50 protein-coding genes (2 of these 50 cut by a window edge) are annotated in these 57,671 nt (G+C 37.8%); 9 read left to right on the forward strand and 41 right to left on the reverse strand.

Annotated features, from left to right (window positions below; all coding sequences use genetic code 11):
* From ffh to ACP3VS_RS01590, 23 genes are all read right to left on the reverse strand, one after another.
* Positions 1-395 carry the 5' end (the start) of a signal recognition particle protein gene (gene ffh, locus ACP3VS_RS01480; protein ID WP_031418979.1) on the reverse strand. 964 nt of this gene lie to the left of the window's left edge, so 395 of the gene's 1,359 nt are visible here — the first part of the coding sequence; its start codon is at positions 393-395; its stop codon lies beyond the left edge, outside the window.
* Positions 396-407: 12 nt separating this feature from the next.
* A complete protein-coding gene (locus ACP3VS_RS01485; RefSeq protein ID WP_012293242.1) occupies positions 408-743 on the reverse strand; it encodes a putative DNA-binding protein in 336 nt (111 codons plus the stop codon).
* A 326-nt stretch (positions 744-1,069) separates the two neighbouring features.
* Positions 1,070-2,380: a signal recognition particle-docking protein FtsY gene (ftsY, locus tag ACP3VS_RS01490; protein WP_426388314.1), complete on the reverse strand. Its 1,311-nt coding sequence runs from the start codon at positions 2,378-2,380 to the stop codon at positions 1,070-1,072.
* A 2-nt stretch (positions 2,381-2,382) separates the two neighbouring features.
* The gene (gene smc / locus ACP3VS_RS01495) at positions 2,383-5,958 is read right to left on the reverse strand and encodes a chromosome segregation protein SMC (RefSeq protein WP_426388316.1); all 3,576 of its coding nucleotides are present in this window, start codon (positions 5,956-5,958) and stop codon (positions 2,383-2,385) included.
* A 3-nt stretch (positions 5,959-5,961) separates the two neighbouring features.
* Complete coding sequence (gene rnc, locus ACP3VS_RS01500; RefSeq protein WP_012293239.1) at positions 5,962-6,726, reverse strand: ribonuclease III; 765 nt, start codon at positions 6,724-6,726, stop codon at positions 5,962-5,964.
* 396 nt (positions 6,727-7,122) lie between these two features.
* Complete coding sequence (gene acpP / locus ACP3VS_RS01505; protein ID WP_008181678.1) at positions 7,123-7,359, reverse strand: acyl carrier protein; 237 nt, start codon at positions 7,357-7,359, stop codon at positions 7,123-7,125.
* 58 nt (positions 7,360-7,417) lie between these two features.
* A complete protein-coding gene (gene fabG, locus ACP3VS_RS01510) occupies positions 7,418-8,164 on the reverse strand; it encodes a 3-oxoacyl-[acyl-carrier-protein] reductase (protein ID WP_012293236.1) in 747 nt (248 codons plus the stop codon).
* Positions 8,157-9,110 (reverse strand): ACP S-malonyltransferase, encoded by a 954-nt coding sequence (gene fabD, locus ACP3VS_RS01515; protein ID WP_426388317.1) that lies wholly within the window; start codon positions 9,108-9,110, stop codon positions 8,157-8,159. The genes fabG and fabD overlap by 8 nt, the downstream gene beginning before the upstream one ends.
* Before the next feature lie 17 nt (positions 9,111-9,127).
* Positions 9,128-10,120, reverse strand: coding sequence for a phosphate acyltransferase PlsX (gene plsX / locus ACP3VS_RS01520; RefSeq protein WP_031418975.1), 993 nt, complete (start codon positions 10,118-10,120; stop codon positions 9,128-9,130).
* A 2-nt stretch (positions 10,121-10,122) separates the two neighbouring features.
* Entirely contained in the window at positions 10,123-10,695 is a 573-nt protein-coding gene (gene fapR / locus ACP3VS_RS01525) for a transcription factor FapR (protein ID WP_031418974.1), read from the reverse strand.
* Between the two features lie 129 nt (positions 10,696-10,824).
* On the reverse strand, positions 10,825-12,870 hold the full coding sequence (gene recG, locus ACP3VS_RS01530; protein WP_426388318.1) for an ATP-dependent DNA helicase RecG: 2,046 nt from the start codon (positions 12,868-12,870) through the stop codon (positions 10,825-10,827).
* A gap of 132 nt (positions 12,871-13,002) precedes the next feature.
* Positions 13,003-14,106 carry a mandelate racemase/muconate lactonizing enzyme family protein gene (locus tag ACP3VS_RS01535; RefSeq protein ID WP_080718239.1) on the reverse strand — a complete coding sequence of 368 codons (1,104 nt, stop codon included), beginning with the start codon at positions 14,104-14,106 and terminating at the stop codon, positions 13,003-13,005.
* 33 nt (positions 14,107-14,139) lie between these two features.
* Positions 14,140-15,291, reverse strand: coding sequence for a M20 metallopeptidase family protein (locus ACP3VS_RS01540; protein WP_031418971.1), 1,152 nt, complete (start codon positions 15,289-15,291; stop codon positions 14,140-14,142).
* 12 nt (positions 15,292-15,303) lie between these two features.
* Entirely contained in the window at positions 15,304-16,707 is a 1,404-nt protein-coding gene (locus ACP3VS_RS01545) for a YfcC family protein (RefSeq protein WP_426388320.1), read from the reverse strand.
* A gap of 285 nt (positions 16,708-16,992) precedes the next feature.
* A complete protein-coding gene (locus ACP3VS_RS01550) occupies positions 16,993-17,853 on the reverse strand; it encodes a LysR family transcriptional regulator (protein ID WP_012293226.1) in 861 nt (286 codons plus the stop codon).
* 162 nt (positions 17,854-18,015) lie between these two features.
* The gene (gene sdaAA, locus ACP3VS_RS01555) at positions 18,016-18,924 is read right to left on the reverse strand and encodes an L-serine ammonia-lyase, iron-sulfur-dependent, subunit alpha (protein WP_012293225.1); all 909 of its coding nucleotides are present in this window, start codon (positions 18,922-18,924) and stop codon (positions 18,016-18,018) included.
* A gap of 14 nt (positions 18,925-18,938) precedes the next feature.
* Entirely contained in the window at positions 18,939-19,601 is a 663-nt protein-coding gene (gene sdaAB / locus ACP3VS_RS01560; RefSeq protein ID WP_031418969.1) for an L-serine ammonia-lyase, iron-sulfur-dependent subunit beta, read from the reverse strand.
* Between the two features lie 352 nt (positions 19,602-19,953).
* On the reverse strand, positions 19,954-21,603 hold the full coding sequence (locus ACP3VS_RS01565; RefSeq protein ID WP_012293222.1) for a DAK2 domain-containing protein: 1,650 nt from the start codon (positions 21,601-21,603) through the stop codon (positions 19,954-19,956).
* Positions 21,604-21,621: 18 nt separating this feature from the next.
* Entirely contained in the window at positions 21,622-21,981 is a 360-nt protein-coding gene (locus tag ACP3VS_RS01570; protein ID WP_012293221.1) for an Asp23/Gls24 family envelope stress response protein, read from the reverse strand.
* A 383-nt stretch (positions 21,982-22,364) separates the two neighbouring features.
* Entirely contained in the window at positions 22,365-23,969 is a 1,605-nt protein-coding gene (locus ACP3VS_RS01575; RefSeq protein ID WP_012293220.1) for a M20/M25/M40 family metallo-hydrolase, read from the reverse strand.
* A gap of 37 nt (positions 23,970-24,006) precedes the next feature.
* Complete coding sequence (locus tag ACP3VS_RS01580) at positions 24,007-25,434, reverse strand: amino acid permease (protein ID WP_012293219.1); 1,428 nt, start codon at positions 25,432-25,434, stop codon at positions 24,007-24,009.
* A gap of 110 nt (positions 25,435-25,544) precedes the next feature.
* On the reverse strand, positions 25,545-26,306 hold the full coding sequence (locus ACP3VS_RS01585) for a dimethylarginine dimethylaminohydrolase family protein (RefSeq protein ID WP_031418968.1): 762 nt from the start codon (positions 26,304-26,306) through the stop codon (positions 25,545-25,547).
* Positions 26,307-26,322: 16 nt separating this feature from the next.
* The gene (locus ACP3VS_RS01590; RefSeq protein ID WP_031418967.1) at positions 26,323-27,195 is read right to left on the reverse strand and encodes a dimethylarginine dimethylaminohydrolase family protein; all 873 of its coding nucleotides are present in this window, start codon (positions 27,193-27,195) and stop codon (positions 26,323-26,325) included.
* A gap of 305 nt (positions 27,196-27,500) precedes the next feature.
* On the opposite strand from ACP3VS_RS01590, the gene ACP3VS_RS01595 reads away from it, so the two are divergent.
* Both ACP3VS_RS01595 and rpmB read left to right on the forward strand, forming a co-directional pair.
* Entirely contained in the window at positions 27,501-28,244 is a 744-nt protein-coding gene (locus tag ACP3VS_RS01595) for an IclR family transcriptional regulator (RefSeq protein WP_031418966.1), read from the forward strand.
* Between the two features lie 187 nt (positions 28,245-28,431).
* Positions 28,432-28,620, forward strand: coding sequence for a 50S ribosomal protein L28 (gene rpmB, locus ACP3VS_RS01600; RefSeq protein WP_004227417.1), 189 nt, complete (start codon positions 28,432-28,434; stop codon positions 28,618-28,620).
* A 119-nt stretch (positions 28,621-28,739) separates the two neighbouring features.
* On the opposite strand, the gene spoVM is transcribed toward rpmB, so the two are convergent.
* From spoVM to ACP3VS_RS01675, 15 genes are all read right to left on the reverse strand, one after another.
* Complete coding sequence (gene spoVM / locus ACP3VS_RS01605; protein WP_099805045.1) at positions 28,740-28,841, reverse strand: stage V sporulation protein SpoVM; 102 nt, start codon at positions 28,839-28,841, stop codon at positions 28,740-28,742.
* Positions 28,842-28,859: 18 nt separating this feature from the next.
* Complete coding sequence (locus tag ACP3VS_RS01610) at positions 28,860-29,513, reverse strand: thiamine diphosphokinase (protein ID WP_036214930.1); 654 nt, start codon at positions 29,511-29,513, stop codon at positions 28,860-28,862.
* Positions 29,510-30,178 (reverse strand): ribulose-phosphate 3-epimerase, encoded by a 669-nt coding sequence (rpe, locus tag ACP3VS_RS01615; protein WP_012293214.1) that lies wholly within the window; start codon positions 30,176-30,178, stop codon positions 29,510-29,512. Before rpe ends, ACP3VS_RS01610 begins: the two co-directional genes overlap by 4 nt.
* Positions 30,179-30,180: 2 nt before the next feature.
* Positions 30,181-31,065: a ribosome small subunit-dependent GTPase A gene (rsgA, locus tag ACP3VS_RS01620; protein WP_012293213.1), complete on the reverse strand. Its 885-nt coding sequence runs from the start codon at positions 31,063-31,065 to the stop codon at positions 30,181-30,183.
* Between the two features lie 11 nt (positions 31,066-31,076).
* A complete protein-coding gene (gene pknB, locus ACP3VS_RS01625) occupies positions 31,077-33,065 on the reverse strand; it encodes a Stk1 family PASTA domain-containing Ser/Thr kinase (protein ID WP_031418964.1) in 1,989 nt (662 codons plus the stop codon).
* 2 nt (positions 33,066-33,067) lie between these two features.
* Positions 33,068-33,817, reverse strand: a complete 750-nt coding sequence (locus tag ACP3VS_RS01630) for a Stp1/IreP family PP2C-type Ser/Thr phosphatase (RefSeq protein ID WP_031418963.1) — start codon at positions 33,815-33,817, stop codon at positions 33,068-33,070.
* A gap of 6 nt (positions 33,818-33,823) precedes the next feature.
* Positions 33,824-34,966 (reverse strand): 23S rRNA (adenine(2503)-C(2))-methyltransferase RlmN, encoded by a 1,143-nt coding sequence (rlmN, locus tag ACP3VS_RS01635; protein ID WP_012293210.1) that lies wholly within the window; start codon positions 34,964-34,966, stop codon positions 33,824-33,826.
* Positions 34,966-36,327 (reverse strand): 16S rRNA (cytosine(967)-C(5))-methyltransferase RsmB, encoded by a 1,362-nt coding sequence (rsmB, locus tag ACP3VS_RS01640; RefSeq protein ID WP_198694724.1) that lies wholly within the window; start codon positions 36,325-36,327, stop codon positions 34,966-34,968. The genes rlmN and rsmB overlap by 1 nt, the downstream gene beginning before the upstream one ends.
* Positions 36,324-37,265, reverse strand: a complete 942-nt coding sequence (gene fmt / locus ACP3VS_RS01645) for a methionyl-tRNA formyltransferase (RefSeq protein ID WP_012293208.1) — start codon at positions 37,263-37,265, stop codon at positions 36,324-36,326. The genes rsmB and fmt overlap by 4 nt, the downstream gene beginning before the upstream one ends.
* Position 37,266: 1 nt before the next feature.
* Positions 37,267-37,761, reverse strand: coding sequence for a peptide deformylase (gene def, locus ACP3VS_RS01650; RefSeq protein WP_031418961.1), 495 nt, complete (start codon positions 37,759-37,761; stop codon positions 37,267-37,269).
* 89 nt (positions 37,762-37,850) lie between these two features.
* Complete coding sequence (priA, locus tag ACP3VS_RS01655; RefSeq protein WP_416277488.1) at positions 37,851-40,262, reverse strand: primosomal protein N'; 2,412 nt, start codon at positions 40,260-40,262, stop codon at positions 37,851-37,853.
* Positions 40,259-41,269, reverse strand: a complete 1,011-nt coding sequence (gene coaBC / locus ACP3VS_RS01660; protein ID WP_198694736.1) for a bifunctional phosphopantothenoylcysteine decarboxylase/phosphopantothenate--cysteine ligase CoaBC — start codon at positions 41,267-41,269, stop codon at positions 40,259-40,261. Before coaBC ends, priA begins: the two co-directional genes overlap by 4 nt.
* A gap of 100 nt (positions 41,270-41,369) precedes the next feature.
* Positions 41,370-41,597 carry a DNA-directed RNA polymerase subunit omega gene (gene rpoZ, locus ACP3VS_RS01665; protein WP_008173785.1) on the reverse strand — a complete coding sequence of 76 codons (228 nt, stop codon included), beginning with the start codon at positions 41,595-41,597 and terminating at the stop codon, positions 41,370-41,372.
* A 3-nt stretch (positions 41,598-41,600) separates the two neighbouring features.
* Positions 41,601-42,218, reverse strand: coding sequence for a guanylate kinase (gene gmk, locus ACP3VS_RS01670; RefSeq protein ID WP_008173787.1), 618 nt, complete (start codon positions 42,216-42,218; stop codon positions 41,601-41,603).
* Between the two features lie 43 nt (positions 42,219-42,261).
* Positions 42,262-43,137 carry a YicC/YloC family endoribonuclease gene (locus tag ACP3VS_RS01675; RefSeq protein WP_031418953.1) on the reverse strand — a complete coding sequence of 292 codons (876 nt, stop codon included), beginning with the start codon at positions 43,135-43,137 and terminating at the stop codon, positions 42,262-42,264.
* Positions 43,138-43,395: 258 nt separating this feature from the next.
* Here ACP3VS_RS01675 and ACP3VS_RS01680 point away from each other — a divergent pair, with 258 nt between their 5' ends.
* The 7 genes from ACP3VS_RS01680 (at position 43,396) to ACP3VS_RS01710 (ending at position 53,566) form a co-directional block, all read left to right on the forward strand.
* Positions 43,396-45,090 carry an Rqc2 family fibronectin-binding protein gene (locus tag ACP3VS_RS01680; RefSeq protein ID WP_099805127.1) on the forward strand — a complete coding sequence of 565 codons (1,695 nt, stop codon included), beginning with the start codon at positions 43,396-43,398 and terminating at the stop codon, positions 45,088-45,090.
* A 252-nt stretch (positions 45,091-45,342) separates the two neighbouring features.
* The gene (locus ACP3VS_RS01685) at positions 45,343-47,028 is read left to right on the forward strand and encodes a methyl-accepting chemotaxis protein (protein ID WP_207889696.1); all 1,686 of its coding nucleotides are present in this window, start codon (positions 45,343-45,345) and stop codon (positions 47,026-47,028) included.
* A 909-nt stretch (positions 47,029-47,937) separates the two neighbouring features.
* On the forward strand, positions 47,938-49,596 hold the full coding sequence (locus ACP3VS_RS01690; RefSeq protein WP_012293201.1) for a peptide ABC transporter substrate-binding protein: 1,659 nt from the start codon (positions 47,938-47,940) through the stop codon (positions 49,594-49,596).
* Positions 49,597-49,728: 132 nt separating this feature from the next.
* Positions 49,729-50,658, forward strand: a complete 930-nt coding sequence (locus ACP3VS_RS01695; RefSeq protein WP_031418948.1) for an ABC transporter permease — start codon at positions 49,729-49,731, stop codon at positions 50,656-50,658.
* Positions 50,658-51,578, forward strand: coding sequence for an ABC transporter permease (locus ACP3VS_RS01700; RefSeq protein ID WP_012293199.1), 921 nt, complete (start codon positions 50,658-50,660; stop codon positions 51,576-51,578). The genes ACP3VS_RS01695 and ACP3VS_RS01700 overlap by 1 nt, the downstream gene beginning before the upstream one ends.
* Before the next feature lie 13 nt (positions 51,579-51,591).
* Positions 51,592-52,647, forward strand: coding sequence for an ABC transporter ATP-binding protein (locus ACP3VS_RS01705; protein WP_025113882.1), 1,056 nt, complete (start codon positions 51,592-51,594; stop codon positions 52,645-52,647).
* The gene (locus ACP3VS_RS01710; protein WP_012293197.1) at positions 52,640-53,566 is read left to right on the forward strand and encodes an ABC transporter ATP-binding protein; all 927 of its coding nucleotides are present in this window, start codon (positions 52,640-52,642) and stop codon (positions 53,564-53,566) included. The genes ACP3VS_RS01705 and ACP3VS_RS01710 overlap by 8 nt, the downstream gene beginning before the upstream one ends.
* A 439-nt stretch (positions 53,567-54,005) precedes the next feature.
* Here the strand turns inward: ACP3VS_RS01710 and ACP3VS_RS01715 are convergent, their stop codons facing one another.
* The 3 genes in view from ACP3VS_RS01715 to opp4B are tightly spaced (at most 35 nt apart) and all read right to left on the reverse strand, a layout consistent with a single transcriptional unit that may run on beyond the window.
* On the reverse strand, positions 54,006-55,835 hold the full coding sequence (locus ACP3VS_RS01715; RefSeq protein WP_031418944.1) for an oligopeptide ABC transporter substrate-binding protein: 1,830 nt from the start codon (positions 55,833-55,835) through the stop codon (positions 54,006-54,008).
* 16 nt (positions 55,836-55,851) lie between these two features.
* A complete protein-coding gene (locus ACP3VS_RS01720; RefSeq protein ID WP_036167386.1) occupies positions 55,852-56,751 on the reverse strand; it encodes an ABC transporter permease in 900 nt (299 codons plus the stop codon).
* Between the two features lie 35 nt (positions 56,752-56,786).
* Positions 56,787-57,671: the 3' portion of an oligopeptide ABC transporter permease gene (gene opp4B / locus ACP3VS_RS01725; protein ID WP_031418940.1), read on the reverse strand. Its footprint extends 78 nt past the window's final position; the window shows 885 of its 963 coding nt (coding positions 79-963); its start codon lies beyond the right edge, outside the window — the gene reads right to left on this strand; its stop codon occupies positions 56,787-56,789.

The following is a 57,671-nucleotide window of genomic DNA, read 5'->3' on the forward strand; positions in this document are numbered from 1 at the left end:
TTACGATTATATTTTTTTCGTAGAACATTAGCCAATTTACCTGTAGTTGTCGTTTTCCCTGCTCCTTGGAGACCGACCATCATAATAACAGTTGGAGGCTTCGTATTAAATTTAATTGGGCTTTGCTCGCCACCCATTAATTCGGTTAATTCATCTTGTACAATTTTAATGACTTGTTGACCTGGTGTTAAGCTTTGCATAACATCTACACCAACAGCACGTTCACTAACCTTTTTTACAAATTCCTTGACTACTTTTAAGTTAACATCCGCCTCAATTAAAGCAAATCGGACTTCACGCATCATTTCTTTGACGTCTTGCTCTGATACTTTCCCTTTGCCCTTAATTTTTTGGATCGTTCCTTGGAGTCGTTCCGCTAATCCTTCAAAAGCCATCGCTTTCGCCTCCTAATCCCATTCTTTCAGCTGTTCAATAAGCGCTAACTGCTCTTCAGCTGTCATACTTTGTTCTGTTATCCCCATTGTTAGCTGTGAAAGCATTTGGGTACGTTGTTGAAATTTTTCAAGTAAACATAATTTTTCTTCATATTCCTCAAGCATTGCTTCTGTTCGACGAATATTATCGTAGACAGCTTGGCGTGAAACCCCATACGATTCAGCGATTTCACCTAGTGAGTGATCATCCAAATAGTATAGTTCCATATAACTTCTTTGCTTATCTGTTAATAATGCTTGATAAAAGTCGAAGAGAAAGTTCATGCGTGTTGTTTTTTCAAGTAGCATCGAATATTTCTCCTCCTGCTATTTAGTCATTTGTATCATATCGAAAAGCGCCCGTCTGTGTCAAGGTAATCTCCTTGTCTAAAAGCCTCATTTACTTACTTTTGGGCATTTCTTGCCTTGAGCTAGTATTACTTTCCAACATGTCAATTCAATTTTTCATAGGCGAGCGTTTCTACACGATTACACCCCAGTGAATGAATGTCACATTTCTTATGGAGAGGTTAAACTAACATTAATGACCTATAAAAAAACAAACATTCATCCCCTCCGATACATGAAGGAGATGAATGCTAAATCAAGATAAAATGGCAAAGCCAATTTATCTGTTATTCTTCATTGTTTTGTAATTCTTTATCTAAACCATCAGCAAATAACCCATAGACATATCGTTCTGCATCAAATGGCTGTAAATCGTCCATTTTCTCTCCAAGACCTACAAATTTCACAGGAATGTGTAATTTATTACGGATTGCAAGCACAATACCACCCTTAGCTGTACCGTCCAGCTTTGTTAAAACGATACCTGTCACATTCGTTGCTTCTTTAAATGTTTGTGCTTGAACAAGGGCATTTTGACCAGTTGTTGCATCTAACGCTAATAATACTTCATGCGGAGCACTTGGGATTTCACGGGAAATGACACGATGTACTTTTTCAAGCTCGTTCATTAAATTCACTTTGTTTTGTAAGCGTCCAGCAGTATCACAAATTAACACATCTGCTTTTCTGTTTTTAGCAGCATGAATTGCATCATACATAACTGCTGCTGGATCAGAGCCCTCAGATTGTTTAATCACCTCACAGCCTACACGATCTCCCCACACTTGTAATTGATCAATAGCACCTGCACGGAATGTATCACCTGCAGCTAAAACGACTGTTTTGCCTTGGGACTTTAGACGATGAGCAAGTTTACCAATTGTCGTTGTTTTCCCTACACCATTCACCCCAACAAATAGAATGACTGTCAGTTCACCATCAGGCTGCATATTTAATTCAATTAAATCTTCTTCACCTTGCTCATATATTTCTACAAGCTTTTCAGAAATTAAAGTTTGTATACCATTTGTATCTTTTATATTTTTACGTTGCACTTCGAAACGTAATTTATCCATAAGTTCCATGACCGTTTCAAAACCAACATCGGCCTGTAGTAAAAGGTCTTCTAATTCCTCAAAGAAATCCTCATCTACTTTACGATAACGCGCAACAAGGTCGTTGACTTTCGATGTAAAGGAATTACGTGTTTTTTCAAGGCCGGCTTTAAATTTTTGCGTAATAGACCAAGCAGAAGGTTTTTTCTCCTCAGCTGGTTGTTCCTCAATAACTTGTAGTTCTAGCTGCTCTTCTTCCTCGCTTGGAGAAGGCTCTAAATCTTTTGTACCTTCGATGTCTGAAGATTGTTCGGTTTCTTTTGTCTCTTCAATTTGTGAGGGTTGCTCGGATTCTTTTGTCTCTTCAATTTGTGAGGGTTGCTCGAATTGCTCAGAAGGTTCTTCAATCACAGTCATTGGTGACTCACTGTCTCCTTCTGATTCCTGTTGATGAGAATCCACATCATGTTCAAGAGCCTCTAGTTTTTCTTCCTCCGCTGGATTCCCCATCAATTTATCTTTTAAACGCTTAAAAAAGCTCATCCTTATTTGCTCCTTTGCTCCGCAAGTACGGGTTCGTCTTCTAATTTTACTGATACGAGTTTCGATACACCTGACTCCTGCATAGTTATACCATACAGGACATCCGCTCCCTCCATCGTTCCTTTACGATGGGTAATGACAATGAATTGTGTTTCACCACTAAACTTTTTCAAATATTGGCTGTATCTCACAACATTTGCTTCATCTAAAGCAGCCTCGACTTCATCGAGAATACAAAATGGGACTGGTCTTATGTTTAAGATGGAGAATAATAAAGCGATCGCCGTTAGCGCACGTTCACCACCAGAAAGTAAACTTAAATTTTGTAATTTTTTCCCTGGAGGTTGAGCAACGATTTCAATGCCTGTTTCTAGTAAATTTTGCGGGTCAATAAGCACTAAATCGGCTTGCCCCCCACCAAACAATTCACGGAACACAAGTCTAAATTGTTCTCGAATTGCAAAGAACGTTTCGCTAAAGCGCATTGTCATTTCTTCATCCATTTCTTTAATGGCTTCATGCAATGTTTCTTGCGCCGCAAGCAAATCCTCTCGCTGTTCAGTTAAAAACGTATGTCGTTCGAGTACTCTTTCATATTCTTCAATCGCACCTAAATTAACAGGTCCAAGCTCTTCAATTGATTTTTTAAGCAATTTAACACGTCGGCGTATAAATTCCTCATCTTCTATAGCCCGTGCTTCTTCTTGTGCTTCTTCGAAGGTTAGCTGATAGTTTTCCTCAAGCTGTTCTGTGAAATTGTCCATCTCAAATTCAACACGGTTTCGTTTCAACTCATTTCCACGTATCGCTTCAAGATATCCTTTATGGATTCGTTGTAATTCCTTCAGCTGCGCCTCTAGCGTTGAAAGTTCATTCTGTTGCCCTACTTTTTCTTCTTTTTTCTGAGAAATTGCCTGTTGTAGCTCATCTCTTCTAGCCTTCCAAGTCATCACCTGTTCATCGACCTCTTCATCACTTAAATAATTTGTCGATTCATCAGATTGAAGCCATAATATTTCCTGAGAAATATTTTCAACTTTTTGTTGAGCTTTGTTTAATTGTAGGGCTAAATCAGCTGTAGCTATTTGAACTTGTGACATTTGTTCCTGTATTACAGCTAATTGTGAGCGTTTTTCTGCCAATTGCTCTCGTAATACATCTTTTTCTGTCTCACTTTGTAGTTTAACCTTACTTAATTGCTCAACCGTTTCGTTGATTTCGATTAATTCTACTGCAAGCGCGCTTAAACGTTCCTCTGCTTCTTGCTTTTGAGCCAATAATGCCTCTTCTCGTGTTTTTACATCTTGTGTTTCAGTCGAGGCAAAAGTTACTCTAGCCGACAAGCTTTTCTCCACAGCTTCTAACTCACGTAAACGACCCGCCTGCTGCATCTCATCTTTTCGTAATTGCTCCCCTTCAAGCTTCAGCAGCTCTACTTGATCACGAATTGTTGCTAGCTTTTCCTTTTCCGCTGCAACAGCCTGTTCGGCACCATAAATGGAAGCTTGTAGAGACTCTAGCTTTAGAACTAAACCATCTAATTCCGCTTTTCTTGTAAAGAGTGAAGATTGCTGTTTCAAAGCACCACCCGTTAACGAGCCCCCTGCATTAACAATATCTCCATCAAGCGTAACAACTCGATAACGGAACCCACATAATCTAGCAATTTGACTTGCCCCTTCAAGATTTGCTGCAACGATGACATTCCCTAGAAGGTTTTCAACAATTGTTCGATTATCTTCATTGAAAGTCACTAACGCATCCGCCATTCGAACAAATGCTGGGTGCTCAGTGGCCAATTGGATAGTCGCTAGATTAATTTTGCGTGATTTCATTAATGTTTTCGGTAAGAAGGTCGCACGTCCAGCTCGCTTTTGTTTTAGCCAATGAATAGCCTGTTGGGCATGGCGTTCATTAGTTGTGACAATGTGCTGAGAGGCAGCTCCTAAAGCGGTTTCTATTGCTTGTGAATATTTCCCCTCAACTTGAATTAACTCAGCTACGGCACCCTCAATACCTTGTAATTCCCCTTTATCTCGTGCCAGTAGTACTTCTTTAACACCTTGGAAAAACCCTGAAAAGTCAGCTTCAAGCTCCGCTAACGTGTCTTTTCTAGCTTTAAGTTGCTGCTGATGCTGATAAGCTTTATACAGCATATCTTGCTTCTCAGTAAAGGTTGAATTAACATTTTTCAACTGTATTTGCAAAGCATCATATTGGTCTAGCTTTTCTTGCAAATCATTTGTTGTTGTAGTATGTACTGCTACTAGCTGTTCTTTTTCAGCAATAATTTGCATAAGCTCTTGCCCAATTTCATCAGTTTGGTCGGACATTCGTGTTGCCATAGCTTTTTGTTGAGCCAACTGCTGATCGATATTTTTTAACTCATTTTTGATGGTCGCTTCTTCATTCAACGAATCGATATATCGATTTTTTTGCTCCTCAATTTCTTGTTCAATTTCTGTTACCGAGCGATTTAATGATTGCTCTAACTGTTTAATGCTCTGTTTTAGCACCGACACGGCTTGTTGTTTTTCTGAGAATACAGCTTTTTTCTCTTGCTCCTGAATAAGCAATGCCTCTACTTCTGCTTTTGCTTCTTGTAATGACGTATTCAGTTGCTGTAATTGATTGGACGCATTTTGACGCTTTTCAGCCATTAGCGCCTTTCGTCCATCCCATCGTTCTACCTCCATTGTGGCATTAACTAGGTCAGCTTGTGAAACATCCAAATATTCATCAAGTTCTTTTAATAGCTTACGAATATGAATTGTCTGTTTATCGAAAGCTGCAATATCTTGAGCTTGCTTTTGCTCTATCTCAGATAGGTTTGTGTATTCTTCTTTTAGCGCACGCAAAGACTGTGCACAATTTTTAAAATCATGCACAAGAATGGCAATATCAAAATCTTTTAGCTCAGTAGACATTTGTACATAGTCTCTTGCACTAGATGCTTGCATTTCGAGAGGTCCTAGACGACTGTCTAATTCATGAAGAATATCTAATACACGATACAAATTTTCATCTGTCTCAACAAGTTTATGCTCTGCTTTTTTCTTTCTTATTTTATACTTTAGTACGCCAGCTGCCTCTTCAAAAATCGAACGACGGTCATCAGGTCGGCTATTTAAAATTTCATCGACACGCCCCTGTGAAATTATAGAAAAAGCCTCTTTTCCAAGGCCTGAATCCATAAACAAGTCCGTAATATCCTTCAGGCGACACTGCTGGTTATTTAATAAATATTCACTATCACCTGAACGGTATACGCGTCTTGTTACGCTGACTTCTGTATAGGAAAAAGCAAGTTGCTCGTCGGTATTATCTAATATTAGTGTTACCTCTGCAAAGTTGAGCGGCTTCCGAGAGTCACTCCCTGCAAAAATTACATCTTCCATCTTTGATCCACGTAACGACTTTGCCGATTGCTCTCCAAGTACCCAACGTATTGCATCTGTGACATTACTTTTTCCACTGCCATTTGGTCCGACAACCGCTGTAACACCGGGTACAAAGTCAATACCAATGCGCTCCGCAAATGATTTAAAGCCAATCACTTCTAGTCGTTTTAGGAACATCTTTTAAGCCTCCTCTTTTGCAGCTTCTTCTCGCATCATACGCATAGCACATTGTGCAGCTTGCTGCTCGGCTTCTTTTTTCGATTTTCCTCGACCAATACCAAGCTCTTGTCCGTTCAGTAAGACGCTTGATACAAAGGTACGATTATGTGCAGGACCTTTTTCATCAATGATTTCATAATGAAGAAGTCCATTATTTGTTTGCTGTACCATTTCTTGCAATTGGCTTTTAAAATCCATCACATGCGAAAAAGCACCGACTTCTACTTTTGGGAACACGATACGTTCTAAAAATGACACGACCGTTTGTAAATCTTGATCTAAATATAAGGCACCTACAAATGACTCAAACACATCTGCAAGTAGTGCTGGGCGTTCCCGTCCACCTGTTAATTCTTCACCTTTTCCAAGTAAAACAAAGCGACCAAAGCCTAGTTCATTTGCAAAAATAACTAGAGATGGTTCACAAACAATGGATGCTCGTAACTTTGTTAACTCACCCTCGCTCATATTGGGGTATTTCTCAAAAAGATATTTAGAAACAGACAGTTCAAGTACTGCGTCCCCTAAAAATTCAAGACGCTCATTATCCGTAAATAGCTTACGGCGATGCTCATTCACATAAGATGAATGCGTGAATGCTTGATACAATAAATTTTTATTAATAAATGTGATATTTAATTCATGCTGTAGCAGCTCGAATTGATTGCGTACTTTTTCAGGAAGTACGCCAGATTTCTGCATAGTTCCTTTTCTTTTCATAGCCATTGAACAAATCTGCCTTCCTAATAGTTTCTACCGTTTTAGTGTACCTTTTTCAAAGCGTTTATGCAAAAGTATTTCGGCATAAACACAATATTTTGGAAAATTTTTAGCAAATTTATTTCCAAAATCAATTAAGCCTTGGCACATTTGTGTCCCAATCGATCTTCGGGATGTAAATCCACTATATAATTGAAACAAAAAGAGGACGTCTATAGATCGAAAACCGATCTATTTCGTCCCCTTTGAATACATCTTGTCTATTAGATCTGCTTCCCTGTAAAGAAAAGCAGGAAACTATTTCTCCTTTATTCAACCAATCATAAATACCATTTGTATAATTACGATAACCATTACACCAATAAGGGTGATAAATTTCTGCTAAATAAAGTACAAACGAAATTAGTTTATTTTACTTTCGATGTATGAAATTGCAGAACCTACTGTTGAGATTTTTTCAGCATCTTCATCAGAAATTTCCATATCGAATTCGTCTTCAAGCTCCATTACAAGCTCAACTACGTCTAATGAGTCAGCACCTAAATCATCACGGAAAGAAGCTTCAAGTGTTACTTCGCTTTCTTCAACACCTAAACGGTCCACGATTACTTTTGTTACGCGTTCTAATACTGTAGACAAATGATTCACCTCCCCTCAAATGATTATACAAAAAATTAGCGCTCATGCCTAATTGAAATTACATGACCATACCACCGTCTATATGAAGCGTTTGTCCAGTCATATAGTTTGCGTCATCGGATGCAAGGAAAACAACTGCCTTTGCAATATCCTCTGGTTGCCCTAGTTTTGCAAGCGGAATTTGAGTTAGCATCCCTTGTTTAATATCTTCTGGTAACTGATCTGTCATTTCAGTTTCGATAAAACCAGGTGCAATAGCATTAACTAAAATATTGCGAGACGCTAATTCCTTCGCAGTTGTTTTTGTTAACCCAATAACACCCGCTTTAGCAGCTACATAGTTTGCTTGGCCCGCATTTCCAGCTACGCCAACAATCGATGAAATATTAATAATTCGACCAGCACGTTGCTTCATCATTTGACGTGTTACCGCTTTGGTACATAGGAAAACACCCTTAAGATTCGTATCTAAGACATCATCCCATTCATTTTCCTTCATGCGCATAAGTAAATTATCTCTTGTAATACCAGCATTATTCACTAAAATATCAAGGGAGCCAAATGTTTTCACAGCTGTATCCATTAATGCTGTCACTTCTTCTGTTTGAGAGACGCTAGCTTGTACAGCAATTGCCTCACCACCACCTTCTTGAATTATAGCAACCACTTCTTCAGCTTTTGCTTGCGAGCCACTATAATTCACGACAACTTTCGCACCTTCGTCAGCAAGCTTTAATGCAATAGCACGACCTATTCCTCGTGAAGCTCCTGTTACAACAACTACTTTTCCCTCAAGTTTACGCATTGATTGACCACTCCTTTGACGCTTCTAGAACCGCTTCTAATGATGCCTCATCATAGACACAATAGGCAGCAACAGAGCGATCGATTTTTTTCAATAGACCACTTAATACTTTACCCGGGCCACATTCAATAAAGACATCCACACCTTGTGCAATCATTTCGCGCATAGATGCCTCCCATTGAACAGCACTATAAACCTGTTCAACAAGCTCTTGTTGAATAGCCGGAACATCCGTTAACTCCTTAGCCATCACGTTCCCTACAACAGGAATTTGCGGAGCCGCTAAAGTAACATCAACCAACGCAGCTTTCAGCATCTCTGACGATGGTCGCATCAGTTCAGAATGGAATGGACCACTTACAACTAATGGTATTGCACGCTTAGCCCCTGCATCTTTTGCAGCGCTTGATGCCTTCTCAACACCCTCTTTTGTTCCTGAAATAACAATTTGCCCCGGGCAATTAACATTGGCGACCTGCACAGTATGACCTGTTGCAGACACTTGCTCAGTTACTTCATTTAATGCTTCTAATTCCATGCCTAAAATCGCTGCCATAGCACCTTGTCCAGCAGGTACAGCTTCGTTCATATAGAGACCACGTTTATGCACAATCTTCACGGCATCTTCAAAGGACATGACGCCCGCAATAACCAATGCACCATATTCTCCAAGGGAGTGACCTGCTGCATAATGAGGGTGAATTCCGGCTGCACGTAGCTTCTCTGCTACCATTACACCTGTAGTTAATAGCGCTGGCTGAGCATGATATGTTAAAGTTAATTCCTCCGCTGGACCTTCTAACATTAGCTTAGATAGCTCCAAATCGAGAGCTTGGTCTGCACGATCATAGAAGGCTTTACTTTCCGCTGCATTTTCAACAAACTCTTGCCCCATTCCCACTACTTGCGAACCTTGTCCCGGAAAAATAAATGCTATTTTCGTCATTTGAAAAATCCCCTTTGTTAATCAATTTCTATGTGGCGTACTGTTTCTGTAATTGTCGAAATAACAGTATGTTCAACCATTGTGTTTGCTTGGCGGATAGCACTAAAGATCGCTTTCGCATTAGATGATCCATGAGCCTTTATTACAGGTGCCTGTAAGCCAAACAATCCAGCACCACCGTATTCTGTATAGTCCATTTTATGTTTTAAGTCACGTAAATTATTTTTCATAAGGACCGCCGAAATCTTCGTTTTTGTTGAGGACATAAACGCCTCTTTTAACATTGAAAATAAAGCGCCCGCCGTACCTTCAATTGACTTCAACACCATATTCCCCGTAAAGCCATCCGTAACAACAACATCAGCTACTCCTTCAAGTAAATCACGTGCCTCTACATTACCAATAAAATTCAAATTCGCTTCTTTTAATAAATCAAAGGTTGCTTTCGTTAATTCATTTCCTTTTTTATCTTCAGTACCGATATTTAATAAGCCGATTCGAGGTTTTTGTAACCCGCCAACTTTCTTCGCATAAATATCGCCCATAATCGCATATTGTACTAGATGTTCTGGACGGGCATCTGCGTTAGCACCTAAATCAAGCATTAAAAAGCCCTTACCATCAAGTGTTGGTAATGTCGTCGCTAAAGCTGGTCGGGCAATTCCTTCAATACGACCTACTTTAAATAAACCACCTGCCATTAAAGCACCTGTATTTCCTGCTGAGAGACAAGCATCTGCTCTACCCTCATCCACTGCATCCATCATGCGCGCCATGGAAGAATCTTTTTTTCTACGAACAGCACGTGCTGGATCGTCGGTTCCTTCAACTACTTCCTCACAATGTACGATCGTTAATCGATCATGCTGCTTTAAAAATGGCTCAAGCTTCTCTTGCTGTCCATATAATTGAATTTCTAAATTTGGAATTTGCTCTAATGCCAAGAGTGCACCTTCAATTACTGATTTTGGTGCATTGTCTCCACCCATTCCATCTAGCGCTAATTTCATTATTACTCACCTTTACCTTTCGTACGGTACATATCAAATTCACCAACAAAAACGGTTTCGCCATTAACAGTAGATGTTACCTCAACTTTTGTCCGATGATTTTTATCATCTCGTCCGATAACAATCGCTTTTGTAATAACACGATTTCCAGCACGAACAGGTTTCACAAACGTAATAGTAGAATGTACTGTCAATGCTAGTTCATCGTTAATAACGGCAACCGCTAAAGAGTTTGCTTGTGCGAACAAATGATGTCCACGTGCGATGCCGTTGCGCTGGAAAACATGCTCTTCTTTCACATCAAAAATCGAAAGTGCTCGATTATCTAATTCAATATCAACAATTTCTCCGATGACCTCATCAATCGGTAGAGATTTCACTTCATTTTCATAGTTTTTTGAAGCGACATCTTTAATACGCTCTCGTAATTCTGGTATGGATAATTCCATACGGTCTAAGCGAATTGTTTGAACACTTACCTGAAACTGTGTTGCTAGCTGTTCATCTGTGACGAATGGATTTTCAGCTATCGTTTCAGTTAGTAGTCGCTGTCGTTCTTTTTTTGTTCGTCTCAACATCATTCGCCACCTTTTGAGTTGTTATTAGCACTTGGTACTAATATCAGTATATAGAGGTTAAAAAAAGAATGCAAGACTTGTTTTAAAATCAAGTGCCTGCATTCTAGCGTGAATCATATTACTATATTAATCGAAGCGCTCCCCTTGCATAACGCCAGAATCTTCTAACATTTTGCGTAAGTACTGATAGTCGTCATCATGCCAAAAGGCATCGGTTTCCAGCATCATAGTTGCATCTTTGCGAGCGGTTTCAAGAATCCGATAATCATGGACTAAATCAGCTACTTTGAAATCTGGTAAACCACTTTGCTTGCGTCCAAAAAAATCCCCTGGCCCTCGCAACTCTAAATCTTTTTCAGCTAAGCGGAAACCATCATTTGTTTCTGTCATAGACTGCATTCGCTCTTTTCCTTCGTCAGATTTAGGATCAGCAAGTAAAATACAATAGGATTGATGCTCACCTCGTCCAACACGTCCACGTAACTGATGCAATTGCGCTAAACCAAATCGTTCAGCGTCATAGACAATCATAAATGTCGCATTCGGTACATTCACCCCTACCTCAACGACTGTCGTTGAAACTAAAACCTGTATGGAACCATCACTAAAAGCACGCATGACAGCATCCTTTTCATCTGCTGATAAACGTCCATGCATTAATCCCACTTGATAGCGGCCATTAAAATAAGTCGCTAGCTGTTCATAAATTTCAACTGCATTTTGAACATCAAGCTTATCGGATTCCTCAATGAGAGGACAAATGGCATAGGCCTGTCTTCCAGCGGCTAGCTCTCCTTCTAGTTTTGACATGACCGATCCGAATTGCTCTTTTTTCATCCAATGTGTTTCAATTTGTTTACGCCCTGCCGGCATTTCATCAATCATCGACACATCCATTTCTCCAAATGCTGTAATGGCAAGTGTTCTTGGAATAGGAGTCGCTGTCATAAAGAGCACATCTGGGTTTTCCCCTTTATCTCTCAGTATACGTCGTTGTTCAACACCAAAGCGATGTTGTTCATCGGTAATAACAAAACCAAGCTTTTTAAAAATAACATCTGGCTGGATTAAGGCATGTGTACCAATCACAATATCAAGCTCTCCATTCGCCAAATCTGCTAGTATTACACGTCGCTCCTTCATTTTGGTTGACCCAGATAACAAAGCTACACGTACGCCAAATGGTTGGAACCATTCTTGCAAGTTCTCCAAGTGTTGCTCTGCTAAAATTTCCGTTGGTGCCATTAATGCCCCTTGATAACCCGCTGATACTGCAGCATATAGACCGATAGCTGCTACCACCGTTTTCCCTGAACCTACATCACCTTGTAATAAACGATTCATTCGATGTGGTTCCTTCAAATCTTTACAAATTTCATTGACAACGCGTTTTTGAGCATTGGTCAATTCATACGGTAACGCAGCGATAAATTCACGGAGCAAATGCACATTATATTGAATCACAGTTCCTTGTTCATTTTCCTTACGTACCTTACGTAATGCTTGCATACGTAGCTGGAAATTTAATAGCTCTTCATAGGCAAAACGTCTTCTTGCTTGTTTGGCATGTTGCGCATCTTGCGGAAAATGAATCCCCTCCAAGCCTTCTTGTATAGGCAAAAGCTTATAGGAATCCTGAAAATGTTGTGGAATAGCATCAGGCAAATTAGCGCCATATTCGTCCAATACTTGTCTCATATATTTTCGAAATCTTTTTTGTTGAATTAATCCTTTCAGACTGTATACAGGTTCAAAGTCTACTTGATCCGTTTTAGGTCCAAATGAGACCGATGTGCCATTGATGACCTGTCTACCACGATCCCATTTCCCAGTCACTGTAATAATGGAACCAGGTACAAGCTTTTGCTTTAAATAGCCCTGATTGAAAAATACGACTTTCACTAAATGTCTTCCAGCTAAAACGGTTACTTGGAGTCTTGATTTATTGCGGCCTAAAAATAAAATGGTAGGTTCCCGCTCCACCTTACACTCAACTGTAACCCGTTCGTTATGTGGTGTTTGCGCTAAATCCTTTAAACGAAAATCTTCATGTCGATGTGGGAACGTCCATAATAAATCAGCTATTGTATTGATTCCTAGTGATTCAAGATGTGCTGCTGTTTCTTTCCCGACGCCTTTTAATTCATTGACGGGTCCATATAATTCAGTCATCTTATCCCACACTCCCTTCATTGCTTGTTTATGTAGTGTTATAGCCTCTCTATCTTAATGTACCATAAATTATTTCCCTAACCCTACATATAAGCAAAAACCCTACCATTGATTGATAGGGTTAGATTTTGATTATTTAATTTCACAGGAGAAACATGTAATTTCTTTCACATATTGCTCATCAACTTCTATTCCCAATCCAGCTTTATGGCTTAACTGCAGGATGTCTTTATCGTATGTAACATTTGCCACGTCTTTTACAAACATTAAAGGCCCAACCATCTCGTTGGTATGGATAATCGACTTACTGATCGCTAGGTGTGCCCCAGCCATTGTTGCGATTGCTGATTCTACCATAGAGCCTACTTGACAAGGCATCTCTGCAGCCTCTGCCAGACTTGCAAGAGCTAGAGCTGGATAGATTCCACCTGATTTCATCAATTTTATATTTAGCATATCCGCAGCGCGCATTTCTATGACATCGACTAAATCATAAATATTATGAACACCTTCATCCACCATAATACTACAAGGTGAAAGGGCTCTAATTTCTTTTAATGCTCTTAAATCATGTGCTTTTACAGGTTGCTCGTACCAGTCTACATGACAAGCTGTTGTTTCCCTTATTACTTTTAGTGTCTCCATCCTATTCCAACCTTGATTGGCATCTACCCGGAGTTGCACCTCATCACCTATTGCTTCTCTTACCGCACGAATACGAGCAATATCTAATTCAGCATTTGTACCAACCTTAATTTTAATATTACGGAAACCCGATGCTACAAATTCACTTGCATCTTTAGCCATTTCCTCAGGACTCTTAATACTAATCACTCTTGGCACCTGTAATTCCTTATGTGCTTTTCCACCAATTAATTGATAAACTGGTTGTCCAGTTATTTTCCCCATCAAATCATAGAGCGCAATGTCCAATGCTGCTTTTGCTGAAGGAACTCCATCGATTTTTTCATTAAACTTTTTATGAATACGCTCTACTGCAAATGGGTCTTCATTAATCAATAGTGGTGCTAATTCATGTTTAATAACGTGATACGTACTCTCCCAAGTTTCACCAGTCACATTTTGATCAGGCACAGCTTCGCCCCAGCCAACTACCCCCTTATCCGTCTCGATTCTGGTAAGAATAGTAGGCATATCATCTAAATGAACATACGAAATAACGAATGGTTCCTTTAATTGTAAACGTGCTGCAAACACTTCAACCTTTTTTATCACGATGTAAAACTCCTTTTCGTATAAATAGTTTGATTATTTATGTTGCAAGATAATATTTATAAATAATTGAATCGCATTAGGAAAAACATCTTCATCTAAATCAAATCGTGGATGATGATGTGGATATTGGCTTTTTTCCCCCCCCATACCTACAAAAACAAATGCTCCAGGCTTATGTTGTAAATAATAAGAAAAGTCTTCTCCACCCATGACTGGTTCGACTACCTTAAATGCGGTATCTCCAAATTGTTCACGTACAATCGATTCAATAAATCGCGATTGTGTCGAATCATTGACGAGCGGAGGTGTTCCTAAAATAAAATCGATTTTGCCCTCTGCTCCAAATGCTCGACAAATTCCTTCTGTTAAACTTACCATTTTCGTTTTTATAATTTTTACAGTGTTCGGTGTCAAAGCTCTGATTGTTCCGGTTAATTTTGCCGTATCAGGAATAATATTATAAGTGGTTCCAGCTTGAATATTACCTACTGTAATGACACCCGCATCAATAGGATTAACATTTCTACTTATGATACTTTGAAAAGCCTGCATTAAATGGCTCGCTATATAAATAGGATCAATTGTTTCATGTGGCATTGATCCATGACCACCATATCCTTGAATTATAATTTCAAAATCATCAATAGAAGCCATCATTGGTCCATGTGTTAGTCCCATCTTCCCTTTCTCTAAACCTTGCCATAAGTGAATGCCAAAAATAGCCTCTACATCTTCCAACACACCTTTTTGAATTAATAAATCAGCACCACTTGGGGTGATTTCCTCTGCTGATTGAAATATAAGCTTAATATTCGGCTCGATTTTTTCTCTATTCAAGCTTATCCATGCAGCAACTGCTAATAAAATTGCAGTATGACCGTCATGGCCACACATATGAGCAACACCCTGCTTGTTGGAGATATATGGTTTATCCCCCTCTTCTACTATAGGTAATGCATCTATATCAGCACGTAATGCAATAGTTTTTGATCCATTTGTCCCTTTTATAAATGCCACTACACCTGGAGGTTCGTAATCTAGAATTTCTATATCTAATTCCTCTAGTCTTTGGCGAATAAACTCACTTGTTTCGTATTCCTGACCCGAAAGCTCTGGGTATTGGTGCAGATGACGGCGATCCTCTATTGCTTTTTCTGCTAATTTTTTTATATTCATTATTTCCATTGTTAAACTCCTTTAGAAAGGTCCGTATTGTATGACTTGTGCTATAATAAGCGATATAACAGCTACTGTTATTTGAATAAGCATAAACGGAAAAATCCATTTTATCCATTTCCCCCAAGGAATACCCGCTATTGATAATCCCGCCATTAAAAAACCTACAGTTGGGAATATAATATTCGACATACCATCTCCAAATTGATAGGCAAGTACTGCTGTTTGTCTTGTAACGCCAATCATATCTGATAAAGGCGCCATAATCGGCATTGTTAAGGCAGCCTGTCCACTACCGGATGGTACTAAAAAATTTAAAAGTAACTGGAAGATAAACATCCCTACTGCATTTAGTGCAGGTGGAACTGAATCAAGCAATGCAGACGTGTAAAATAGGATTGTATCAATTAACCCTGAGTTATTGAAAATCACTAAAATAGACTGAGCTAACCCAATGATAAGAGCGCCACCCACTAAGTCTCCTGCACCCTTCATAAATGAATTAGCAATATGTGAAGGTGATAGTTTGCCAATAAGCCCCATTAAAATACCAAACAATAAAAATAAACCGGCTATTTCAGTAATGTACCACCCTAGTTTTACAACCCCATACATCAATACGATAAAATTCAAAAGAAATGTAGCCATAACAAGCTTATGTCTTATTTCCATTTTTGAATTCCCCTGTACAAAACCACTCTCATCATTTCTGGAATTTCCATAAAATCCAATTTCAGGATTATTTTTCACTTTCTTTGCATATCGATAAACATATATTGTTGCTACTGTATATAAGACAATAAATATGACAATTCGAAAAGCAATCCCTGAAAATAAAGGCAAGCCCGCAATTTCTTGTGCTATTCCTACTGTAAACGGATTCATAACAGCTGCCGAAAATCCGACAGATGCACCTAAAATAACAATAGCAAAACCCGTAATTGCATCAAAACCTAAGGCAACAGCCAGCGGTGCAAGAATTCCTACGTACACAATCGTTTCATCAGACATCCCCATTAATGACCCAGCACAGGCGAAAAACAACATCAATACTGGTATTATTAACATTTCACGTTTAGCCATTTTTACAGATAGCATGGCGATAAAGGATTCCAATGCGCCTGTGGCTGAAAGTATTCCAAAGGTACCTCCTACAATCAATACGAAGAAAATAATACTTGCTCCTTGCATCATGCCAGAATGTACGCTACTAAAAATATCTAAAAATCCAATGGGGTTCATCTCTGTAAAACTAAATGTTCCCGGTTGAATCACTTGACGTCCATTAACTTCTTCCCGTTGAAATGAACCAGCTGGGATAAAATACGTTAAAATAGATGCTACAACAATAAGGCAAAAGATTAACACATAAACATTAATTCCTTTTTGTTGCTCAATTTCTTTATTAGCTATAAATTTACTCATCCACCATCCTCCTTCGTTGAATCATTGATTAAAAACAAATTTTTATTACCACTATCAATGCATATCGTATCTCTCCAACATAAAAAGCCATCCCCTTTTTTTGAAATTTCCGTCTTATTCATTGTAATAGATAAAAAAATAAATAAAAAATTACTATTTCGAATAGTTACTATTGATAAATTTACATATAAATTCATCGGGATACATCAAAAAAATTACAAATAAAAAAATGTTACATTCCTGCGATTTCACCAGGTTGCAACATTCTTTTCATATACAAATCATTTAAATTGTTTTCCATGTATCTTTAACTAAATCAATAAAAGTACTTACATTACTAAATGTTTTAGCATTTTGAGGATAGATTAAATAAGTAGGTAACTTTTTAGGGAATCGGTAAAGAACTTGAAGACTCCCTTTACTTACCTCTTTTTGTATAATGAGATCACTCAGCAAGGCTAGACCCACTTGTTCCATTACTGCTCTCTTTATCGCTTCCTCGCTTCCAAATTCCACTATCGTTTGGGGCTTACACTGAATTTCTTGAAGGCAACTGACAATACAGTCATCCATACCATAGGTTATAAAGGGATAATCATCGAATATTTCCTGAACAGTATGATCCTTTATAATAAAAGGATTTCCAACTAATACCAAATCCTCTTCCTCCAATAAAATCCCCTCTACGCCAGCGTAACTCGGGTATCCAGCTACAAAACCTATATCTGCTTGATTTGAACTCACAAGTTTCGCAGTTTCTTTACTATTGGCACAAAGAAGTTTTAGGTTTACCTGGGGATATTGTTTTAAATACGAGCCGATAATATGGGATAAATAATAGCCACAATAAAATTCTGGCGCAGCAATTGTCAAATGGCCAAATGGCTTTTCGAAATTCTTTAAATCCTGTTCCATTTCCTCTATAATCCCAAATAATTGATTTGTATGTTCCTTTACTATTTTTCCTACTTGAGAAAGAAACATTTTCTTGCCTATTCGATTAATTAAGATATGTCCTAATTCTTCCTCTAACGCTTTAATTTGTTGGCTAATTGTAGGCTGGCTATAATTTAAAATTTGAGCCGCTTTTGTAAAGTTGAGGTAAGTTGAAACAACATGAAACGTTTTCAAATTACGTAAATCCATCTCTATTCACGTCCCTGCTATAAATTAAGATACATACATTTCCCTTATTAAAATTTAATTATACTTAAATCGACTATGTACGTAAGAGGGTTTTTCTTTCCATTACGTTATCAACCAACATAAAAACATGCTACCTGTTGGGATAGCATGTTTTTCATGTTTTTATTGGATAGCTTTAATACTTTGTAATCCACCATTTTCGAGAATGGCTTTACTAATAGCCTTACCTGTTGGAGTTGCCGCTAAACCACCGCGTGCTGTCTCTTTCAGGTTTGGACTCATAGATTGTCCAATGCGATACATCGCTCCAATTACTTCATCACATGGAATTCGGCTTGTGACACCTGCTAGCGCCATATCTGCGGCTACAAGAGAATTGGCAGCGCCCATTGCATTACGTTTAACACAAGGTACTTCCACTAAACCTGCTACAGGATCACAAACAAGGCCCAGCATATTTTTTAACGTAATCGCAAATGCTTCTGAACATTGTTGTGGTGTTCCTCCAGCCATCTCAACAATAGCTGCCGCTGCCATACCTGCCGCTGAACCAACCTCTGCCTGGCAGCCACCTTCAGCACCTGAGATGGAAGCATTATTAGCCACAACAAAGCCAAATGCACCAGATGTAAATAAATAACGAATCATTTGCTCACGAGTTGGATTCAGTTTATTTTTCACCGCAAAAAGAGTACCTGGTACAACCCCTGCGGAACCTGCTGTCGGCGTTGCACAAATTGTTCCCATTGCTGCATTGACTTCATTGGTTGCAACTGCTTTACTTACTGCATCTAATAATAAATCCCCCGAAAGTGATTTTCCTTGTGCAATGTAATTTTGAAGTAACACGGCGTCCCCACCAGTTAAACCTGTAACGGATTGTACACCCTTTAATCCACGTTCAACCGCTTCTTCCATCACGGTTAGGTTTCGATCCATTTGTTGAATAATTTCTTCTCTTGTTCTGCCAGTTATCAATATTTCCTGCTCAATCATAATTTCTGATATTAATTTATCTTCCTGTTCTGCTCGTTCCACAAGCTCCCGAACATTATGAAATAAAACGTCCATTCTGGGACACCCCCTTAATTATTAATTTTAGATACTTTTGTAATATATGGAATTAACGAAATCTGCTGTAGCACTTTTTCCTCAATATTTTGATCGACTTCAATAACCATTAAAGCTGTTAAACCACGTTCTATACGTGATACTTCCATATGTCCAATATTAACCTCGTGCATCGCTAAGCAATTGGCTACGTTTGCTATGCAGCCAGCACGATCGTCATGTACAACAAGAATCGCCGGCATGCCACCTGTTAAACGTAATTTAAAGCCATTTACTTCACTTACTTCTATTTTACCGCCGCCAATAGAAATCCCGACAACAGACATTTCACCTTCATCGTCTCCAATAACTAGACGTGCCGTATTTGGATGCTCAGTATTAGCTGTTTCTGGAATAAATTCATATTCCAATCCTGCTTTTTCTGCATCTTCAAATGCCGTTTTAATACGATCATCAAATGTGTCGTAGTTCAATAAGCCCCCAACGATGGCAACATCTGTCCCATGCCCTCTATACGTTTCTGCGAACGAACCATATAAATGAATTTTCGCCCATTTAGGTTGTCTACCAAATAAATCCCTTGCAACTCGTCCGATACGAGCCGCACCTGCCGTATGAGAGGAGGAAGGCCCAATCATCACTGGTCCAATAATATCAAAAACCGAAGTAAATTTCATACAAACACCCCTCTATTCTATTCCTATAATAATATTTATATTTACTTATATCATGCTTGATAGTTACTACAAAAGTAAAGTATTTAATTTGTCAGCTTTCAGAAAATTACCACTACTATAATTTGTGGCCAAACTAGATATGTTATACATTGTCCATACCCTGTGCACATACAACAAAAACCGTTGATATTCCAATATTTCCAATTTTTATATCTTCTAGATACGTACATTCAACTATGAATAGTACGTATGTTTCCGACTAAACAGAGACATCACTTTCTTTGTAGCATAAACAAAAGCAGTACACATTTTGTGCACTGCTTTCTTTACGGGATAGCAAAGTAGCATGTAATTATTCTACTGAAATAATATATGGATATAACCCTTGTTTTCCATCAAATAATTCAACTTCTACGTCTGGATAGTTCTTCTCAATGAATGCTACTAGCTCTGTAGCATCTTGTTCAGTTGTATCCTCTCCATAAATAACTGTGACAATTTCTGCATCCTCATCAACTAAATCGATGATTACTTTTTCAGCTGCATCTTTTAAAGCTGGTGTAGAAAGGACAATTTTCCCTTCTGCTAACGCCATAAAATCATCTTTATGGATTTCAACACCATCAATAGATGTATCACGCACAGCATAAGTTACTTGACCAGTCTTTACATTTGCAAATGCTTCAGTCATCGACTTCTTGTTTAGGTCAACGGCTGCTTCTGGATTAAATGCTAAAATCGCAGCCATACCTTGAGGAATTGTCTTCGTTGGGACAACTGCTGCTTCAATTTCTAACAGCTCTACAGCTTGCTCTGCAGCCATCACAATATTTTTATTATTTGGGAGGATTAAAACTTTTTCTGCACCAATTTCTTGTACCGCTTTCACGATATCTTCTGTTGAGGGGTTCATCGTTTGCCCGCCTTCAATGACATAAGACGCACCAATAGAACGCAATAATCCTGCAACACCCTCGCCCATCGCAATTGTTACAATAGCATATGGATGTTTCTCTATTTTTTTCGTTGTCATAGGTGCCTTATGCTCTTCACCAACGATAGCTGAGTGTTGCTCACGCATATTATCGACTTTTATTTTCATCAGACTACCATATTTTTGTCCAATTGATAAAACAGAACCTGGCTGCTCAGAATGGATATGAACCTTGGCAATTTCTTCATCAGAAATAACAAGTAACGAATCTCCTAAAGGACTTAATTCTTGACGGAATTGCTCCTCATTAAATGGCTCTTTCCCATCTTCTAAGCGCACCATTATTTCTGTACAATAGCCAAATTCAATATCTTCAGTGTTCATAAAGTCTTGAGCTCTATGATGCTCGGCATTGATTAGGTCATCTAATGTCGCATTATTTTTCTCTGGGAGAGGCTCGCCTTTTAAAGAAGCTAAAAATCCTTCATAGACAAACAATAAGCCTTGGCCACCACTATCGACAACCCCTACCTCTTTTAAAACAGGTAATAAATCAGGTGTACGATCTAATGATGCCTTTGCCTCTGCAGTAAAAGCTTCCATAACTGCAATGATATCGGTTTCAGTTTCTGCCACTTCCACACCTTTTTTTGCCGCTTCTCGAGCAACTGTCAGTATTGTTCCTTCGACAGGTTTCATAACGGCTTTATATGCTGTATCTACACCAGCTTGGAAGGCACTAGCAAAACCTTTCGCATCAATTGTCGCTTCTTTTTCAATGAATTTTCCAAATCCACGGAATAATTGTGATAGGATTACACCAGAATTTCCACGGGCTCCCATTAATAAACCTTTTGATAAGGCCTGTGCCGTTTTACCGATATGCTCTGAAGCAGAAAGCTCCGTTTCCTTTGCTCCAGATGTCATCGATAAGTTCATATTTGTCCCTGTGTCACCATCTGGTACTGGGAAAACATTTAATGAATCTACATAATTTGCATTTTGGTATAGGTGATGCGCACCCATTTGTACCATTTCTGCAAACTTTATACCGTCTAAAGACTGCATTCGATTTAGTTCCTCCTCTTAATTCGCTACACGAACGCCCTGTACAAAGATATTGACAGATTTTACGCTCATACCCAATGTTTTATCTACTGTATATTTCACTTTCGACTGTACTTGGTAAGCAACTTCCGAAATTTTTGTCCCGTAACTAACAATAATGTACATATCAATATGTAAATCGTCGTCTTGTTGTCGAATCACAACACCTTTTGTGAAGTTTTCTTTACGTAAAATATCAGTTAGACCATCACGAATTTGATGTTTAGATGCCATGCCAACAATCCCGTAGCATTCTACAGCAGCACCACCAGCAATTTGTGCAAGTACATCTGTTGAAATATCAATTTGGCCGAATTCATTGTTTAACTCAATTGACATAGAAATGCCCCCTTGGCTCTTTTTGACTAAAGTATATTGTAACACTTTCGTTGTAATTTAAGCAACCTAAGGGGGTAAAGAAAGGCTATGTAGCAACGTTTTGTGACTTTAAATCGACGTATTTGTGGATTCATCGAAAATGGTCTTCTTCCAATTAAATTTATTTTCACCAATTTGTTTTATGAAATATAACGCTCGATCAGCAAGTTCACAGCCTATTTATTTACCCTCATATCTCAAAATCTTACCATGACACATGCCTATGTGAGCATCTCCTTATATTTACTTCCAATATAGATTTTTTTCAGCATGAACATGACAAGTCAATACTAGAAATAAAAAAAGCTGATACTATAAAAGCATCAACTTTTTATTGTATTTAATTAAAATAAGCTTTTTATAAGAGTATCTATCATAATAGGCATTTCTTTAAAGGCACTATCTACATGTAATCTTTCTGTTTTTTGGTGTGCATCCTTTCCAAATGGTCCTACATTTAAAACCGGTCCTTGTAATGCGGTCATTTCTTTAAATGGAATATTATACGTATTCCCCCATACAGGTGTATTACGCTCGAAGGCTAACCATTCATCTGATTCATCTGTATAGTTCACATAGCTTAAATCACAAATCCCGTTAAAATAATGTATTTGCTGCACTTCAATGTCGAATGTTTGCGCTGTTTTCTTCATTAATTCAATCGATTTTACAACAAGTGGATGATTGGATGAATTAATAGCCGGGTAATAAGGTGGTGCATATAACAGAACAGTGGCTGGTGCTAATTCCTGACAACGTATCATGAGCTGATCAACGATACGAATTGACTTTTCACGGTCATCCCATGTACTTTGCTTAAGAACTTGAGATTTGATAGAATCGACTTCTTCAGCCCCCAGTTTCCGGACGGCATGTTCTAAGAGAGCTTCATATCGTAATACGTTGACTGTCCCCACACCTTGTACTTTTTCTCGTTTACAGATTTGCAAATACTGTTCGTTACAAGCCGACATTGCTTGGAATGCGACCTTTTCAAATATATCCATTACTTCTGCTGCTGTACGTTTTAATAAAAATACATTATAAAGAGCAGCAGCACGATATGGTGTTTGTGTAGAGTATTCCATTTTCAAGTCTTTTAGCTGTAAAGATACCGGAAGTGGTGTGCTCTCTCCTAAATCTGTTTCGCGGAAAAGAGGATTCCACTCCATATGCTGTGTCATATAAGAAGCAATAAAATTAGCTGTCATTCCCTTTAAAGGCTCACCGACATGTGTTTCTTTGCCATAAAATAGAGCAGCAGGCATAATCTTACCAATAGTGCCTGAATAAATATATTCATTTGTATCAGCGGGTCCTTGTGAAAAGGACGGTTCACTATTTAAAAATAATTGGTACGTTAAATCATACTGTTCACGTATTCTTACAAGCTCTACAACCGCGGCTCTCATTCCCGCTGAATTCACTTCTTCATCTGGGACCGCAGTTAAAATTAAATTAATGGGCCATTGCTCGAAGCTTGCCTTTTCAATTAGCTGCATGTGTAATGCCAGTCCCATTTTCATATCCATTGTGCCACGACCAAACAAATAATTACCTGATTCCAAATCAATTTTAGCGGCTTCTGGTAAATCCTTTTTGTATTTATGCTCCATTAGCTTTTTAGTCAATTCCTCAGGGAAAAAAGCTAGAGGCTCTAACTCACCATATTCCTCAGTATGCACTGTATCGAAATGACTTATTAGCACTACTGTATCGATTGCTGTAGGATGTTTATATAAAGCAGTTACAGCGTTTCTTCCAAGACCTGCCTCATGCAATTCGATAAACTCAGGGTGCTGAGTAAAATATGGAAGCGCTAACAGTTTATTTTTCAATTTATAGGCAAATTCATTTTCCCCCTCAGTCAATGTTCTACTATCCCAGCTAACAATTTCACATAGTAGTGCTCGCAGTTTTTCTGGGGTATTCCACATGTAATTTTCCATAAAAATTCTCCTTTAAATCGAACTCGTTAGAGGGTTTTTAACGAATATCTGATGACTCTTCATTTTTGGTGTCTGTAGTAGCATTAGATGCTTTTTTTAATTTCAATCGATAAAAAATCATACAGGCAATAAAAAAGCCAATGCCATACAATAGGCCAATTCTTTGGGTTGGATCAAATGCTAAAAAAATCAGAATTACTAAGCAAAAGAAAATACAAAATATAGGTATTAACGGAAATAATGGTGTTTTAAATTTTAAATCTGCCAAATTTCCACCAGACTTTATATAACGATAGCGGAACATTAATTGAGAAGCACAAATGCCCATCCATGAAATCGTGACAGATATTCCTGCAACCGACATTAATAAAACAAATACCGCATCTGCTTCCATCACACTTGTTAATAATGATAATAGTGAGAAAGCCATCGTAAAGATTAGTGCATTTAGAGGTACTTTATTTTTAGTAAGACGCCCAAATAATTTTGGTGCCATTCCCTCATGTGACATAGAGAACAGTAAACGAGTTGACGCATACAAACATGAATTACCGACAGATAGGATTGCGGTTAAAATAACAAAATTCATAATACCTGCTGCATAGGGAACACCAGCTATATGCATCAACGTCACAAATGGACTCTCCATTAGACCAAGCTCTGAGGATGGGAAGATGGCTGATAATACGATAATAGAAGCAATATAAAAAACTATAATTCTAAAAAGAATTGTCCGAATAGCTCTTGGTATATTTTTTTCAGGATTTTCGGTTTCACCAGCTGCAATTCCCACAAGCTCTGACCCTTGATAAGAAAAAATAACATTCATCATCGTGACAAAAATAATGGAAATACCCGCTGGGAATAAGCCAGACGGTGCTAAATTTGTCAAATGAGGTGTTGGACGATCTGCTAAAGGTATCAAGCCAAAAATAGCAGCCCCACCTATGATGATAAAGGCAATAACTGCGATTACTTTAATACTCGCAAACCAAAATTCTGCTTCAGCAAACCCCTTTGTAGTTAAAGCATTTAAGACAAATAAAAGAACCATAAATACAGCACACCATATCCAAATAGGTATATCTGGAAACCAATGCTGCATTAAAATTCCAGCAGCTGTAAACTCAACACCCGCTGTCGCCGCTGACCCGACAAAGTACATCCAGCCCAATGAAAATCCAGCTGAGGGGCTAATAAAACGTGTAGCATATGTTTGAAAGGAACCGGTAACAGGCATGTAAACAGCTAATTCCCCTAGACAATTCATGACCATAAATAAAATTAACCCACCGAATAAATAGCCAATTAGTGCTCCACCTGGGCCCGCTTGATTAATGGTATAGCCAACATTTAAAAATAACCCTGTTCCGATAACTCCCCCTAGAGAAAGCATTAATAAGTGACGACTTTTCATCGAACGGTTTAGTTGTTGATTGTGAAATTGATCCCCATTATCCAACATCCATTTAACCCTCCCATATATTGTGAATTTATAGAATATTCTGATATATAAACAACCAAAGTACCCAATCAATTTATCTCTTTTAAATTGATTGGGTTAAGCAGTCCTACTTAAAAACGTAATGATAGGCAGCTTAAGCCACCATCATGTTTTCTAAATTCGGACATCTCTAGTTCAATCGTTTGATAACCTAGGTCAAGTAATTTGCGATTTGTTTCTGGGTATCCAGCTGGAATAATAATATAATCATTGACTTGGATACAGTTAGCAGAGTATTCATCTTCCTTTGGAATGATAATTTTTTCATAGGATTCAAATGCCGGATGATCCACGAACTCACCAGCTAGCACCATACGATTGTCTCCTACATAAGCAATACCAGTTTTTAAATGGAAGAATTCTTTTAATGGGATAATCGTCGCCTCATAGCCCTCTTGTTCAACGATTTCCTTAAATTGTTGAGCCCCTTCTTCATTTGTACGATCTGAAATTCCTACATAAAATTTCTTTTCAGCCTGTAATACATCTCCTCCATCAAGCGTTCCAGATCCTTTTATATAATAAATTTTATCGTAGAATTGCTTTACAGCAGGTTCGATATCTTCAATTTCACGGTTACGAGCAGCAGCCCCTGGATTTGAAATGATAGCAAATTCTGGTGTTAAAACAGCCGTATCCTCTACAAATGTTGAGTCAGGAAATGCCTCATTTACTGGTAATTGTGTTACCTCTACCCCACATTTTTTTAAAGCCTCTACATACTTTTCATGCTGTTCATATAATTTTTCTAAAATTGGTTTTCCTAAATCACTAGTTGTTAAACCGTTTACAAAACTATTTCCTGGATTTTTAACAATAACATTTTTAAACATATTCTTTTCTCTCCTTTTATGCTCTTATTACTGGACAAGTCAGACATGTAGGGCCGCCTGTTCCTAACACAGAAATTTGATGACCTTTATATTCAAAAACTGTTGCACCAGCTTGAATCAGTTGCTGTTTTGTGACCGTGTTTCCTTCAGGAATAACACAAACTCGTGGTGCAAGCGCTAACACATTACAGCCAAGTGTATCGTATTCATCCTTTGGAACTTCCACTAACTGAATACCTCTTTCCACTAGCAATTGGCGGAAAAATACAGGCATTAAACGGGAATGTACAACAGCTAAATCTTTATCAACCATACTAATGAAAGACATTAGATGTAAGCATTCAGCTTCACCTAAATCATGTGGTAGCTGGACAACAATAAATTCATCTACCATTTCAGCTGTCATTTCTTTTAGCTGACGAATGGCTTCATCATTTGTTCGATATCCCCTACCGACAGCAAGTGTTCGATCATCTAACCAAACAATGTCTCCACCATCTGCTACTGCATCGCCAGTGAGTTCTCCAATTATTGAAATACCCTTGTCCTGTAAAAATGCTTTGTAGATGGAAGCCTCTGGCTGTCTTAATTTTTTTCCAGACTTTAATAAAATGGCACCCTTTGGCGTGAATTTTACTGGATCATGGGCATAAAGCGAATCTAGCCCCACCTCGTCTGACAATGGTAGATAATCAATTGTGTCAACATACTTTTTAAGAATCTCAACAAACTCTGCATATTCCTTTAATGCTTCTTCAAAGTTGGGCTCAGATAAGTAGTTAAAAGTTTTCCATTCATCACTAAGATGTTTCTGGCTTCGGAAAGCATCTTTTGGATGTTTTACTATGACGTGTTTTAAAGGTGTATACATTGATGAGCAATAATGCATTCCCTTCACTCCTTTTCCGTGTAGTGGAAAACGTTTCCGTTAAGAGGAAAGTTTATATGAAAAATATATGCGTTTTATGTTATACTGTCAATATATTTAGAAAACTTTTTATTTTTCACTTTCTTCTCAAACTACTAAGAAGGCTCTGCTGTATTTGGTCGGAATTTTCAATTCCCATTCTTTTTGTCTTAAAATTATTTATTGAATGAAGTTTGACTTTTCATAGTACCTCAGGGGCCCAGTAAGATTGGAACTAGACGTAGATGGAGAATAAAAATAAAATAGGAGAAAAGGAGGTAGGACAAATGCAATTATTAGAGCGAGCTATGACTATTGCGAAGGTTTTAGCTTCTGAAGCAAATGACAGTAGCTTGTCCATTTCAGAGCTTTCAACAAAATGTGATTTACCTCTAAGTACTTTACATAGAATTTTAAAAGCGATGATTAACCAAGGAATGATTGAGCAAGATGAACAAACCAAACATTATCGACTCGGTACCATTTGGATGGAACTCGGTTTGCAAGTCTACGATACGATGGATTATATTAGCAAAATCCGACCAGAGTTAGAGCGATTAGCAAGAGATGTTGAGGAAAGTGTATATTTAAGTAAGCCAGCAGGTTTAGATACGATTATTATTGAAAGAATAGATAGTGCTGCTAATCCGATTCGTATTTATGACCAATTGGGTATTCGTATACCACTACATATCGGAGCAGCTAATAAAGCTATTCTTGCCTCTATGTCTCCCTCACACTCGAAAGAAATATTAGATCAGCTAGTAACACAAGATGAAATACCTGAGTTGGAGGAACAGCTTCGTCAAATTCGACAACAAGGTTATGCGATTAGTCACGGAGAACGAACAGCTGGTACTTCTTCCATTGCCGTTTCCGTTTTAGATGGTTTTGGTGAAGTCGTAGGAGCAGTTAGCATCGGTTTCGTTAGCTTCAATGTTTCGCAAGAGCACGTTCAAACACTCATTGAACGTTTAGTTAATACTGGAAAACGCGTCTCACTGAAACTTGGTTATCGAGGAAAAGATTAGAAGAACTGATTCTTTCAAAGAAAATCTATTTTTGTTCACCAATTTTGCCTGTAAAGGTTTTTTTCTTGAAAGGTTATGTGAAAACTGTTGCACTGAGCGCCATCGTATGTTAAATTATTATGGTATGTGAAATACCGAACTGAAATATAATAATCTTTCAGCATCAACAGTAAGGAGGGAATACAACATGCCAAAACAATGTGTAATCACAGGACGTAAAGCTCGTACTGGTAACAACCGTTCCCACGCTATGAACGCTAACAAACGTACTTGGGGTGCTAACCTTCAAAAAGTTCGTATCTTAGTTGACGGTAAACCAAAACGTGTATGGGTTTCTGCTCGTGCATTAAAATCAGGTAAAATCGAGCGCGTTTAATCGACGCTTCTAAAAAATCGATTTCGCTTTGAGCGTAAATCGATTTTTTTCTTTTGTTATAGAATGATTAACTGCATAAAAATCTACATATAGCAAAGAATGAAAAAATCCGACTACTTTTAGTCGGATTTTTTTACTTTCTTATCTTTTTTAAATAGGTTAATACATGTGCGCGTGATACTACTAACAAATTTCGGCAATTGGAACGTATATACTTTCAGGACTCTCTCCCCCTTACGCTAATCTATGCTTCTTATCATTAAACATATGCCTCTTGAGAAAGATATAGACCCTGAAGTTCCTATTATTTCATTACTTGTAAATCGCGATGTACCTAAAGTGATTTCTTCTTTCGTTGTTTCATATTTTACTTGCCTTAATGTCACATCTTTAATAGGCTCTTCATGTGCAAAGAAGGATAAGTAACGGTATCGGCTATCTGCATAAATAGCATGTGTACCCGGCAATAAAAATTGCAACATATTTGTATGATTAATAATCTTGAATACAATGTGTGGATGCTCTTTTTGTAAACGATAAATAGAGCGAACAGCTGCCTCGTAATGATCTAAACGCCCTCCAGTAACACCTGTCAAAATAATTTCTTGAGGTGCAAACGTAAATGCTTTAAGCAAGGCTAAATCTGTATCTGTTTCATTTTTCTCTTCCTTAAAACGTTGCTGATCATTTGTCTGTGCCAACACCAACTGATATTCTTCATCTGATAATGAATCAAAATCACCAACAATTGCATGTGGCGTAATACCCTGCTCTATTAAATACAAAGCCCCTCGATCTGCACCAATAAACACTACATCCCGTTGTGATTGAAGCGATGTGAGCGAGCATAGTTCTTGTTTTGGACCACCTGCACAAACAACGACTGTCGTCATCCTTTAATCGCTGCCTCACCAGCCGCTAAAATTTCCTGAAGTGCAGCTGTTCGATCCTCTTTACTATAGATGGCTGACCCTGCCACAAAAATCGTCGCCCCTGCCTGTGCACATGGAACAATCGTTTCTGCTGTAATTCCACCGTCAATTTCAATAGCGATGTCCAACCCACGCTCTTTAATCAGTGTTGATAAAGCCTCAATTTTAGGCACAACCGAATGAATGAATTTTTGTCCGCCAAACCCTGGATTGACAGTCATTAATAATACCATATCGATATCTTCTAGGACATGCTGAATAGATTCGATTGGTGTATGTGGATTTAATACAACCCCCGCCTTTATACCATACGAACGGATTAATTGGATTGTTCGATGTAAATGACGACATGCTTCAGCATGCACCGTAATATAGTCTGCTCCAGCTTGAGCAAACTGTTCAATATACTGATCTGGGTTTTCAATCATTAAATGTACATCTAATGGTAAATCTGTTAATGGACGGATAGCATCTAATACGATTGAGCCAAATGAAATATTCGGCACAAAATGGCCATCCATCACATCTATATGAATTAGCTTTGCACCCGCTTGCTCTACTTCCTTTACTTCTTCTCCTAATTTCGCAAAATTAGCTGCTAAAATTGATGGTGCTATTTGTATCATCCTTAATACCTCGGCTTTCGATCCATAATTTCTTGCATAAATTGTTCGTAATGTTTATAGCGGTAGTCACGAATTTCTCCTGCTTCTACTGACGCTTTAACTGCACATTTAGGCTCTTTCATGTGTAAACAGCCTCTGAATTTACAATGATCCGCCATTCTAGCTATTTCAGGAAAACATGCGCCTAATTCTTCTTTCTCAATTTCATCAAAATCAAACGAACTGAATCCAGGAGTATCGGCCAATAAACCATCACAGACCTCAATCAATTCGACGTGACGTGTTGTATGTTTTCCTCGCCCTAGGCTCTGTGAGATAATACCTGTTTTTAAATTTAATTCGGGGATTAATGTATTCAGCAATGTTGATTTTCCAACACCAGATTGGCCTGCTAGGACAGTTGTTTTTCCCTTTAAAATAGGCTGCAATCTTTCCACCAATTCTTCTTCATCTTTGTAAGTTTGAAGAACTGTATAGCCCATATTTTCATAATCAGTTATATAACTCTGTAATTCCGTACGTTCGTCATTTTCTAGCAAATCCATTTTTGTTAGACAAATAATAGGGTGCACATGGAACGATTCTAAAACAACTAAAAAGCGATCGAGTAATATGGTATTGAAATTAGGCTCTTTTACAGAAAACACTAAAATACCTTGATCAATATTGGCAATTGGTGGCCGAACCAATTCATTTTGACGTTCTAAAATCTTTTGAATGGTCCCATCCGATCCTTCTGTTTCCAAAGAATATTCTACAATATCACCGACAAGCGGGGATTCTCCGCGATTGCGAAAGACCCCACGTCCTCGACATTGAATAAGCTGATGACCGTCATAAACATAATAATAACCACTTAATGCTTTTCTTATTTGGCCTTGAGCCATCCAATTCCTCCTTAATTGACATCATTATAGTTAACTTTTTCTTCTAAGATGATTTCTGAGTCACGGATAATTCTATAACTCGCATCTTTGCCTTCTTCAATAACAAGCTGTATATTGTAAGGCGTATCATTTAAAATTTCCAACTCTGTAACTGGTTCAGAAAATGTATGATTTTTATCTTGAATTTCAATGCGAACTTTTTGAGGTACACCCTCTTCTTTAGGTTTATACTCAATGACTACGGGCTTAAGCAAAAGTTTTTCAGGCTTTTTAGCTGGTCCTTTACTGATAACAACCGATATAACAGAGCCTTCCTCCACCATAGTACCAGCTTTTGTCAATTGTGAAATTACACTGCCAGCAGGAATCGTCTCATGATAATCTTCACGAGATACACGCCAATTGAGGCCCACTCTATTGACATAGTTATCCATATCCGCTTTCGTATAATTCACAACACTTTCCACCCTTACCATTCGAACTCCTTGACTTACTTTAAAGGTCATTGTTTCCTCTTTCGCTATCACTTCTGTATCAGCTGGAATACTTTGCTCGATAATTCTACCTTCAGGTTCACGAGAAGGAACTTCCTCTTTTCTAACTTCTTTATACTTTCCTTTTATTAAAGCCTCTACTTGACTATAATTTTGTCCCACATAATTATCAACGGTCGTTGTCTCCACGCCTAGACTAACAATTAGGTCGATCTCTGAGCCTTTTGCTCGCATCGAATTTTTTTCTGGGTCTGTTTCAATGACATGACCCTTTTCAATGTCTTCATGATTTCGCTCCTGGTGCTCCTCAGCAACCACAAATCCCTCTGCCACTAATTTTTTTGTAGCATCCTCTACAGTCAAATTTGTCACATCCGGGACAGCTATTTTTTTCGGGCTAAATAAATCTGCTGCGAATATGAAGAATAAGAAGATGATAATTACTGCTATCAATAATCCTGCCACAAACTTAGGCCACTTTTTCTTCTTTGCTTTAGCAGGAATAGGTTTTTCTACAGGTTTTTTAGGTTGCGCCTGAGCTGGAGATGTATAGTCCACAATAGGTTCAATGACCCTTGTTTTAGTTAAATCTTCATCTTTCTTTAAAACTTCCTCTTTAATAATTGGAATAGCTTTTGTCGCATCATTATCCACTGGTATGACAAACTTTGGTTCATTTATTCGGGAAGATGATAATACGGTTTCCAAATCTTCATACATTTCTTCCACTGTATTATAGCGATGGGAAGCTGCTTTGGCTGTTGCCTTAAGTACTACATTTTCTAAGCTTTGTGGAATGGTTCCATCAAAAGCACGAACAGAAGGTGTTTCTGCTTGTAAATGCTTAAGTGCAATAGAAACAGCTGACTCCCCAGAAAAAGGTAATTCACCTGTTAATAATTCATACAATACTATACCCAGTGCATATATGTCAGATTGATTTGTAGCTGTACCGCCCCTAGCTTGCTCTGGTGATAAGTAATGCACTGTCCCTAATACAGAATTCGTTTGTGTAAAGGATGTAGCACTTAACGTCATGGCAATTCCAAAATCAGTTATTTTTACATTACCCTCTGCATCCATCAAAATATTTTGTGGTTTAATATCACGATGAATAATATGATTTTCATGGGCATTAGCAATAGCAGACGTTAATTGCTTCATAATATGCACACTTCTAGCTGGTGAAATTGGTGCAAATTCTTGTATGTACTGCTTTAAAGTTTTTCCTTGAACATATTCCATCACAATATAGTGTAGATCACCATCGTCACCTACATCATAAACACTAACAATATTAGGATGTGTAAGACTTGTAGCAGACAGTGCCTCACGTTGAAAACGTCGATGTAATTCATCCTCATTGGAAAAATCATAGCGTAATATTTTTATGGCCACATCCCGATTTAATATCATATCATGAGCTAAATAGACATTGGACATACCCCCGCCACCAATGAGTTCTAAAATCTTATAACGGTCACTAATTCTTTTACCTACAAGCATTCTTACACCTCCTCATCCTTTTTAGTTAGCAGCACGAGGGAGATATTATCTTCTCCCCCGCTAGCATTTGCTAATTCTACAAGTTTACGTCCTTTTTCCATTATAGGTTCGGGATACGTAATGATTGAAGCCATTTCATAGACAGTTAGTTTATTACTTAATCCATCTGAACAAATGAGTAAATACGAATTTGATGCCAACTCTACTTCATAAAAATCTGGTTCAATTGCTTCCTCTGTACCAACAGCTTTTAAGATAAAATTTTTCTTTGGATGCGTCAAAGCTTCCTCTTCACTAATTTCTCCATTTTCAACCAGTACATTAACATAAGAATGATCCCTTGTTATTTGTTGTGCACCATCTTCAAAGAAATAATACACACGACTATCACCAACATGTGCAATGAAACAATGATGTTCTTCTATTAACACTGCAATAAACGTCGTGCCCATTCCTTTACAGTCTTCGTGTGATAAAGAATAGTCATAAATATTTTTATTCAATTGCTTTACTGTTTGTAATAACCATTCTTTCTTTGATGTTGTTGATTCAAAATGATGTGCGTCTGCCTGTAAAAAAAAGGTCTCCATCTGTTTTATTGCCATATCACTTGCTACATCTCCAGCATTATGACCACCCATGCCGTCCGCCACAAGTGCTAGTGCAAGCCCGTCAGGACGTTTAAATAATGCAGCACGGTCTTCATTAATGGATCGTTTTAAACCAATATCACTTTCGACTGTGTATTCCAACACCGGTCACCTCGTTTCTTCAGATCTCTCTTGCGCACGTAATTGACCACACGCTGCTGCAATATCAGAACCTTGCTCTCGGCGGATCGTTACGTTTATCCCATTTTTCTTTAAGGTTTTTTCAAACGCAAAAATTTGGCTACGAGACGTACGAACATAATCACGTTCTGGTACATAGTTAACAGGAATTAAGTTAACATGGCATTTAATTCCTTTAATTAAAGCAGATAGCTCCTCTGCAATTTCTACTGAATCATTTTCACCAGACATTAATCCATATTCAAAACTCACACGTCTACCAGTTTTTTTAGTATAGTATCGAACAGCTTCCATTAACTCATCTAATTTATAGGCACGCGCAATTGGCATAAGCTTTTGACGAGCCTCTTGATTTGGTGCATGTAAAGAAACCGCAAAGTTAATTTGTAATTGTTCATCAGCAAACTGATAAATTTTTGGAACGATTCCTGATGTGGATACCGTAATGTGACGTGCACCAATATTTAACCCTTTTTCATGATTGATCACTTTTAAGAAGTTCATCATAGCATCATAGTTATCGAAAGGTTCACCAATCCCCATAATAACAATATGTGATACTCGCTCATTTACCTCATCTAAAGTTTGCTGCACTTTTACAACTTGCTCTACAATTTCCCCAGCCAATAAATGTCGCTTCAAACCACCTAAGGTTGAGGCGCAAAATGTACAGCCAATACGGCATCCTACCTGTGTTGTCACACAAACAGAGTTTCCGTATTCATGACGCATTAATACCGTTTCTATAGAGTAACCATCCTGTAATTGAAATAAAAACTTAATGGTACCATCTTTAGACTCTTGCTTAATAATTGTTGACAAGGTAGATAATGCAAAATTTGCAGCTAGCTTGTCCCTTAATCCCTTCGAAAGGTTTGACATTTCTTCAAATGTCTTAACACGTTTATTATATAACCAATCAAAAATCTGTGCCGCACGGAAAGGTTTTTCTCCATTTTCCTTTAACCAATCCTCTAATTGATGTGGTTGGAAAGAATAAATGGATTCTTTTAAATTTGGTTTTTCCTTTTTCGCACGTCGAACGGGCTTTTCTTCTGCTTCTTCAACTAAATCGTTGATACGTTCATTAAATTTCTTTTGATCCACCATTAGTTGGATTCTCCTTTTTTACGAAAGGCGGCAACGAAGAAACCGTCACTGCCAAAGTCTTGTGGAAAGACTTGAAGCATGCCATTAGCTTGCTTTTCCGCTAATTTTGTTGGTAAAGATTCTAGTTGTATCGCTTCCATTTCTGGATGCGCTGCTAAAAAGGCATTTACTGTGCCCTCATTTTCTTGCTTATCGACTGTACATGTACTGTACACAAGCTTACCCTTTATCTTCAATACTTTTGTCGCTGCATCCAATAATGCTAGTTGGATTGTTTGAAGATTTTCTAAATCTTCTTCTCGCTTCGTATATTTAATATCAGGTTTACGTCGCATAACCCCTAGTCCACTACATGGTGCATCCACTAAAATGGCGTCATACGACTCAGCTTGTAAAAATTCAGGAGCTTTGCGTCCATCAATTGGAGCTGTTTCAATAATATCTAGCCCTAGACGTTCTGTATTATGGTCGATTAAATCTAATTTATGTGGATGAAGGTCTGTTGCTAAAATAGAGCCTTCATTTTTCATGATTTCAGCTAGATGTGTTGTTTTACCGCCTGGTGCCGCACACATATCCAAAACACGCATACCAGGGGAAGGTTTTAGAACATTGGCTGGTATCATTGAACTCTCATCTTGAATAGTAATATGCCCCTCTTTAAATGCATTGGTACGGGCAGGTTGACCATTTGTTACGTGTAGACATTCTGGGATAACGTCGCTTTGTTTCGCTGTTAAACCTTCTTCTTCGAGTTCCGCCACAGCTTGCTCAACAGTTACCTTCGTTGTATTGACACGAACAGTTTGTATAGGTGGTACATTATTTTCATGTAACATACCTGTAGCTACTTCTAAACCATAGTTATTAACAAAACGTTGTACTAGCCAAATAGGATGACTTGTTTCAATAGCCAGACGCTCAATAGGATTTTCTATATCATTTATAGAAGGGACACCTTGACGCAAGACAGATCTTAAAATACCATTGACTGTCGATGCAATACCGCGATGCCCTCGGCGCTTCGCAATTTCTACTGCCTCATTAACAGCAGCATGCGCTGGGATACGCGTTAAATATTGCATTTGATATAAAGATATTCGTAATAACCAACGAACCCAATGATCTATAGAGCCACGGATAAAAGGCTCTAAGTAATAATCAAGTGTCATTTTATGTTGCAATGTACCATATGTTAATTCTGTTAATAAAGCGCGATCCTTCGCCTCTATCTTATGTCGTTTAATGGTTTCATTGAGAAGTAAATTGCTATAGGCTTGATTTTTATCAACGGCTAACAGAATAGATAGTGCGGCGTCTCGCACATTTCCATCCCAAATAACTACACTTTTTTTACTCATTTAAATTGGTCCCCAATCTGTAATTTAGAACCTGTACCACGTAAATATTCCTCAGCTGTCATGCGCTTTTTACCTGCAGGTTGTACATCATATAATGCCAATGTTGTCCCATTGCCTGCCGCCACTTCAAAATGGTCTTTCGCAATTGCAACAACAGTACCAGGAATAGTATCATGCTTGCTTTTGCCTATAGTCGCCCACCATACTTTAAAATTACCATCTTCAAAAGTGGTATAAGCTACAGGCCATGGATGAAGCCCGCGTACTTGATTGTAAAGAGTTGTGGCGTCATTTGTCCAATCAATACGTTCCTGTTCTCTCGAAATATTGCTCGCAAAGGTAACTTGCGTTTCATCTTGTACAGTGCGGTTATTTGTTCTATTAATAATAGATGGAAGTGTGTCCTTTAATAAATCTCGACCAACCATACTTAGCTTATCAAAAACTCTACCCGTATGATCATCTAGTTCAATAGGGATAGCTCTTTGTGAAATAATATCACCGGCATCAAGCTTTTCTGCCATATACATGATTGTTACGCCAGTTTCTTTTTCACCATCTATAATAGCTTGGTGTATAGGAGCGCCTCCACGATATTTTGGTAATAATGAAGCATGGACATTAATACAGCCAAGTGAAGGAGCATCCAAAAGTTCTTTCGGTAATATTTGTCCAAATGCAGCGGTAATGACTATATCTGGCTGTAACGAAAGAATTTGTTGTAGTTCCTCAGATCCACGTAGTTTTTCTGGTTGTATAATAGGTAATCCTAGCTCTAATGCTGCGGCCTTAACAGGTGGTGGTGTCAATATACGTTTACGTCCTACAGGTCGATCAGGTTGTGTCACCACTGCTTTAATATCGTACCCCTCTTCATGTAGCATACGCAAAATGGGTGCGGAGAAGTCAGGTGTCCCCATAAAAATAATCGAAGTCATTTTATTCCTCCTCTTCTGCATACATTTCTTCAAGCTCTTCTGCTGTTAGAACGCGTTGGATTTTTGAATCAAATAGCACGCCATCTAAATGATCAATTTCATGTAAAATTGCTCTAGCATCAAAGCCCCCTGCTTCTAATTCATAGACACGTCCTTCACGGTCACAAGCTTCAATTTTTACATAGCTTGGGCGTTCAACCTCACCATATAATCCTGGGAAACTCAAGCAACCTTCAATATCTATTTCCGCTCCATCCGTTTCAATAACAGTTGGATTAATCATTTCTAAAATATCGCGTTCCTCACCTAATTCTACAATCGCTACTCGTAACCCTATATCAATTTGCGGTGCAGCAATGCCAACACCATCATATTCAACCATAGTGTCATATAAATCATCCAGTAATGTAATGAGTTCATCATTTATTTCGGTTACTTCTGCACATGGTGTTGAAAGTACTTGTGCTGGGTGTTCGATTACTTTTTTTATTGCCATTATTATATCCTCATTTCTGCTTTTAGCTAGAGCCATACCATTTTATTTATTTGTTAGACATATGCTCGTAAAACTGTGTTTAAACTCTCTTATATAGTAGACGGATCTAAATCTACCGTCATTAATATTCCTTGTTTGATCCACTCTGCTCGATACATAGCAAGTAGACGCTGTAATACCGGAATAAGATTTGGTTCAATTTTATATTTTATCAAACATTGATAACGATATCTATTTTGGAGTCGAGCAATACTTGCCGTGGTTGGGCCAATAATAGCCACTTGATTCGATAAATTTCCACGGAGCCAATCAGCCATTCGTCCAGCATATTCAGCAGCCACCATAACATCCTCATGAGAAATCTGCACAAGCGCCACGTAATAATATGGTGGGTAACTGGAACGACGTCGTAAAAACATCTCACGCTCATAAAATGGCTCATAATCCTGCGTTTTAGCTAACTCGATAGCATAATGCTCTGGTGTATAGGTCTGAATAATTACCTCTCCGGGTTTATCATGTCTTCCTGCCCTCCCACTTACCTGTGTTAATAGTTGAAATGTACGTTCTGCTGCTCGATAATCTGGTAAATGTAGGGAGGTGTCAGCGCTAAGTACGCCTACCAGCGTAATATTTGGAAAATCAAGCCCTTTTGCAATCATCTGTGTGCCAAGTAAAATATCAGCTTGTCCCTCTCCAAATGCAGCTAATATTTCTTCATGTGCACCTTTATGCTTTGTCGTATCTACATCCATACGCAATACTCTTGCTTCTGGGAACAGCTTATATATTTCTTCCTCTACCTTTTGTGTGCCAGTACCAAAATAACGTATATGATCACTTTGACATTGTGGACAAATTTGAGGCACATGTTCTTCATAGCCGCAGTAATGGCATTTCAATTTTTCGGTTGTACGATGATAGGTTAAAGAAATATCACAGTTGGGACATTGGACAACTGTCCCGCAATCCCGACATAGCACAAAAGATGAGTAACCTCGTCGATTTAAAAACAACACCATTTGCTCTTTTTTCTCTAATCTTATACGAATTGCTTCTATAAGTGATTGCGAAAACATGGATCGATTTCCTTGTCGAAGCTCCTCACGCATATCTGAAATAAAAACGGTTGGTAAGGACTGATGCAAGGCTCTTAATTTTAATGAAAGTAAGGTATAAACACCCTTTTTAGCTCTTGCAAAAGATTCTAATCCTGGTGTAGCACTACCTAAAATAACAGGGCAATTATAATATTCACTACGCCAAATAGCTACATCTCTTGCATGATAACGTGGTGAGTCTTCTTGCTTATACGTTGACTCATGCTCTTCATCCAAAATAATAAGACCAATATTCGTAAAGGGAGCAAATATTGCTGAACGAGCCCCAACGACGACTCTCACCTTCCCTTGTTGAACTTTGCGCCATTCATCATACTTCTCGCCCACAGATAATCCACTATGCATCACCGCAACCATTTCTCCAAAACGACTACGGAATCGCTCTGTCATTTGAGGCGTTAAAGAGATTTCAGGTACGAGCATAATGGCTTCTTTGCCTTCGTTCAACACTTTTTGTATCGCCTGCAAATATACCTCTGTCTTGCCACTCCCTGTTACGCCATGCAATAAAAACGTTTGCGCTTGTTGCTGCTCCAAAGCTCCATTAATGGCTTGTAAAGCAATTTCCTGCTCATTTGTTAATTGTAAGGCTTGCGTACGTGAAACCTCTTTCGTAAACGGGTCACGATACACTTCTTCTTGAGTAAATTGCGCAGCACCCTTATCAATAACGCTCTCTAAAACTGAAGAAGAGACTCTTGCCTCCTCACAAATTTGCTGTGGTGACAAAACCTCCCCTAAATGGCGCTCCATCCATTCTAGTAATAGACGTTGTTTCACAGCTCTAGTTGATTGCTTTAACGCTTTATCAATAACGTTAGGCTCTTCAGTAATTTTCACCATCCGTATTTCTTTCACATGACCCTGTTGTTTCACAACATTATCAATAGTCACCTTATTTTGTGCAACTAATGGCTTTAATAAAGGAAGTAAACCTGCACGTTCAAACTCTTTAAAATTAGCTTTTTGTCGCTTACCAAAAATCGCCTGTACTTCATTGGGTATAGATTGATCTTCATGTAGCTTTACAATTTTTTCATATTTCGCACGTAATGCTGAAGGTAACATTACTTGTAAAGCATCTATTTCATAGCAAATCGTTTGATTCTTCAACCACTTTGCCATTTGAAGCATTTCCGCTGTTAATACTGGTTCCATATCTAAAATTTGAGCGATTGATTTTAATTTATTGAGGGGCACATCTGTTTCAGTTTTTATTCCCACTACAAAGCCTAAAACATTTCTAGGACCAAATGGCACTTTCACACGACAGCCCATTTCTATTACATTTTCCCATTCTGGCGGTACTTGATAATCGAAAGGACGATCGACATGGTAGGTTGAGACGTCAACAATGACTTCCGCTATCAATAAACTCATTGCTCCTCACCCTTTAAAATATGGGTCCATAATGTGCGGGCAAATTGCTGTGGATTAGTCGTAGCTATTATGCGCCCATTTAACTGAGCTTCCTCACTAAATTCTATCCAACGATCCGATCGAATGTTGAGCATGGGTTCACCAAGCACTTCTTGTCCAAACGTGACAGCCTTGATACCCTCTACTGAAATAAGCGGCGTTTTCTCCATTGTCGGTACATTAGCTGCATGTATCAAGATAATTTCTGGGTTCTGATTTTTAGAGGCTTCAAGCTGTTGCATCACATCATTCAAACTACCATTTTCTATTTGAATAACGTGCGCGCCTAATTCCCTCGCCTCATTAGCCAAAGCCTGTCCAATAAGACCATTGGCTTGTGGGCTAATCACATGCTTCTCATCTAACGGTACATGCAAGGCACCAACTGTCACTAAAACTGTTTTATTTGTAAGTGGCTTTATTGTCGCTGGCGCTGCAAAAAAATCCAGTACAATAGCTGTTATTTTTTCAGGCTCCTCTAAGCGCCCCTTTCCAACATAGCCACATGCTAAAAATCCTTCCGAAGGCTCAATAAATTGGTAGCCATCTGCTGCTAATCTTTCTAGATTACGCTTTACTGCTGGATGGTCATACATATGTACATTCATCGCTGGTGCTATCCACACTGGCGCAGTAGTAGCTAGTAAGGTGGTTGATACCATATCATCCGCAATTCCATTGGCCATTTTCCCAATCATATTAGCAGTTGCAGGTGCAACTAAAATCAAATCAGCCCAATCCGCTAAATCAATATGGGCAATCACACTAGAATCTTTTTCATCAAACGTGTCAAAGTAAACATCATTTTTGGACATCACTTGAAAGCTTAATGGATTCACAAACTGTCTGGCAGAGGCTGTCATCATCACTTTTACGTTCGCCCCTGCTTGTGATAGCTTGCTAACAAGAGCAACAGCTTTATATACGGCAATCCCGCCTGAAACACATAGTAAAATATTTTTATTCATGCTAGGTGTCATCCCTTCAAATGATAAGCTCCCAAAGGAGGATTCCCTGGGAGCTCTCGGCATTCTGTATAATCAAATCAACTGCTGACTAACATAGAGGTTAGATTTCGTCTTCGTACACAGTTGACTCATCCTGTGATACTTTCGTAAGAACACCTGCCGCTACTTCTTCAAGTGCTTTTCCTACGTATTTATGAGATACGTACTTGTGTAAACGTTCTGTATTTTGCTCTTCCTGCATTTGACGAGCACGTTTTGAAGCAAGGCTCACTAGTGAATATTTTGAATCGATTTCTTTTTTTAAAGCATCTACTGATGGGTATAACATTGTTTATTCTCCTCTCAACATTGACAAATATCTTTTTTCAACACGTTCTCTACGGCAATGCTCTGCTTTAATAATCGCATTAATACGATCACAGGCATTTGTCACTTCATCATTCTCTACAACATAATCATATAAGCTCATCATTTCAAGCTCTTCACTTGCTGTAGCAATGCGTTTTGCTATGATATCCTCTGTTTCCGTCCCACGTCCAACTAAACGATCTTTTAATTCAGTTAAACTTGGAGGGGCTAAGAAAATAAATAAGGCATCTGGTGCTTTTTTACGAATCTGCGCTGCACCCTGCACTTCGATTTCTAAAAACACATCGCGACCTGCATCCAGTGTTTCATTCACGTAGGCTAATGGTGTACCATAGTAGTTTCCTACAAATTCAGCATGCTCTAATAAGCCACCCTGTTCAATTAACGTTTCAAAGTCTTCTCGTTTCTTGAAAAAATAGTCTACACCATCGATTTCTCCTTCGCGAGGATTTCGTGTCGTCATCGAGATGGAATACTCATAATTCGTATTCGGCTGAGAAAATAATTCTTTTCGCACTGTCCCTTTACCTACACCAGATGGGCCAGACAGAACAATTAATAATCCACGTTCTTTTATCATTTATTCTCTATATCTCCCTTAATTTATAACAGACACGTGCAAGTTATTCGATATTTTGAACTTGCTCACGCATCTTTTCTAAAATTGTTTTCGCCTGAACAACAGCAACCGCTGCTTCTGTAGATTGATTTTTTGAACCAATCGTATTGATTTCACGATGAATCTCCTGCATTAAAAAGTCTAATTTCCTTCCGACTGAAATCGTTTCATGTAACGTTTCTTCCAGTTGATTAAAATGACTATCCAATCTGTCTAATTCCTCGGAAATGTCAACGCGTTCTGCAAAAATCGCTACTTCTGCTAATAAACGGTCATCTAATAAAGTTCCATCTGCAACTTCTGCAATCCGTTCTACTAATCGTGTACGATATTTTTCAACAGCAAGAGATGAACAGGAACGTATTTGATTCACTTGTTCTTTTAACTGTTGCTTATATTGTACAACAACTTCCTGCAATTCTTGCCCCTCACGCTCACGCATAAGTACAAGCTGTTCTATCGCCTGTGAAATCGCTTGTTCAACAGCACTAAGTAAATCCTCAGGTGTTAGTTGTGGTTTTTGCTGTACGAGTGCTTGCTCTAACGATAAAAGCTCCTGCATCGTCCATTTTTCTTCTAGTGGTACTTTACTTGCTAATTGCTCTTTTGCCTTACGATACGCTTCAATTAATGACCAATTAATCTCAATAGATTGCTCTACATTTTCTAAGTCCTTCACATATACCATCACATCAATTTTTCCGCGTGACAAAGCTTGAGAAATAAATTTCTTTGCAAAAATTTCAGCTTCAAGCCATTCTTTCGGAAATTTAGCATTGATTTCTAAAAAGCGATGGTTGACCGAGCGCATTTCTACGGTTAATTGAAAGTCTCTAGTTGTTGTGACACCTCTGCCAAAACCAGTCATACTACGCACCAAGGTTCGTCACACCTTTCTTTGCATACTGGGAATATTATAACATAAGCTTTATCGAATATGACGAATCTCCAAAAAAAATTGGATCGAATAAGAGCTAATTCTACCACAATTGAAGCTATATTTTAATATTCGCCTAAAAAATGCTATGATAAACATACAATTAGTGCTTTGCGGAGGCTTAAAAAGCGAATGCAGATGCAACAAGAAAAAAATACGAAAGTACCAAGATGCTTGTTATCATTGGAAAGAGGAATTCATATGGCATTTGACGGTTTATTTACCTATTCAATAACAGCCGACCTACAACAACTTGTCACAGGTCGAATTACTAAAATACACCAACCTAACGCTCAAGAGGTTGTTTTACATGTTCGTGCAAACGGGAAAAATCATAAATTGCTTTTTTCTATTCATTCTTCTTATGCACGAGTGCATCTTACGGAACAAACGATTGAAAATCCAGCAGAACCCCCTATGTTTTGTATGCTGCTGCGCAAGCATTTAGAGGGTGGATTTATTTCCTCCGTTAAACAGCTTGGGTTTGACCGTATTATAATAGTAGAAATCGAAAGTAAAAATGAAATTGGTGACCCTATAGTTAGACAACTACATGCTGAAATTATGGGTAGACATAGTAATCTACTTTTAATTGATAAAGAGCAAGGTAAAATTGTTGATAGTTTAAAGCACTTGCCTCCATCTGTAAATAGTTTTCGTACCGTTTTACCAGGCCAGCCTTACTTAGCTCCACCAACGCAAAATAAATGGAATCCCATACTAGTAACAGAAGAAGAGCTAGCAATATTTTTTGCGGAAACAAAAAATGCCAAAGACGTCGTGACACAATTTGCTGGGTTTTCACCTCTTCATGCTGAAGAATTATTGTACCGCATGACATCATCATTAAATCGAGTACAATGTTTCAAAGAATTTATAGCAGGTTTTTCTAATGGTGGAACGAGCCCTATGTATGTATTGGCTAATCACAAAACTTACTTCTCACCAATTGAACTAACCCACTTACATGGGGATATTACAGTTTATCCGAATGTTCATGAGCTTCTTGATCGTGTATTCTTTGCACGTGCGGAACGGGACCGTGTTAAGCAGCAAGCAGGTGATTTAGAAAGATGGCTACAAAATGAAATTGATAAACTGTCTTTAAAAACGAAAAAGCTAACGAAGGACTTTGAACGCGCCTCAAAGCTCGATCAATTTCAGTTATATGGTGAGCTGTTAATGGCTAATATTTATGCTTTTGAAAAGGGTGTCAAGGAAGTTACAGTCATAAATTACTACAGCGAAAATAGTGAAGAGATTACGATACCAGTCAGTGAACGTAAAACACCTATAGAAAACGCTCAAAGCTATTATACGAAATACACCAAAGCCAAAAATGCATTAATCATGGTGCAACAACAGCTTGAAAAAACACAAGAAGAAATTACTTACTTTGAAATGCTAGCACAACAAGTTCAGCAAGCATCACCTGGCGATATTGAAGAAATTCGTGAAGAACTTGCCGAACAGGGCTATTTAAAGCTACGCCATTCTAAGAAAAAGAAAAAACCTGTGAAACCTGAACCCGAACGCTATATTTCTTCCACAGGTACAGCCATTTCAGTTGGCAAGAACAACAAGCAAAATGATATGTTGACTTTTAAAATTGCAAAACGCACAGATATCTGGTTACACACGAAGGATATTCCAGGTTCTCATGTTGTCATCCACTCTAGCGAGCCCGATGAAACAACTTTACGTGAAGCTGCCACATTAGCTGCTTATTTTTCGAAGGCAAGAGAATCTTCTTCTGTTCCAGTGGATTATACAGACATTCGTCAGGTTAAGAAACCCAATGGGGCAAAACCCGGTTTTGTAATTTACTTCGAACAAAAAACTTTGTATATCGATCCCGATGAAGCACTCATTTTACAATTAAAAAAGCAGTCGTAAAGATAGAGACCGAGATAAATTTTCTCGGTTTTTTCTTTTTTAAAGTTATGTACACGTAATCCGTCCTACAAAACAATGAAAACAGCCACATCTTGATTGTTTCTTACAGACAATCTTCCTTATTATATTAACAATAAAAAAACATATGAATCATCTGAACTGTTTCTTACTACAGTTATTGACTTCTACCTTTTAGCAAAGCAAAATCAAAATATAAAAGATTGACTAGCATTTTGGAAAGGGCGTATCAATATGTCTGTAGGCAAAAAATTAAGTTTCGGTTTCTTTACCATTATTCTCACGTTAATTATTTCGTTAATGATTATGTTCATACTATTTTCAAACATTGAAAAAAAGATTGAGAATGCATTGGAAGTTCACGTAGCCCTTGTGGAATTAGCAGATGATATTCAATTTGAAATGGCCATGCAAGGTCTTTTTATTCGCGCCATTATTATCGAAGACAACCCTGTAAATAAAAAAAATTTCACAGAACATGCAAATTTACTCGATAAGCATGTAGCTGAAATCAAAGAAAAATCAAATTCCTCTGAAATGGATACATATGCAAAAGAATTAAATACTTTTAATGATGCTTTTAATAAATCAGCTACTGACGCACTCACACTTTTTGAAGCTGGTGACCTAGAAGGAGCTTTGCTAAAGGTTAATGGTGAAGTCCAGCAGGCTAATAAAGGCATTCAGGATATATCCAATAAAATTGCGAACTATCAAAAGGGACAACTTGAAAAGGTTACACTAGAATCTAAACAAGCTGTTTTCAACTCTCAAATCATTTCAATTATTGCTATCATTATTGGTGTTGCCCTTGGTATTATCCTGATGGTTTATATACAGCGAACTATTTCTCGCCCTTTAAAATCGGTAGTCCATGCGGCAAACCAAATAGCTATCGGAGAATTACACCATCAAGATGTGACTCACCACACTAAAGATGAAATTGGTCAACTTTCAACGGCCTTTAATTCAATGAAAGGCAACCTGAAAAATTTATTAACCCATATTCAAGACAATGCTGAGCATCTAACAGCATCAGTAGAAGAACTTTCGGCTTCTACCGAAGAAATTACTTCCTCAGCTGATGAAATAACGGTGCGTATTAATGAAACTGCCAATGTTGCTAAAGCAGCTACCGTCGCTGCCAATGAAAGTGCCCATGCTATGGATGAAACAGCTGTAGGTGTTCAACGTATAGCAGAAGCTACACAACAACTTCATCACAGTGCTGTAACAACAAATGAATTAGCTACAAACGGCAACAGCACCGTAGAGAATGCTCAACTACAAATGAATGTGATCCATGATTCAACGCAAATAATCAACAACCTTGTACAAAAATTAAGTAAACAATCCGAAGAGATTAGCCAGATTACAACTGTCATTACAGCCATTACTGATCAAACTAATTTATTGGCACTCAACGCTGCCATTGAAGCAGCACGTGCGGGTGAGCATGGAAAAGGATTTGCTGTTGTCGCAGATGAGGTCCGTAAGTTAGCTGAAGAATCCAAACAATCGGCTAATCAAATCGTTGTCTTAACGCAGGAGATTCAAGAGGATACACAAAATGTAGAAAAAGCTGTTTTAGATGGCCTCCATTCAGTTGCAGATGGTGTCAAAATCATTGGACATGCAGGACAAGCATTTGAGGCAATCGTAAAAGCCATCAATGCAATGACAGACCAAATAGAAGATATATCAGCAACTTCTGAAGAAATTTCAGCTAGCGCAGAACAAGTAGCGGCCTCTGTCGCAGAAATTGCTCACGGCGCTTCGACTAGCTCAGATAGTACTCAAATAGTAGCCGCTGCTAGCAAAGAACAGACCATCACTATGCAACAAATCAATCAGGTTGCCTCGCATCTAAGCGAAAAGTCCTTAGATTTACAGCAACAAATTAATCAGTTTAAACTTTAATGAAGCAAATGGTGCATTCTTTATACTGGAATGCACTATTTTTTATTTATTATGTTATATAAACCTTCAGAACAACAAAGCACACTGCCTCAATCAGGAAATTTATAAAGAACTTAAACATTGAAAAATCAGATTTTTAGTAATTATTTGCATAATCAATCCTCGCCAGTAAGACAAATGACATCCTCAAAAAAACAGTACAAATAAAATGGATTAAATTAGCAAAGAGTGTACAGTAATCAAGGTTTATATAGACTTTATCTTGCATGAATAAAACTTAATCTGAGTGCATATATAATATCTAACTTCTCTCCAAGGAAATTATTTCAATAGAATATATTTGGTATAACTGATTTATCATTTAATCCATTTTTTTCTTAGTATGGGTACATTTTTTCATAGATTAGCTCTATTCTTTCTTTTTCAGCTTAATAGATGGATAATCCTAGAAAATTACAAAATAAGTTTCTTATATATCATTAATAGATAGAAATATTCATATTTCGAGATCACAAATTACAAGAAATTACCTGCAAACGAAACTAATTCACTTAGTTTTGCTTAGATTTTCTACAAATCTATTCAATTCCCTCAAAGTATTACATCTATGACTTTTGTATCATTTTTCAAAATTTAATATTATTATCGAAAAAATAGGAATTTTCTATATAGTAAATCATTTTTTTGTTTTTACTCTATTTTTGATATTCAGAATAGATAAATATCAAATTTTTATTATACATACACTCTATTTCATTAGCATGTTAAATCGGAAAAATTTATTATTCTCTTACTTGTCAGATAATACTATATAAATTTGAATCTTTTTTATTTTGTGCACAATGATTTTTTTGGTATATTAAATAGGAGCTTCACAAAAGGCTTAAAAATTGTATAAGGGGGATTCACATGAATAAAAACAAAAAGTTTTTATTACTAACAGTTCTTGCAGTATTTTCTTTAGTACTTGCTGCATGTGGCTTCGGTGGAGATTCGTCTGAAAAATCAAAAGACGATGGAAAAGATTCTGGTTCATCTGAAACAGCTTCAGGTGGCGAATTAAATGTAGTGGTAGCTTCTGAACCACCATCACTTCATCCTGCATTAGCAACAGATACAACTTCTGGAGTTATTCTTACAAATACTTTTGAAGGATTAACAACGCTTGATGCAGACGCTCGTCCCGTTGCAGCTGCAGCTGAAAGCTGGGAAGTTAGCGAAGACTTAAAAACATACACGTTTAAATTACGTGATGCTAAATGGTCAAACGGAGATCCAGTAGTTGCTGGTGACTTCGAATATGCTTGGAAATGGGCATTAAACCCAGACAATCTTTCTGAATATGCTTCAATCCTTTACCCAATTAAAGGTGCTACAGCATACAATAATGGTGAAGGTTCTGCTGATGACGTAGGCGTTAAAGCTGAAGATGAAAAAACATTAGTAGTAACTTTAGAAAACCCAACACCTTACTTTTTAGAATTAACAGCATTCAAAACATACGCACCATTAAACCAAAAAGTAGTTGAAGGTAATGATGAGTGGTATACAGATGCTGGTGAAAACTTTGTAACAAACGGACCATTCACATTAGGTGAGTGGAGACACAACGATACAATCGTATTAAAGAAAAACCCAGAGTACTGGGATGCTGATAAAGTGGCTTTAGACACTGTTAATATCGGTATGGTTGAATCTGAAGCAACAGCAGTAACAATGTTCAAAGGTGGAGAAATTGACTATCTTGGAGCACCATTCCAATCTGTAGCACTTGATGCTATCGATGGATTTAAAGCTGATAAATCTTTAAATATTAATGACCAAGCTTCTGTATATTGGTACAAGCTAAATACAAAAGATAAAATCACTGGAAACGCTAACATTCGTAAAGCATTAGCATTAGCAGTTGATCGACAAGGTTTAATTGATAATGTTACTAAAGGTGAGCAAAAACCTGCATTAGGTATGGTTCCTACCGCAGTTCATGGTTTTGAAGAAGACCGTGGTTACTACAAAGATAACGATATCGAAGGTGCTAAAGCAGCACTTGAAGCTGGTATGAAAGAACTTGGTATTACAAACCCAGCAGATGTAAAAATTAATCTTTCTTACAACACTAGTGAAGCACACGCTGCTATCGCTCAATTCGTACAAGAAAACTGGACTAAAAACCTAGGAATCACTGTAGGTCTAGATAACTCTGAATGGCAAGTTTACCTAGAAAAACTTAACCAATTAGACTACCAAGTTGGCCGTATGGGCTGGGTTGGTGACTACAACGATGCTTATACATTCTTAGAAATGTATGACACTGCTGCAAACGGTAACAATGATACAGGTTGGGAAAATGCAGAATACAAAAAATTATTAGATCAATCTAATACAGAAGCAGATCCAGCGAAACGTCTTGAGCTTTTAAAACAAGCTGAAGCAATTGCTGTTTCTGAGTTCCCAGTTGTTCCAATTTACTACTACACGAACCTATCTGTAGTACAAGATTATGTGAAAGACATGAAGGCAGACATCCTTGGTAACATCTCTCTTAAAGAGGTTAAAGTAGAGAAATAATCAACAACATTTCGCTTATTTAGCTCTACAGCGAAGAGCTGCCTCGTAGCCCCTACGGCGCGAGTCAGCTCTTTTTAAAATACGAAGGCATATATTTGTCAGACAATTGACAAATAGAAGGAGGAGTTTTATGTGATTAAATATATTTTGAAAAGGCTGATGTATATACTTCTCGCGCTTTTCGTCATCGTAACTGTTACGTTTTTCTTAATGCGTCTCGCTCCTGGTAGTCCTTTTGCGAGTGAACGTAATTTCCCCCCTCAAATCGAGGAGAAGTTAAACGAAACGTATGGATTAAATAACCCTTGGTATATACAATATAAAGATTATTTAATCGATACGGCCACTTTCAATTTCGGTGAGTCAATGAAATATAAAGCGCGTTCTACAAATGATATGATTTCTGAAAGTTTCCCTGTTTCTTTAACATTGGGAATTGAGGCTATGCTATTAGCAATTGGATTCGGTGTTTTAATTGGCGTAGTTTCCGCGCTATATCATAATAAGTTCCCGGATTATTTGGCAACGTCCTTTGCGGTGCTCGGTATATCAGTACCTTCATTTATCTTAGCAGGTTTAATGCAGTATTTCTTAGCCTTTAAGCTTGGTTGGTTCCCTATCAGTGGATGGAAAGGCTTTGTTTATAGTATATTACCAGCCTTTGCAATTGCGCTCTCTCACATGGGCTTTATTGCAAAGTTAACTCGTTCAAGTATGCTTGAACAAAACAATAGTGAATATGTAAAAATGGCTCGTGCGAAAGGTATTGGTAAATGGACAATCGTTTTCCGCCATACATTACGAAATGCCCTACTACCAGTCGTAACGTATATTGGTCCCTTAACAGCTGGGGTTGTTACAGGTAGTTTCATTGTAGAGCAAATTTTCGCTATTCCTGGACTTGGTAAACACTTCGTTCAAAGTATTACAAACCGTGACTATACGGTCATTATGGGTACGACAGTGTTCTATTCCATCATCCTTTTATTTGCGGTATTAATCGTTGATATTCTATATAGTGTGATTGATCCGCGTATTAAACTGAAAGGAGCGAAAAAATAATGACACAGCAACAAATTGAAAAAGATAAGTTTAAAATTGTTGGTGGTAATCATGAAGCAACGGAAAAATTAGCTGACAAATCAGTCTCCTTTTGGAAAGAAGTATTTCTCCGTTTCTCTCATAATAAAATGGCCATTGTTGGGATCATTATTTTAATTATTGTTATTTTAATGGCTATATTCGCACCAATGCTATCTCAATATAAAGCAAGTGATCAGCTAGGTGTTTACAATGCACCACCATCTGCACAATTTTGGTTTGGAACGGATGACCTTGGTCGTGATATTTTCGTTCGTATTTGGGAAGGAGCTCGTATCTCCCTATTTATCGGAATTGCTGCGGCGGTTATTGACTTAATTATCGGTGTTATTTGGGGAAGTATTTCAGGTTTATCAGGCGGTCGCGTTGATAATATTATGATGCGTATTGCTGACGTTTTAACAGCTGTCCCTTACCTTTTAGTAGTAATCGTACTTTTAGTTGTTATGCAACCAGGTTTATTCCCTATGATTATTGCCTTGTCTATCACTGGATGGATTAACATGGCACGTATCGTTCGTGGTGAAGTATTATCTATTAAAAATCAAGAATACGTTCTTGCTGCTCGCACATTAGGTGCAAGTACAGGACATTTAATTATTAAACACTTAGTGCCGAATGCTCTTGGTGCCATTTTAGTAACGATGACTTTAACAATTCCATCTGCTATCTTCACTGAGTCATTCCTAAGTTACCTTGGTCTTGGGGTTCCTGCTCCAACTGCTTCATGGGGTACAATGGCTTCCGACGGTAATAAAGCTATAGCAAATGCACCATGGCGCTTGATTTTCCCAGCAGTATTTATCTCACTAACAATCTTTGCGTTTAACGCTGTTGGTGACGGCTTACGTGATGCTCTAGATCCAAAACTACGTAAATAAGGAGGTGGCCGAAATGAGTAAAACAATTCTAGAAGTAAAAGATTTAAAAATTAACTTTAAAACTTATGCAGGGCTTGTTCATGCTGTACGTGGTGTTAACTTTGATTTAAAGGAAGGTGAAACACTAGCTATAGTTGGTGAATCAGGTTCTGGAAAAAGTGTTACGAGTAATGCGTTAATGAAACTAATTCCACAGCCACCTGGTATTTATGAGTCAGGGCAAATTTTATTTAATGGTCGTGATTTAGTTCCGTTAACTGATAAAGAAATGTCTAAAGTACGCGGAAATGAAATTGCAATGATTTTCCAAGATCCAATGACAAGTTTGAATCCAACTATGAAGGTCGGACGTCAAATAACTGAAGTAATTTTGCAACATAGAAAAGTTTCTAAAGTAGATGCAAAAAAACGTGCCATTGAGCTTTTAACACAGGTAGGTATCCCCTTCCCTGAGAAACGTTATAATCAATATCCACATGAATTTTCAGGTGGTATGCGTCAACGTGTTGTTATTGCGATCGCCCTTGCAGCTGATCCTAAGCTACTGATTGCCGATGAGCCAACAACAGCCCTAGACGTAACTATTCAAGCACAGATTTTAGAGCTAATGAAGGAAATCCAAAAGAACTCGAAAACATCTATCATTTTCATTACACACGATTTAGGTGTTGTAGCGAACATCGCAGATCGTGTAGCCGTAATGTACGCTGGACAAATTGTAGAATATGGTACTGTTAATGATATTTTCTATAATCCAAAGCACCCATACACATGGGGTCTACTAGGTTCTATGCCTGATTTGGATAATGATACAGATGAGTTATTACGCACGATTCCTGGATCACCACCAGATCTTACGAACCCACCTAAAGGGGATGCATTTGCAGCACGTAACGAGTTCGCAATGGCCATTGATTATGAACAAGAACCACCAATGTTCCAAGTAAGTGAAACACATTTTGCAAAAACTTGGTTATTGCATCCTGATGCACCAAAGATTCCTCTTCCTGAAGCGGTTGCTAAACGTATAGAAGGGTATTTAGCAAAGGAGGCACAAGAAAATGACTAAAACTGGTGCTAAAAAAATTCTTGAAATTAAAAACCTAAAGCAGCATTTTGGTTCACCAAGTAATCCAATCAAAGCCGTAGATGGTATTAGCTTCGATGTTTATGAAGGTGAAACACTTGGTCTTGTAGGTGAATCAGGTTGTGGAAAGTCAACAACTGGTCGTTCAATCATTCGATTATATGATATTACAGGTGGCGAGATTGTTTTCGATGGGGAAAATGTTCATGGAAAAAAATCTAAAAATGAGTTAAAGAATTTTAACCGCCAAATGCAAATGATCTTCCAAGATCCTTACGCTTCTTTAAATCCTCGTATGACAGCTGGTGAAATCATTGGTGAAGCCTTTGATATCCATGGCCTTTACAAGGATAAAAATGTACGTCGTGGGAAAATTCAAGAGTTACTTGAAGCTGTAGGTTTAAACAAAGAGCACGCGAATCGATACGCACATGAATTCTCTGGCGGTCAACGTCAACGTATTGGGATTGCCCGTGCACTAAGCTTAGATCCTAAGTTTATCATTGCCGATGAGCCAATCTCTGCGCTTGACGTATCGATCCAAGCTCAGGTTGTTAACTTACTAAAACAACTTCAAAAAGAACGTGGCTTAACATATCTGTTCATTGCCCATGACCTTTCGATGGTAAAATACATCAGTGATCGTATTGCTGTAATGTACCGCGGTAAAATCATGGAAATCGGTAAAGCAGATGACATTTACAATCATCCTGTTCACCCGTATACAAAATCTTTATTATCAGCAATCCCACTTCCTGATCCAATGTCTGAGAAACGTCGTCAACGTATTCCGTACAAGCATACGGAGGTTGACGAAAGTGCATCGTATCATGAAGTAGGCGACCAACACTATGTATATGGAACTGCTGATTTAGTTAAAACTTGGGTTAATAATCGATAAGACTCGAACTCCTGTCTACAGTTTTACTACTGTAGCGGGAGTTTTTTCTTTACATTTCTCCATTTTGTTCTATAACTAATAAGTTTGTACATAAATTTATATGTATGCAGCATTGAAAATATTACTTATATTTTATCAGGTTACATATTCCTGATATTAATAAAGAACGATAAAACAAATTAAAACTATTATTTCTTTCTTGTTTGGTTTTATTATGGATCTAGCCCGAATTCACCTTTTGCAGGCAGTGTCCGTCTCCTAAATGTGGCTAAAAGCTTTACTTAAAAGGCCTCAACCTATCAGCCAGCTTATTTGGCTGCCGTTTTACTTTACATGTTTTTTCCAACGTAATATACGTATCCCCTTTTTTATGAGATGTATTATTAAAAAAGCAGCTTTTCTTCTTTGTAGAAAAGCTGCTTTTTTGATTAATAATAAACTATTTAATAGGTTGATCAGCTAATAATTCAATTGTTTGAAGATTACTAGAAGTTCCATTATCATAAGATGCATTCCAGTTTTTTACGCGTTTATTAACAGGAATTATTTCTGTACGGAAGAAAGTTGGTACTACCATTGCTTTTTCACTCATATATTCTTGCCACTCTCTGAAAGCCTTTGTACGTGTATCTTGGTCCATAGCCTCTTCTGAGTCAATAGCGTCTAATAATTTTGTTAATTCAGGAGATACATAGCGGCTAAAGTTAAATTCAGCACCTTCACCATATAAACCTTTAGGAGATGGATTTGTTCCAGTTCCCCATGCAGCTTGATACATATCGATTTCTGGATCATCTGCTTGAACTTTATCGTAGAAAGCATTGAATTCAATAAGACGACCTGTTGTTAATTGCACGTCTAATCCCACTTCTTTCCAGTTCTGACGGAAGTATTCAACAATCGCTTCATCTGTTTCTGAACCAGCCATTGAAGCTAATCGAATAGAGAATTTTTTACCATCTTTATCTTCACGAATACCGTCACCATCTACATCTTTAAAGCCCGCTTTATCTAATAATTCTTTTGCTTTTTCAGGATCATAATTATAGCCTTCTAATGTTGCATCATAATAGGATGCAAATACTGGTGGAATTAAAGAATTTCCGCGCTCACGTAATCCTTGATAGAATTTTTCTGCAACACCTTCAACATCCATTGCAAACGCAACAGCCTGACGTAATTCAATACTATTCATTTTTGACTTTTCATCAAATACGTTTACTTTATTTGTTGTATCGTATTTTCCTAATTTAAAGCCGATATAAGAATATGATAATTCTGGACGACCTAATAATGCTATGTTTTGTAAATCCTTAATACTATCATACTGATTAGTTGGGTATGATGTAGCAATATCATATTTTCCAGTACGTAATGCTTCACCAATTGAAGTTGGTGGAACAACCTCAAGTACTACTTTATCCACTTTTGGCTTGCCTTTAAAATAATGTTCGTTTGCTACAAACTGTACAGACTCACCATTTACGACTTTATCAATTTTAAATGCACCAAGTGTTACTGGATTTTTACGTACTGCATCTGAAGCAAGTAAGTCTTTCACTGGAATAGATTCTAATTGATGTTTAGGCTCTGCATATGCCCATAAGCCATCACCAATGGAGTAAATAGCTGGTGATACTTTTTTAAGTTGGATTTTAATACTCTTATCATCAACTTTTGTAATACCAGAAATTGTATCCGCTTTACCATTATGGTATTCTTCTGCTCCTACAATGTTTTTAAAATCATCATCATAACGAACACCTGTATAATCTGGATGACCAATTAGCTCATATGGAAAAATTAGATCATCAGCTGTTAAAGGTGTACCATCTGACCATTTATAATCACCTTGAATTGTGACAGTTGCTGTTTTTGCTTCAGCATCAACGTCTAACTTTGCAATACCTTTGTCTGTAACAAGGAAGTTTCCATCTTGTTCAAAAAGCACATTAGACGCAAAGGCTAAAATTTCTGAATCATAAGCATCTTCGTATAGTTCCCAGTTGAAAATACCTTGGAACGGAGAGCTTGTTACAAGTCCTACGCGTAATGTACCACCTTGGATTGCGTCTCCTTCATTTGTTACTTCCATTGGTAATAATGAATCACTAGTACCTTCAGACTCGCCGGATTTTTCTGTTTCACCCGACTTTTCTTTGTTATCAGTTTCTGCGCCTTTTTCAGACCCATTGCCTCCACCACTGCAGGCTGCTAAAACTAGCATGAATGCAAATAAAATGGACAAGAATAACCAATTTTTCTTCATGTGTAAATCCTCCCCTTTATCCTAATCGTTGTTTTGCGTCAGCTGCACGTCTTAACGCTTGACCGACATAATTTATACCAAGCATCAAAACTAAAATTAATAATGATGCGGGCAACCAAATCCACCATTTTGAAGATAATACTACCGGATTTGTTGCATAGCTTACTAATGTCCCTAAGCTAGGTGTTGACGGCGGTAAACCAAAGCCTAAGAACGATAGACCCGTTTCAATACCAACATTCCCTGCAAAGTTTAACGTTAATTCTACTATTAGCAACGAGCTTAAATTTGGTAGTATCCCTTTAAACATAATGGCAAAATCACTAGTCCCCATTGTTTTCGAGGCACTCACATAATCTCTACGCCCTTCGGATAAAGCTTTACTTCGAACGAGGCGCGCAGTGCTTATCCATTGAAAGGCACTTAAAATCAAAATCAACTCAAAAACACCATATTTCGGAATAATTGTAACTAATACAATGATGATCATTAATGTCGGTAATGTCATAAGGAAATCAATGATACGCATAAATAAATTATCGATAAAGCCGCCGTAATAGCCCATTATAATGCCGAGGGCAATCCCTAAGGCATTCGCAATAAGCGTAATAGCAACTGCAATTAAAATAGAATTTTTCGCACCGATAATAAGCTGTCCATACATATCACGACCCGCTTCATCAGCCCCAAGAATATATCCATTAACACCAGGCTCTGTAAAACGCTCTAATAATTTTATTCGTAATATTTCATCCTGATTCATAAATGCGGACATAATTAATATTACAATTATAAGTAAAGTAATTCCAATAAATGACAATAATGCTAATTTATCTTTTCTGAATTCACGAATAACGACTTGAATCCCTGTTGGTGGCATATTTTCAACTTTTACTACATCATTTTTTTGCTCCATTTTATTCACCTCTCCTTATGCGTTCAATGTAACTGTTAGTCTATGCGGATACGTGGATCAACAATGCTCATAATTATATCTGACAATAGACTACCTAATAACGCCAAGAAGCCATAAAGCATAACAAGAGCTGTAATAACACTATAATCACGACTTGTTACGGAATGGATGAATAATTGCCCCATGCCCGGGAAGCCAAAAATTGTCTCTATGAAAATCGAGCCGCCTAATAAACCTGTAATTGTAAAGCCAAGGAAGGCCGCAATAGGTAATAAAGAGTTACGGAAAATATGTCTTCTGTAGATGATTTTCATTGGTACACCTTTACTACGTGCTGTCTTAACATAATCCTGTGTCTTGGCATCAATAATTTCTGAACGTAAGTATTGAATAATCGTCGTTGTCGCTAAAATGGCATACGTCATTGCAGGTAATATTAAATGATACAAGCGATTCCAATAATACTCGAGCGTTCCGGGTTCTATCCCTACATCGACTGTTCCACTCGTCGGAAACCACATTAAACGATATCCAAAGATATATAAGAAAATTAAGCCCAATACAAAAGTTGGTATTGCATAGCTTATAAAGCTATACAGAGTAATCGACTTATCATACAATGTATCCTGCTTACGTCCAGCTATCATTCCTAATGGAATAGCAATTAAATAAACAAGAATGGTGCTAAGTAGGGCAAGCCAAAAAGTGTTTAATGCACGCTCGCCAATCAATGAGGACACTGCAAGTTTATATGTATAGCTTTGTCCAAAATCTCCCTGAAAGGCATTGATCACCCAATGGTAATATTGTACATACCATGGATCATAATAACCCGCTTGAATTCTAAGTTCTTCAATACGTGCAGGGTCTGTTTCTGGTGTAATTAACCCTGTAAAAGGATCACCTGGCATTTGTTTCGC

Origin of the sequence: Lysinibacillus sp. VIII_CA, assembly GCF_049943995.1 — a bacterium.
GTDB lineage: Bacteria > Bacillota > Bacilli > Bacillales_A > Planococcaceae > Lysinibacillus > Lysinibacillus pinottii.

What these genes read in the sequence shown, in the direction of transcription:
- ACP3VS_RS01685 (WP_207889696.1), top strand. Translation starts at nt 45,343, where the DNA reads ATGTCTGTAGGCAAAAAATTAAGTTTCGGTTTCTTTACCATTATTCTC.
- ACP3VS_RS01580 (WP_012293219.1), bottom strand. Translation starts at nt 25,434, where the DNA reads ATGTTGGATAATGGGGATCAATTTCACAATCAACAACTAAACCGTTCG.
- ACP3VS_RS01590 (WP_031418967.1), bottom strand. Translation starts at nt 27,195, where the DNA reads ATGCATTATTGCTCATCAATGTATACACCTTTAAAACACGTCATAGTA.
- recG (WP_426388318.1), bottom strand. Translation starts at nt 12,870, where the DNA reads ATGACTGAATTATATGGACCCGTCAATGAATTAAAAGGCGTCGGGAAA.
- ACP3VS_RS01690 (WP_012293201.1), top strand. Translation starts at nt 47,938, where the DNA reads ATGAATAAAAACAAAAAGTTTTTATTACTAACAGTTCTTGCAGTATTT.
- ACP3VS_RS01610 (WP_036214930.1), bottom strand. Translation starts at nt 29,513, where the DNA reads ATGACGACAGTCGTTGTTTGTGCAGGTGGTCCAAAACAAGAACTATGC.
- ACP3VS_RS01545 (WP_426388320.1), bottom strand. Translation starts at nt 16,707, where the DNA reads ATGAGTAAATTTATAGCTAATAAAGAAATTGAGCAACAAAAAGGAATT.
- ACP3VS_RS01715 (WP_031418944.1), bottom strand. Translation starts at nt 55,835, where the DNA reads ATGAAGAAAAATTGGTTATTCTTGTCCATTTTATTTGCATTCATGCTA.
- ACP3VS_RS01700 (WP_012293199.1), top strand. Translation starts at nt 50,658, where the DNA reads ATGACACAGCAACAAATTGAAAAAGATAAGTTTAAAATTGTTGGTGGT.
- ACP3VS_RS01680 (WP_099805127.1), top strand. Translation starts at nt 43,396, where the DNA reads ATGGCATTTGACGGTTTATTTACCTATTCAATAACAGCCGACCTACAA.
- plsX (WP_031418975.1), bottom strand. Translation starts at nt 10,120, where the DNA reads ATGAAATTAGCGCTAGATGGAATGGGTGGAGACAATGCACCAAAATCA.
- ACP3VS_RS01575 (WP_012293220.1), bottom strand. Translation starts at nt 23,969, where the DNA reads ATGGAAAATTACATGTGGAATACCCCAGAAAAACTGCGAGCACTACTA.
- ACP3VS_RS01585 (WP_031418968.1), bottom strand. Translation starts at nt 26,306, where the DNA reads ATGTTTAAAAATGTTATTGTTAAAAATCCAGGAAATAGTTTTGTAAAC.
- rpmB (WP_004227417.1), top strand. Translation starts at nt 28,432, where the DNA reads ATGCCAAAACAATGTGTAATCACAGGACGTAAAGCTCGTACTGGTAAC.
- priA (WP_416277488.1), bottom strand. Translation starts at nt 40,262, where the DNA reads ATGAGTTTATTGATAGCGGAAGTCATTGTTGACGTCTCAACCTACCAT.
- gmk (WP_008173787.1), bottom strand. Translation starts at nt 42,218, where the DNA reads ATGATAAAAGAACGTGGATTATTAATTGTTCTGTCTGGCCCATCTGGT.
- ACP3VS_RS01720 (WP_036167386.1), bottom strand. Translation starts at nt 56,751, where the DNA reads ATGGAGCAAAAAAATGATGTAGTAAAAGTTGAAAATATGCCACCAACA.
- ftsY (WP_426388314.1), bottom strand. Translation starts at nt 2,380, where the DNA reads ATGAGCTTTTTTAAGCGTTTAAAAGATAAATTGATGGGGAATCCAGCG.
- rlmN (WP_012293210.1), bottom strand. Translation starts at nt 34,966, where the DNA reads ATGGTGGATCAAAAGAAATTTAATGAACGTATCAACGATTTAGTTGAA.
- sdaAA (WP_012293225.1), bottom strand. Translation starts at nt 18,924, where the DNA reads ATGGACGTTTTATTTCATAATGTTCGGGAGCTTGTGGAACGAGCAGAA.
- ACP3VS_RS01570 (WP_012293221.1), bottom strand. Translation starts at nt 21,981, where the DNA reads ATGTCAATTGAGTTAAACAATGAATTCGGCCAAATTGATATTTCAACA.
- pknB (WP_031418964.1), bottom strand. Translation starts at nt 33,065, where the DNA reads ATGCTTGTAGGTAAAAGAATTAGTGACCGTTATAAGATTTTAGAACTC.
- ACP3VS_RS01710 (WP_012293197.1), top strand. Translation starts at nt 52,640, where the DNA reads ATGACTAAAACTGGTGCTAAAAAAATTCTTGAAATTAAAAACCTAAAG.
- ACP3VS_RS01595 (WP_031418966.1), top strand. Translation starts at nt 27,501, where the DNA reads ATGCAATTATTAGAGCGAGCTATGACTATTGCGAAGGTTTTAGCTTCT.
- coaBC (WP_198694736.1), bottom strand. Translation starts at nt 41,269, where the DNA reads ATGAATAAAAATATTTTACTATGTGTTTCAGGCGGGATTGCCGTATAT.
- rpe (WP_012293214.1), bottom strand. Translation starts at nt 30,178, where the DNA reads ATGATACAAATAGCACCATCAATTTTAGCAGCTAATTTTGCGAAATTA.
- ACP3VS_RS01705 (WP_025113882.1), top strand. Translation starts at nt 51,592, where the DNA reads ATGAGTAAAACAATTCTAGAAGTAAAAGATTTAAAAATTAACTTTAAA.
- rpoZ (WP_008173785.1), bottom strand. Translation starts at nt 41,597, where the DNA reads ATGTTATACCCATCAGTAGATGCTTTAAAAAAAGAAATCGATTCAAAA.
- ACP3VS_RS01485 (WP_012293242.1), bottom strand. Translation starts at nt 743, where the DNA reads ATGCTACTTGAAAAAACAACACGCATGAACTTTCTCTTCGACTTTTAT.
- fmt (WP_012293208.1), bottom strand. Translation starts at nt 37,265, where the DNA reads ATGACTTCGATTATTTTTATGGGGACACCTGACTTCTCCGCACCCATT.
- smc (WP_426388316.1), bottom strand. Translation starts at nt 5,958, where the DNA reads ATGTTCCTAAAACGACTAGAAGTGATTGGCTTTAAATCATTTGCGGAG.
- fabG (WP_012293236.1), bottom strand. Translation starts at nt 8,164, where the DNA reads ATGCGTAAACTTGAGGGAAAAGTAGTTGTTGTAACAGGAGCTTCACGA.
- rnc (WP_012293239.1), bottom strand. Translation starts at nt 6,726, where the DNA reads ATGGCTATGAAAAGAAAAGGAACTATGCAGAAATCTGGCGTACTTCCT.
- ACP3VS_RS01550 (WP_012293226.1), bottom strand. Translation starts at nt 17,853, where the DNA reads ATGGATTTACGTAATTTGAAAACGTTTCATGTTGTTTCAACTTACCTC.
- rsmB (WP_198694724.1), bottom strand. Translation starts at nt 36,327, where the DNA reads ATGAGTAAAAAAAGTGTAGTTATTTGGGATGGAAATGTGCGAGACGCC.
- rsgA (WP_012293213.1), bottom strand. Translation starts at nt 31,065, where the DNA reads ATGGCTCAAGGCCAAATAAGAAAAGCATTAAGTGGTTATTATTATGTT.
- def (WP_031418961.1), bottom strand. Translation starts at nt 37,761, where the DNA reads ATGGCAATAAAAAAAGTAATCGAACACCCAGCACAAGTACTTTCAACA.
- ACP3VS_RS01565 (WP_012293222.1), bottom strand. Translation starts at nt 21,603, where the DNA reads ATGCAGTCTTTAGACGGTATAAAGTTTGCAGAAATGGTACAAATGGGT.
- sdaAB (WP_031418969.1), bottom strand. Translation starts at nt 19,601, where the DNA reads ATGAAATTTACTTCGGTTTTTGATATTATTGGACCAGTGATGATTGGG.
- fabD (WP_426388317.1), bottom strand. Translation starts at nt 9,110, where the DNA reads ATGACGAAAATAGCATTTATTTTTCCGGGACAAGGTTCGCAAGTAGTG.
- ACP3VS_RS01540 (WP_031418971.1), bottom strand. Translation starts at nt 15,291, where the DNA reads ATGGAAATAATGAATATAAAAAAATTAGCAGAAAAAGCAATAGAGGAT.